Genomic DNA, 57671 nt, shown 5'->3' with positions numbered 1-57671 from the left:
AACGACACCAACGGGTGGTACTGAAGGGTTTAAAATAGCGATCGCTCTCCCTGGAATGATTACCGATAAAGCCTGGAATCAATCTGGTTATGAAGGAATCAATCTAGCAAAACAAAAGCTAGGTGCAGAAACTGCCTATGTCGAAAAAGTAGCACAAGCAGATCAAACAGAAGTATTAACAGATTTTGCTCGTAAAGGTTACAATCTCATCTTCGCGCATGGCGGACAATTTGATGCCGCAATTGAACAAGTCGCCTCACAGTTCCCCAACACATTTTTTGTGGGAGTAAATGGTAATCTCAAGGCTGAGAATATTGCTTCTTTACGAATAGATCACCTACAAGCTAGTTATTTATGTGGCTTAATCGGTGCTTCTGTTACTAAATCTAATAAATTAGCTTATATTACTGGAGAGAAGTTTCCCGCAACCGAAGGAGAACTGCGGGGATTTGAATTAGGAGCAAAGTCTGTTAAACCAAATATCCAAATTACTTCTACTTTTACAGGTGATTGGAATGATGTTGCCAAAGCCAAAGAAGCGACTCTAGCATTAATTTCTTCCGGGGCTGATGTCATCTATCAATGGTTAGATAATGCCTCAGCCGCAGTCTTACAAACAGCAGGTGAAAAAGGAGTATATGCTTTTGGTAACACTAAAGATCAATTAGATGTTGCACCAAAAGCTGTCTTAACCAGCGCTGTCAAACGCTTAGACTTAGCTATAGTTTATATAGCAGAATTAGCCAAACAAAAACAAATCAAAGGACAAATATATACAATTGGGCTAGAAAGAACAGATATCTTATTTTTAGGAAAATTCGGAGCAATCATACCGGAGGCAGTAAAGCAAAAGGTATTGAATGTAAAGCAAGAAATTGTTAATAAAAAAATCGTTTTTGAAGACTGCAAAGAGGCTGGTAAGGATACGCGCTGCGTGAAGAAAACGACAACATAATGCCCTCATCCCCTAACCCCTTCTCCCATGTTGGGAGAAGGGAAATTGGAGAATTATCCTCCCCTCTCTCAATTTGGGAGAGGGGCTGGGGGTGAGGGCAAAACTCATGCAGTCAGGAGATTTTAGCTGAAGTTAACACCTATGGGCACTGCCGTGCCCCTACGGATGTACCTCACGCAAACGAGAAGTGCTATATGAACTATTTACACTTAAAAAATATTACCAAACGCTTTGGGTCTTTTATTGCTAACGACAATATCAATCTCTCTGTTGCATCTGGAACTATTCATGCAATACTAGGTGAAAATGGTGCAGGTAAGAGTACTTTAATGAATATTATTAGTGGACTCTATCAACCTGATGCTGGTGAGATTTATCTCCAAGAACAACTAATAAAAATTACCTCACCAAATGAGGCAATTAAATTAGGTATTGGCATGATTCACCAACACTTCATGCTTGTACCCCAATTGACTGTTACAGAAAATATCATCTTAGGGACGGAGAAAACTTGGCGGCTAAATTTACAATATAAACAGCAAGAAATTGCCGCATTATCCCAAGCTTATGGATTAGAAATTGACCCTAATGCCAAAGTTGAAAATTTATCTGTTGGGGCACAACAACGCGTAGAAATTCTCAAAGTTCTCTACCGTCGAGCAAAATTGTTGATTCTTGATGAACCTACAGCAGTTTTGACACTGCCAGAAGTAGAATCATTAATTGCTATCTTGCGCCAATTAGCAGCCGCAGGCAATACAATCATTTTTATCAGTCATAAATTAGAAGAGGTAATGAATCTTTGTGATTCAGTAACAGTTTTACGCCAGGGAAAGGTAGTAGCAACAACATCAACTGAAGCGGCGACACCTCAGCAGTTAGCAACATTGATGGTAGGACAGGAAGTAGCTTTACAGTTAAATAAAAGTCCTACATTACCAGGAGAAATCATCCTATCAGTGCAAAATTTACAAGTTGCTGATGAAAGAAATATTCCTGTTGTAAATAATGTATCTTTTGAACTGCGGGCAGGAGAAATTTTAGGAATTGCTGGTGTAGATGGTAATGGACAACGAGAATTAGCTGATGCCATTGCTCTTTTGCAGACTATTAAGCAAGGTAAAATCGAGTTTACGCCCAAGCATTCCTTAGTGGGCTACATCCCAGAAGATAGGCAGACAATGGGATTGGTGTTGCAATTTAGCATTGCCCAAAATTTAATTTTAAAAGCTTTTAAATATCTGCCATTTTGTCGCTGTTTTTTGTTACAACAAGAAGCGATCGATAATCGTGCCCAAGCTGCAATGCAAGAGTTTGACATTCGGGCGACTGGGAAAGATATCAAGGTAAGTCAGCTTTCGGGAGGAAATCAACAGAAAGTGGTGTTAGCGCGAGAACTGGCGCTAACACCAGCTTTAATTATCGCCATGCAACCCACAAGGGGGTTAGATGTAGGGGCAACAGTAGCTGTCCAGTCTCAAATATTAACAGAACGCGATCGCGGTGCCGCAATTTTGTATATTTCTACAGAGTTAGAAGAAGTGATCGCAATGAGCGATCGCATTGCCGTAATCTACAGAGGTGAGTTTGTGGCTATTTTGGATGCAGCCACGGCGAAGGTGGAAGAAATTGGTTTATTGATGGGTGGGGGGATACGGTGACGGGGAGATAAAATAACACGGAGAGGAGAAATTTAATTATACAAAATTTGTATGCCGAGTCTTTAGATCATTGGTGGTGCAAATGGTTCAGGAAAAACTACTGTTTCAATGAGTTTGTTACCGAATTTTCTAGACTGTTTTGAGTACGTAAATGCAGATGCTATTGCTGCTGGACTATCTCCATTAAATCCCGATTCAATGGCTATGGAAGCAGGAAGGTTAATGATTATGCGACTGCGGACATTATCTAATTCAGGTAGTGATTTTGCTTTTGAAATGACGCTAGCAGCTAGAAGTTTTGCACCTTTTATTATTGATTGTAGAGCAAAAGACTACACAATTAACTTAATATACTTTTGGTTACAAAGCGTTGACTTGGCAGTAGAACGAGTAGCAGTAAGGGTTGCTAGTGGTGGACACTCGATTCCAGAAGATGTTATTCGTAGACGCTACCAACGAGGGCGAATAAATTTGATTTCTTTATACTTATCTTTGTGCGATCGCTGGATTATCTATGATAACTCTAACAATGATACTAGGTTAGTAGCTGAGTATCGTCGTGGTCAACAAATTGTTGTTTATGAAAATGCAATTTGGAATCAAATTAAAGGACAGAAAAATGGCTGAACAAGAATTAGAGCTTTTATCAAGCAAAATTGATGCTGGAGTCAAAGCCGCAATTGCAGCAGCAATTGAAAGACATCGCCAGCTTGGTCAATCCATTAGTATTATGCAAAATGGAAAGGTTGTGACTTTAACTGCTGATGAGATTCCAGCATTTCAAAATCAGCAGAACAGTCAGAACAAAATTAACCTGATAGATGTCTGATGAATTGTTCAATTTGATCCAGTTTTGAGGAGTGAATAAACTGTATAGGAAATCATACCTCCAAACCTAACGATCGCAAGTAATCGCATGAAATTTCTCTTACCAATCCTATCACCGCTGATTGCGATTGCCTCCGCTCTCATCGTCGGTGCTATCCTCATGCTAATTGCTGGGGCAAATCCCATCACTGCATACAGCATTTTATTTCAAGAATCTCTCTCTACCTACTTTGGATTTGGTAACACCCTCACCAAAATGACACCGCTATTGTTCACTAGCTTAGGCGTGTTAGTAGCATTGCGGGCTGGGCAATTTAATATCGGTGGAGAAGGACAAATTTATCTGGGTGCGTTGGGAAGTACTTTAATTGGGTTATACGTGCAAGGATTACCTGCAGTGATTCATATTCCCTTAGCACTTTTGGCAGGATTTTTCTTTGGTGCAGTTTGGGGTTTGATTCCTGGTTATCTCAAAGCAATGCGCAAAGTAAATGAGGTAATTACTACATTGTTGCTTAACTATATCGCCGTGAATTTAGTTAGCTACCTCGTCCAAAATCCATTAATGGCAGTAGGTGCGCCTAGTCCTTATTCGCCATTAATTGCTAAAACATCGCGTTTGCCGATTATATTACCCCAAAGCCTCGCCCATGCTGGGATTTTATTCGGTTTAATTGCCGCAGGTATTTTATGGGTATTATTAGTGCGATCGCCACTAGGTTATCAAATTACAGCAGTGGGATTTAACCCGATTGCCGCCCGTTATGCCCACATATCTGTTGAACGTACCATTATGCTGGTGATGGCTTCTTCAGGTGGTTTAGCTGGGTTAGCTGGAAGTTGTGAGGTGATGGGGTTGAAATATCGGCTATTTGAACAAGTTTCCCCAGGTTATGGATTTGATGCCATTGCGATCGCTTTTTTAAGTCGTGGTAGTGTTATCGGTGTAGTATTGACTTCTTTGTTTTTTGCAGCGCTTCGCAGTGGTGCGAATGTGATGCAGCGTAGTGCAGGTGTGCCGGTAACTGTAGTTTATGCGATTCAGGGGTTTATGGTGTTGTTTATTGCTATCAGTCTCGCAGTCGAAAGAGAGATAAGAATAAAAACGCAGAGGGGCGCGAAGGTTTAACACAGAGAAAACTCTGCGAAACTTTGCGCTTTCTTTTGCGAACCTCTGCGTTAAAAAATAACTCTATGAATAATCTCAACTTCTTCTCTGATTACTTAATAGCTACTTTGCGTCTAGCCGTCCCCTTAGCATTTGCAGCCCTTGGAGGATTGTACTCGGAACGATCAGGAGTGTTAAATATCGCCTTAGAAGGGATGTTGCTTACAGGTGCTTTTACTAGCACTGTGGCTACTTTCTACACTAATAATCCCTGGCTTGGTATCCTTGCATCCTTGATTGCAGGGGGATTAGTCGGACTACTCCATGCTATTTTGTGTGTAACTTTGCGTGTCGATCAATTGGTATCTGGGCTAGCAATTAATCTTATCGCAGCTGGGTTAACATCGTTTTTGTCCCGATTAGTGTTTAGTGGCAGTAGTACACAGGAGTTACCTGGAATCGGGGCAATTATTATTCCTGGTTTAGCCAATATTCCCCTGATAGGGGCGCTACTATTTCAGCAAGATTTTTTAGTATATTTATTATTTATCTTAGTTATTTTAACTAGATACATTTTATTTAAAACTAGCTTTGGACTGACATTGCGGGCAGTGGGTGAATCTCCGAAAGCTGCTGACACATCTGGAATTTCCGTAACATTTGTCCGTTATATTGCTGTGGTGATTAGTGGTTGTCTTGTGAGTTTAGGAGGTGCTTATTTAACTTTGGTACAAGTAAGATTTTTTGCCGAGGGGATGAGTGCTGGTAAAGGATTTATTGCGATCGCAGCATTAATTTTTGGCAGATGGCATCCTGTAGGTAGTGCTTTGGCTTGTTTGCTGTTTGGGGCTACAGAAGCTTTACAACTGCGAATTCAGGCATTAGGGGCAAATATCCCTTACCAATTTTTAGTTATGCTACCTTATGCGATCGCTTTATTAGCATTAGTGGGATTAATGGGGAAATCTACACCCCCGAAAGCTTTAGGTACTCCCTACTTTGGAGAAAATCGCCACTCAGACTAATTTAACGTGAGCGGTGTTCGCAATAGCAGACTAAAATGGTCTAAGCCAATGAGGAAAAGCAAATTGGGCGTTAGCGCCCTAGCAAAATCAGCACATAATACAATAGCTAGCGTCCCCCAAAAGCCACTCATGCCCCAAAATAACCAAACCGCCGTCGAATTCCGCGATGTCACTTTTAGCCGCAACCATCGCCCATTGGTGTCAAATCTCAATTTCACCATCCGCCAAGGAGAAGCATTAGTATTACTTGGACGCAGTGGTAGCGGCAAAACCACGACAATGAAGTTAATTAATCGCCTATTTACACCTACACAAGGCGAAGTTTTATTTGATGGCATTCCCACAACTCAATGGAATGAAATTAAACTGCGACGAAAAATTGGTTACGTCATTCAAGAAATTGGTTTATTTCCCCATTTCACTGTCGAACGCAATGTGGGTTTAGTCCCATCTTTAGAAGGTTGGCAACCCAAACAAATTAAAACGCGGGTTTATGAACTGTTGCAATTGGTAGGCTTAGAACCAGCACAATTTGCTGGGCGTTATCCACACGAACTTTCAGGAGGACAAAGGCAAAGAGTCGGGGTAGCGAGGGCTTTAGCAGCAGATCCGCCAGTGTTGTTGATGGATGAACCCTTTGGCGCACTCGATCCAATTACGCGGCTAGAACTGCAACAAGAGTTTCGGCATTTGCAGCAAGAGTTAGGCAAAACTGTTGTGTTTGTTACCCACGATATTCAAGAAGCCTTTGTGTTGGCATCGAGAATTGGTTTAATGTCTGGCGGAGAATTGGTAGTATTGGGGACGAGAGATGAATTTATGCGATCGCAACACCCAGAAAGCCTCGCCTTTCTGCAATGTCTGCGTTCTCTGCAAGATACTTTATGAAAAATTTCTTCCTGGTTAAGTATGCCCCAGAAATTCTTCAGCATACTCTTGAACATCTATTTTTAGTAGGCATTGCAATCGGAATTGCCATACTTGTAGGCATTCCATTAGGTATTTTAATTACACGTAAAACCTATCTCCGTCAACCAATTCTCGGCATAGCGAATATTCTCCAAACTATTCCCAGTTTGGCGCTGTTTGGCTTACTCATTCCTGTTCCTATAATTGGCGGAATTGGTGCAGTACCAGCAATTGTTGCCCTGACTGTATATTCCTTGCTGCCGATAATTCGTAACACTTACACAGGTATTACTAGTGTCGATCCAGCGATTAGAGAAGCTGGGAGAGGCATGGGAATGACAGACAGACAATTATTATTACAAGTTGAGATACCCTTGGCACTGGGAGTAATTTTAGCAGGTGTGCGACTCGCAACAGTAATTGCCATTGGTATTGCAACTATTGCCGCAGCAATTGGGGCTGGTGGTTTGGGAGTATTTATTTTTCGTGGTATATCAGTAGTGAACGATCAGTTAATTTTAGCTGGTGCAGTTCCGGCGGCGGCAATTGCATTATTGGCTGACTTCACAATTGGCTGGATGGAGAATAAATTAAAAATTAAAAATTAATGAAAAGATTTTTTACACTTTGCTTTTTAAGTTTTGCCTTGTTATTGGTAATCACTGGCTGCACGCCGAATTTAAATAGTAATAACGGTGCTAATATTATTGTTGCTTCCAAAGATTTTACCGAACAAGATATTTTAGGTGAACTTTTAGCAGAGCAAATTGAGGCGACAACTAATTTAAAAGTGGAACGTCGTTTCCGTTTGGGTGGTTCTTTCATCTGTCATAGTGCTATTACTTCTGGAAAAATTGATGCGTATATTGAGTACACAGGCACATCTTTTACTGGAATTTTGAAGCAAAAAGCAGTTAATGACCCTAAAGAAGTTTATCAGAAGTTAAAACAACTTTATGCCCAGCAATTTAATTTGGAAGTCATGCCAAGCTTAGGTTTTGAAAACACTTTTGCGATGATTATCCGGGGTGAAGATGCCAAGCGTAATAATATTCAAACTCTCTCCCAAGCTTCTCAATATACACCTCAGTGGCGCGGCGGTTTTGGCTATGAATTTTTGGAAAGGGAAGATGGTTTTCCGGGATTAGCTAAAACCTACGGGTTACTTTTTGCTAAACCTCCCCAAATTATGGACTTGGGTTTAGTATATCGTGCTCTGATTCAAAAACAAGTGGATATGGTGGCGGGTAGTTCCACAGATGGGCAGATTTCCCGCTTGGATGTAGTGGTGCTAAAGGATGATAAAAAATATTTTCCTCCTTATGAAGCTGCACCAATTGTTCGACAAGAAACTTTAAAAAAATATCCCGAATTAAGAACAGCGATCGCTTCCCTCGCTGGAAAGATTTCGGCAGATGAAATGCGACAGTTAAACTATTTAGTTGAGGGAGAATTACGTAATGTTAAAGATGTTGTCCAGGAGTTTCGGAAATCGAAAGGATTAAAATAATTTGTAATTAAAAGTTAGAGTAACACACTCTTCTAGTCTGTCAACTTTAAATTGATGAGTAAGTAATACCAATTTGAAAAAATAATGCGACAAATAGACTATTTGTAGAGACGCAATGAATTGCGTCTTTACCCAAGGATATGTTGCAATTATTAATTAAATTAGTAAAAGTTCGTAGTCAGGACTTTAGTCCTTATCCTCTAAACACTAAAGTACTTACTACAAACCCTCAAAACTCGCTTAAACATTGTACTACTGCTGTTCGCCCAAAAAGTTCTTTAACCACCTAATAACTTCACTTGTTGTTTGCTCATTGGTCATTTGAAGACATTGCTGCACAATTTCTCTAACGTTAGGAAAGTAACTGCTTTGTGTAAGCACATAACTTTCTTCCTGCAATCGATAAATTAATAATTGATTACTCTTTAATATCCAGACTTCTGGCACTCGATAAGGCAAGAAATCATTAATGTCGGTGTAGCTTGTTACATCTATTTCAATAGCTAAATCTGGTGGTGGATCTGACTCCCAATCAATTCTTTTTTTCCCTACTACTGCTCTGCAATTTTCAATGTAAAAGCAAAAGTCTGGTTCAATGCCACTAATTTCTGGCAAGCTCATGGTGATAGGCGTAAATGATTCGTACACGCGGTTTAAATGATCCAGCAAAACCTTAGCAATATCTGCCAGCAAACTCGCATCTCTTCCATGCTCTGGGAGCGGTGCCATCAGCAAAATTTCTCCTCTGCGATATTTAATGCGAGGTGAGGAGCGATCGCCTAGTTGCTGACTCAATACTTGATAATCTTTCCAGTCTCCCAAAAGCTTCAACACGGCGCCAGGTGGTAATTCGATTCTTTCTGGTGTAATTACGGTATCCATAATTAGCTCGCATTTTAGATATTGGCGTAGACGCGTTAGGCGGAGCCTCTCGTAGAGAAGCGGCTTGTCGCCAGACATCGCACTACATGGAAGATAATGATTAAACAACTACAAAATTGTTGTTCGTTAGTGACAACCCAGCAGATAATCCGGCAAATTGTACCTGAGTAAATGCGCCTGCACTACCATCAGAGTCAAAGAACAATGCACCTGTAGTGGAATTATAAATAAATCGCTGGCTGCTAGTGGTTGCAGATTCTCCAAGTGTAAACTGACTTGCCTGAAGTACACCTGCTGATAAACCGCCACCAAAACCAGCAGCCGACACCTGAATTAGTTCATTCGGTTCATTAATCGCACCGAAGTCACGTATCAAATCGAGACCTTCGTCGAAACTATTGAAAACAAAGGTATCAGTACCACCTTCCCCAAACAGCCGATCATTACCCTTACCACCGATGATGATCGCATTGCCCTCACCGCCTCTAAGGGTATCATCACCATTGCCACCTTCAAGGGTGCTGTTACCAGTGGCACTAGAGGCTATCAGGGAATCATTACCATCGCCCCCACCTAATAAATTATTGCCTGTTGAACTGTAACTGTAAACATTCAATGTATCGTTACCAACACCACCGTTGAGGGTGTTATTACCAGAGGTAGTGAAAGAAGGGATATAGAGAAAATCATTACCATCGCCCCCATCTAATAGATTATTGTCTCCTGAACTCTCAACATTCAATGTATCGTTACCAGCACCACCGTTGAGGGTGTTATTGCCAGAGATGCTACTTCCAACGTAATTTGAGAATTCGTCGTAAACGTCACTCAAAGCCTGTAAAGAATCATTGCCACTGCCTCCATTAAGGAGGTGATTTCCTTTTGAAAAACTAATATCCAAGAAATCTTCACCAGCGCCGCCATCTATTGTATCGTTACCATTGCCTGAACGGAGCGTATCATTACCATTGCTTCCAACAAGATAATCATCGTAGTTTGTACCTGTGATATTTAATTGTTCGATGTTCTTGTAGCTAAACACTGTTGTGTCCGCCGTTGAAGAAATTGCTCCAATGTTAGTAGTCGCATCAAAAGTCGAAGTAATTCTAGTGGTAGCACTGCTATAACTCAAAGACAAGGTGTCGTTACCTGTTCCCCCGTCTACTGCTTGAGTCACTAACGTAGATAAAGAGTAGAAATTTAAAGAATCATCGCCATTCCCGCCATTGACGGTGTTATTGCCATCGCCACCGTTGAGAGTATCATTGCCATCGCCACCGTTGAGAGTATCATTGCCATCGCCACCCCTCAAAATGTCATTGCCACTTAAGCCTTCAATAATGTCATCACCACCTTGAGCATTGATCACATCATTTGAATTGTCAAATCCACTAACATTGTTGTCTAGGTCGTTTAGGAAGGTGACTGTGTTTTTTTTAAATACAGTGCTTTGGGTGGAGTTGGCATCGAAGACATCAAAGCTGTCGGTGATGCTAGTTTGCCCATAAAATAGAATATTACCTAAATCTATAGTGGCTCCAGTAGATTTGGTGAGGTTTTCAAGGTTTTCTAGGGCAAAGTTTTCCAGGATGAATCTGATACCATACCCTTGAAAGGTGATTGACAAACTTGTGCCATTCTGGGTAAGAAGCAAATTGTCGGCAGTGAAGCCACTGTTGTCCTGGAATATCAGAGTATCCACTTCGGCTATGACTGCTGCTGTGGGGTTTGTTCCTTTACCTACTCCAGTAAAATCGGCGATTGTATAAGTGCCAGTATTAATCGCGTCGTTGCCTCTGTAATTAGCCGTGTCGTTGCTTAAGCCTTTGTAAACAAATTTATCCTTACCACCGCCGCCTGTGAGGCTATCCTTACCACCGTTGAGGGTGTTATTACCAGTGGTTAGAGTATCATTGCCATCGCCCCCAGAAAGGAGGTTATTGCCAGATGAGCGAGAGTCGAAGTAGTTGACAAAAACATTGTAAGCATAGCCAGAGATATCTAGAAAATCATTGCCATCGCCTCCAAAAAGCAGGTTATCGCCATTTGATCCACTAGCGCTCAAGGTATCATCACCAGCACCACCGTTGAGGGTGTTATTGCCATCTGAACGAGAGTTATCCGCTCTGGCCTCCCCAGTGCTTTTACTCCCAGAGATGGAGAGAGAATCATTGCCATTGCCTCCATCTAAGAGGTTATCCCCGAATGAACCGCTAGCATCCAAAGAGTCGTCACCAACACCACCGTTGAGGGTATTATTGCCTAAAGAGCGATTGTCGACTTCTTGGTCGGTATAGATGGAGTCCGTGTAGCTGCCAGAGGCTGTCAGAGAATCATTCCCATCGCTACCAAAAAGCCGATTATTACCTAAGGGGAAGTCAGCATCTAAAGAGTCGTCACCAACACCACCGTTGAGGGTATTATTGCCCGCACCACCTCTCAAAAGGTCATTGCCACTTAAGCCTTCAATAATGTCATCACCCCCTTGACCATTGATCACATCATTTGAATTGTCAAATCCACTAACATTGTTGTCTAGGTCGTTTAGGAAGGTGACTGTGTTTTTTTTAAATACAGTGCTTTCGGTGGAGTTAGCATCGAAGACATCAAAGCTGTCGGTGATGGTAGTTTGCCCATAAAACAGAATATTGCCCAAATCTACAGTGGCTCCAGTGGATTTGGTAAGGTTATCCAGGGTTTCTAGGGCAAAGTTTTCTAGGATAAATTTGTAAAAATCAAACCCTTGAAAGCTGATTGACAAACTTGTGCCATTCTGGGTGAGGAGCAAGTTTTGTGCAGTGAAGCTACTAGATTTCTGGAAACTTAGGGTATCCACTTCGGCAATGACTGCTGCTGTTGGGTTTGTTCCTTTACCTACTCCACCGAAATCGGCGATCGTATTAATTAAGTTTAAGTTGCCGTCAGGAAATATATCATTGCCACCGCCACCAGTTAGGGTGTTATACTGCTCGCCATCAGCTAGGGTGTCATCGTTGTAATTTGAAGCGCTCTGTAGGGTATCGTTACCGTTGGTTCCAATGATAATTGCCATAAGTTTTTCCTACCTGAATCGATTTTTGGAGTAACTTCAGTTGTCAATAATCGAGTTAGTGCTGTTCGAGCGCACAAATAATCTGCCAAAAGTTGAAGCTTTCAACATACCTTATTCAGTCTTTAGATTATTTTTGTCCTTTGCGGCTAAGTGATGAAACTCAAATAACGATTAAACAACTACAAAATTGTTGTTCGTTAGTGACAACCCAGCAGATAATCCGGCAAATTGTACCTGAGTAAATGCGCCTGCACTACCATCAGAGTCAAAGAACAATGCACCTGTAGTGGAATTATAAATAAATCGCTGGCTGCTAGTGGTTGCAGATTCTCCAAGTGTAAACTGACTTGCCTGAAGTACACCTGCTGATAAACCGCCACCAAAACCAGCAGCCGACACCTGAATTAGTTCATTCGGTTCATTAATCGCACCGAAGTCACGTATCAGATCGAGACCTTCATCGAAACTATTGAAAACAAAGGTATCAATACCACCTTCCCCAAACAGCCAATCATTACCCTTGCCACCGATGAGGATAGCATCGCCAAAGCCACCTCTAAGGGTATCATCACCATTGCCACCTTTGAGGGTGTTAATACCGTCACTAAAGACTATCAGGGAATCATTACCATCGCCCCCATCTAATATGTTGGCACTTGAACCGCCAACATCCAATGTATCGTTACCAACACCACCGTTGAGGGTGTTATTACCTGAGGTAGAATAGGCTATCAGAGAATCATTACCATCGCCCCCATCTAATAGATTATCGTCTGCTGAACCGAAAATATCCAATGTATCGTTACCAGCACCACCGTTGAGGGTGTTATCGCCAGAGGTTCTACGCTCAAGGTAATCTCCGAATTCGTCGTAAAAGGAACTCAAGGCCCGTAAAGAATCATTGCCATCGCCTCCATTGAGGAGGTGATCCCCTGTTGAAAAACTAATATCCAAGAAATCTTCACCAGCGCCGCCATCTATTGTATCGTTACCATTGCCTGAGGGGAGCGTATCATTACCATTGCTTCCCAGAAGATAATCATCGTAGTCTGTACCTATGATATTTAATTGTTCGATATTCTTGTAGCTAAACACTGTTGTGTCCGCGGTCGTCGAAATTGCTCCAATGTTAGTAGTCGGATTGAAAGTCGAAGTAATTCCCGTGGTAGCACTGCTATAACTGAAAGACAAGGTGTCGTTACCTGTTCCCCCGTCTACCGTTTGAGTCACTAACGTAGATAGGGAGCCGAAACTTAAGGAATCATCGCCATCGCCACCGTTGAGAGTATTATTGCCATCACCACCCCTCAAAATGTCATTGCCACTTAAGCCTTCAATAATGTCATCACCCCCTTGACCATTGATCACATCATTTGAATTGTCAAATCCACTAACATTGTTAGATAGGTCGTTTAGGAAGGTGACTGTGTTTTTTTTAAAGACAGTGCTTTGGGTGGAGTTGGCATCGAAGACATCAAAGCTGTCAGTGATGGTAGTTTGCCCATAAAACAGAATATTGCCTAAGTCTACAGTGGCCCCAGTGGATTTGCTGAGGTTATCAAGGTTGGACAGAGCAAAGTTTTCCAGGATGAATCTGGTATCACCATACCCTTGAAAACTGATTGACAAACTTGTGCCATTCTGGGTAAGAAGCAAATTGTCGGCAGTGAAGCCACTATTGTCCTGGAATATCAGAGTATCGACTTCGGCTATGACTGCTGCTGTGGGGTTTGTTCCTTTACCTACTCCAGTAAAATCGGCGATTGTATGAGTGCCAGTATTAATCGTGTCGGTGATTCTGCCACTATTAGTCGTGTCGTTGCTTAAGCCTTTGTAAACAAATTTATCCTTACCACCGCCGCCTGTGAGGCTATCTTTACCACCACCGCCTGTAAGGCTATCATCGCCATTACCACCGTTGAGGGTGTTATTACCAGTGGCACCAGAGGCTGTTAAAGTATCATTGCCATTGCCCCCAGAGAGGAGGTTTTTGCCAGATGAGCGAGAGTTGTAGCCAGAGTCAAAATATCGGTAAATAAAGCCAGAGATATCTAGAAAATCATTGCCATCTCCTCCAAAAAGCAGGTTATCGCCATTTGAACCACTAGCGCTCAAGGTATCATCACCAGCACTACCGTTGAGGATGTTATCGCCATCTGAGCGAGAGTTAAACGCTCCGTACTCCTCACCTCTTTGATTCCCAGAGATGGAGAGAGAATCATTGCCGTCGCCTCCATCTAAGAGGTTATCCCCGAATGAACCGCTAGCATTTAAAGTATCGTCACCAGCACCACCGTTGAGGGTATTGTTGCCTAAAGAGCGATCATCGTAGTCTGGTAAGTAGGAGTAGTATTTGTCGCTGCCAGAGATATCTAGAAAATCATTGCCATCACCACCAAAAAGCCGATTATTGCTTGAGGGGGAGTCAGCATACAAGGTATCGTCACCAACACCACCGTTGAGGGTATTATTGCCTGCACCACCCCTCAATATGTCATTGCCACTTAAGCCTTCAATAATGTCATCACCCCCTTGACCATTGATCACATCATTTGAATTGTCAAATCCACTAACATTGTTAGATAGGTCGTTTAGGAAGGTGACTGTGTTTTTTTTAAAGACAGTGCTTTGGGTGGAGTTGGCATCAAAGACATCAAAGCTGTCGGTGATCGTAGTTTGCCCATAAAACAGAATATTGCCTAAGTCTACAGTGGCCCCAGTGGATTTGCTGAGGTTATCAAGGTTGGACAGAGCAAAGTTTTCTAGGATAAATCCGCTATTACCAAACCCTTGAAAGCTGATTGACAAACTTGTGCCATTCTGGGTGAGGAGCAAGTTTTGGGCAGTAAAGCCACTATAGCTCTGGAAACTTAGGGTATCCACTTCGGCAATGACTGCTGCTGTTGGGTTTGTTCCTTTACCTACTCCACCGAAATCGGGGATCGTATTAATGTAGTTTGAGCCGCCGTAAAAAAATATATCGTTGCCACCGCCCCCAGTTAGGGTGTCGTAGTTATCGTAGTAATCGGAAGTGCCCTTTAGGGTGTCGTTACCGCTGGTTCCAATGATAATTGCCATAACTTTTTCCTGATTGAATCGATTTTTGGAGTAACTTTAGTTGTCAATAATCGAGTTAGTGCTGTTTGATGGCACAAATAATGTGCCAAAAGTTGAAGCTTTCGGCATACCTTATTCAGTCTTTAGATAGAGTCGCAAATTGTTCATTAAAGATTTCCCCTTTAATTCGCTGGTAAACATTACTATCCCAGTATTGAGGACTATCTAAGTCTTAAACACTGTACAAAATTTAGTTGGTTTGTCAACGTATAAGTCTTACTAGTATTCAAAATAGGGAACACTTGAGACAGCATAAAACAGGAAATCTTTCTGTATTCGTTGTCGGCGTAGCTTGCCGCTGTAAACATCGCGCTTGAATTTCTATCTGGAAAATAGGAAACATCAAAATAACTCAACAATCACTAAATACCGAATATTTACTTAGATGTCTATCTTTTCCAAAAATCTTTGCATACTCTTCATATTTATAATCGTTCAAGTGGGGGTAGGAGAGCGATGCTTACAGCGGCAAGCTACCCAAATAAGATTAAACAACCACAAAATTGTTATTTGTTAGTGACAACCCAGCAGATAATCCGGCAAATTGTACCTGAGTAAATGCGCCTGCACTACCATCAGAGTCAAAGAACAATGCACCTGTAGTGGAGTTATAAATAAATCGCTGGCTGCTAGTGGTTGCAGATTCTCCAAGTGTAAATTGACTTGCCTGAAGTACACCTGCTGATAAACCGCCACCAAAACCAGCAGCCGATACCTGAATTAGTTCATTCGGTTCATTAATCGCACCGAAGTCACGTATCAGATCGAGACCTTCATCGAAACTATTGAAAACAAAAGTATCATTGCCATCGCCACCCCTCAAAATATCATTGCCACTTAAGCCTTCAATAATGTCATCACCCCCTTGACCATTGATCACATCATTTGAATTGTCAAATCCACTAACATTGTTGTCTAGGTCGTTTAGGAAGGTGACTGTGTTTTTTTTAAATACAGTGCTTTGGGTGGAGTTGGCATCGAAGACATCAAAGCTGTCGATGATGGTAGTTTGCCCATAAAACAGAATATTGCCCAAATCTACGGTGGCTCCAGTAGATTTGGTGAGGTTATCCAGGTTTTCTAGGGCAAAGTTTTCCAGGACGAATCTGGTATCACCAAACCCTTGAAAGCTGATTGACAAACTTGTGCCATTCTGGGTGAGAAGCAAATTCTTAGCAGTAAAGCCACTATTGTCCTGGAATATCAGAGTATCCACTTCGCCTATGATTGCTGTTGTGGGGTTTGTTCCTTTACCTACTCCAGTAAAATCAGCGATCGTAGTAGTGCCATTATTAATCGTGTCGTCGCCTGTGAAAGTATTAGTCCTGTCGTTGCTTAAGCCTTTGTAAACAAATTTATCCTTACCACCGCTGCCTGTGAGGCTATCCTTACCACCACCGCCTGTAAGGCTATCATCGCCATTACCACCGTTGAGGGTGTTATTACCAGTGGCACCAGAGGCTGTTAGAGTATCATTGCCATCTCCCCCAGAGAGAAGGTTCTTGCCAGATGAACGAGAGTTGAAGGAAAAGTCAAAATTTCGGTAAATATAGCCATATATGTCTAGAAAATCATTGCCATCGTCTCCATCTAACAGGTTATCGCCATTTGAACCACTAGCACTCAAGATATCATCACCAGCACCACCTTTGAGGGTGTTATCGCCATCTGAGCGAGAGTTATCCACTGTGTACTCCGCACTGATTTGACTCCCAGAGATGGAGAGAGAATCATTGCCATCGCCTCCATCTAAGAGGTTATCCCCGAATGAACCGCTAGCATCCAAAGAGTCGTCACCAACACCACCGTTGAGGGTATTATTGCCTAAAGAGCGATTGTCGACTTCTTGGTCGGTATAGATGGAGTCCGTGTAGCTGCCAGAGGCTGTCAGAGAATCATTCCCATCGCTACCAAAAAGCCGATTATTACCTAAGGGGAAGTCAGCATCTAAAGAGTCGTCACCAACACCACCGTTGAGGGTATTATTGCCCGCACCACCTCTCAAAAGGTCATTGCCACTTAAGCCTTCAATAATGTCATCACCCCCTTGACCATTGATCACATCATTTGAATTGTCAAATCCACTAACATTGTTGTCTAGGTCGTTTAGGAAGGTGACTGTGTTTTTTTTAAAGACAGTGCTTTGGGTGGAGTTGGCATCGAAGACATCAAAGCTGTCGGTGATAGTAGTTTGCCCATAAAACAGAATATTGCCCGAATCTACAGTGGCTCCAGTGGATAAGCTTAGGTTATCCAGGGTTTCTAGGGCAAAGTTTTCTAAAATGATTTTGTCAAAGCTAGACCTTTGAGAGTTGATTGACAAACTTGTGCCATTCTGGGTAAGGATCAAGTTTTGGGCAGTGAAGCCACTATAGTTGTGGAAATTTAGGGTATCCACCTCAGCAATGACTGCTGCTGTGGGGTTTGTTCCTTTACCTACTCCATCGAAATCGGCGATTGTATTAATGAAGTTTGAGCCGTCACCAAAAAAAAATATATCTTTGCCACCGCCACCAATTAGGGTATCGTAGTAATCGTTGTAATCTAAAGCGCCCTGTAGGGTATCGTTACCGTTGGTTCCAATGATAATTGCCATAAGTTTTTCTTACCTGAATCGATTTTTAGAGTAACTTCAGTTGTCAATAATCGAGTTAGTACTGTTTGATGGCACAAACAATTTGCCAAAATTTAAAGCTTTCAGCATACTTTATTCACTCTTTAGATAGAGTCAAAAATCGTTCGTTAAAGATTTTCCTTTTAATTCACTGCAAATATTACTTATCCCAGTATTGAGGATTATTTAAGTCTTAAGCACTGTACAAAATTTAGTTGGTTTGTTAATGCATAAGTCTTACCCTGTTCAAAATAGAGAACACTTAAGACAGCATAAAACAGGAAATCTTTATGCATTCGTTGTCAGCGACCATCCTGGAATTTCTATCTGGAAAATAGGAAACATCAAAAGAACCCAACAATAACTAAATATCGAATATTTACTTAGATGTCTATCTTTTCAAAAAATCTTTGCATACTCTTCATATTTGTAACTGTTCAAGGGGGGTAAGAGAGCAATACCTATGGCGGCAAGCTACGCAAACAATGGTAATTAAAATCTGATAAATTAAGTACACTAAGATGCTAAATATGTATAAGATTTTTTGAGGAATGGTATAAAATGCTTACTGTTGCTAAACCAAAGCGAGTTGCGATCGCAATCTTTTCTTTCAGCGTCTTACTTTACAGTCAAGTTGCATCAGCCGCCTTAACTTTACCCCTACGCAGCAAAAAGGGGATGGTGGTTTCAGCCCATCCCCTAGCAAGTGAAGCGGGAATTTTGATGTTACGCAAAGGGGGTAATGCAGTGGATGCAGCTGTGGCCACAACCTTTGCACTTTCTGTAGTTGAGCCTTTTTCGGCGGGAATCGGCGGCGGCGGATTTTTGCTGATGCACTCTGAGAAAACTGGCGACATGAAAGCGTTAGATTTCCGCGAACGCGCACCCCTGAAAGCTACAAGAAATATGTATCTAGATGCAAAAGGAAAGGTGCGTCCGAATGCAAGTATTAATGGTTATTTGGCAGTAGCGACACCAGGAACGGTAGCAGGACTTTATGAAGTGCATCGTCGCTATGGTAAGCTTTCTTGGCAAGAGGTAATGAAACCTGCGATCGCACTCGCTAAAGATGGCTTTATTCTTAGCAATGTGCTAACTCAGAGGCTCAACCAGCGCCAGCAAGCAATTATCAATAATCCAGCAGCACGGGAAATTTTCACTCACAACGGCGAGTTTTATCAACCAAGGGAGAAACTTGTGCAGCGTGATTTGGAACGCACTTTAACAGCAATTGCCGAAAATCCCCAAAGTTTTTACACCGGAAGTATTGCTCGTGCGATCGCTTCTGATATGGTAAAAAATGGTGGTTTAATTACTCTCGAAGACCTGAAAGCTTATAAACCAATCTGGCGCACTCCCGTTTGTGGCAACTTCCGCAAAGCTAAAATTTGCTCAATGCCACCACCATCATCAGGAGGCGTTCACCTATTGCAGATTTTAAATATTATCGGTGACACTAATTTAAAATCTTTAGGATGGCATCATCCAGACGCGATACATTTAATGGTAGAAGCAATGAAGATTGCTTACAGTGATCGCTCAAAATATTTAGGCGATCCTGATTTTGTCAAAGTCCCTGTACAAGAACTACTCAGTCCAGCTTACGCTAAAAAACGCCGTCAAGAAATTAATATGCAAATGGCTCGACCCTCCACGGAAATCAAGCCAGTAGATTTAAATTCAAAATGTCTACGTCTTCCCTCATCTCCCCCTGCAACGCCAGCCTCATCCCCTTGTCTTCCGCATGAATCTCTCCAAACCACTCATCTGAATGTTGTGGATGAAGAACGCAACGCCGTAAGTTTGACTTTCACGATTAACCTTATTTTTGGTGCTGGTGTGGTGACACCGGGAACTGGAATTGTTCTCAACAATGAGATGGATGATTTTGCCGCTGCGCCAGGAGTGCCTAATGCTTTTGGTTTAGTTGGTAACGATGCCAACAGTATTGCACCTCGCAAAACTCCCCTATCCAGTATGACTCCCACAATTGTCACAGAAAATGGTCATTTTCGGATGGCAGCAGGCGCGCCTGGTGGTAGCACCATCATCACCCAGGTTTTGCAAGTAATCCTGAATGTGCTGGAATACAACATGAATGTTGGTGCGGCTGTTTCTGTTCCACGCATACATCATCAATGGCTACCAGATGAGTTGCGCGTTGAATCCTGGGGCTTGGATGCTCTGACTTTGCAAGACTTACGCCGTCGGGGGCACAAAATTAAGGAAACTACTCCTTGGGGTAATGGTAACGCGATCGCTGTTACATCTGATGGAACTTTAGAAGGAGCCGCCGATCCTCGCGGTGAAGGTTCCCCCAGAGGTTTGTGAGGGAGAGGCGAGAAAGCCAAGAATAACCAATGATGAATGACTATTGATTTTGGATTGTTGACTCTGCGTAGCTGCTGCTGCCAAACTCGTTTGCCCGTGCGCTAGATACTAGTGTCCAACCTGCTTTCAAAAGTTTTTGATAAGTTGCCCAACCTTTAGAACCACCTGGTATTTGATAATCTGGGACTGCAAAATGTCCAAAAGCTGTGTAGGGACGCCAGGGTTGATTGGGTTCTGTCTGCAAATACAAAATTTTCTCTCCGTCACTACCAGACTTAGATAACCAGCACATTTGTCGATGCATTGCAAACTCCTTTGCTTTTAGCTAATGATGCATAATAGCTGATATTTGTCAAGCTATTTATCACCTTTGGGGATAATTTTTGCCTAAAGTATTAGACAAAATGTAATTAAGTTCTATCCACTGCGGGATAATTGCTTAACAATTCATAGCCTGGAAGACAGCTGCTAACGGGACATAAAGATAAACAGCTTTGCCTCACCTTGTTTATCGGGTGAGATTTTTCTCATGTTATCCGCGTTTTTTGCGATTGTGTGTAACAATAACTACTGTTTTTATTGAAGTTTGCAATCAGAGTATTTGTTTTTCTGCTTACATATATAAGCGCATATTTTGAAAATTACTTGTAAAGTTCTTTTGATTAAACACTAAGCTAAAACACATCTAAATTGCACAATTACTTTATCTGGTTGTTCCTAAAGTTTTGATGCATGTTTTAAAAAGTGATCCTCCTACAGATGCTCGCTCCTCTCTACGAGATGCTGTACGTAGCTGTAGCTTGCTTACCCGTAAGGGTACGCTACCGCTGCGCTAACAAATCGTCGCGCCGCTCCGACTTTTCGCTACGGCGGGCTGCGCCAACGTCGAAAGCCTCCGCTCAGATTTCTCTGTTTGTCATTAGTTAAAAGTACTTATAAAAGACAAATGACTAATAACAGTCTTAACCAAAGAATGTAAAACTTGGATATAACTAGTGTCAAATTTCATGAATTTACCGTATATTTACGGTAAAAATGTTGTTTTTACTGAGAGGTATATGGGAAAATACGAACATCATAAATAATTTTGTCAGTCGAGTAGGATTTAATAAAATGAAAGCAGTCGGTATTTACACCCTTGCAAATGATGCTGTATTTGACCAGTTAGTTGCCTTGCTAAATAGTATTGAAGTCAATGTTAGCCAAGATATTCCTGTATGTGTTATTCCTTATAATGATCAATTAGAGAAGGTTACTCAGGAAATTAAATCTAGAAAAAATGTCACTCTGTTTGAAAATAGGGAATCTATTCTACGGTGGGATAATTTTGCAAATGAAGTTTGGGCTGTACATCCATCAACAAAAGAAGGGCATTTATATCGCAATTCTTGGTATCTCAGCCCCTTGTTAAGAAAGTTATGCGCTTTTGATGGAGAATTTGAAAAGTTTGTATTTTATGATGCTGATAGTTTAGCAATGAAACCCCTAAAAAATCTATTAGATAAGCTTGATAGATACGATTTTATATTTGATGATTGGGAACATAAAAAGTCCAGGTTAAATGCAGCTTTAGATTTACCCATTATAGAAAAATCTGGTTTTTATAAAGAGGAAGATATACGTTCTAAGCTGCACTGCTCTAGCTTTTTTGCATCTAAAAAATTTATTTTTTCTTCACCAGAGCTAGAATTTTTAAAAACGTTGCTAATTGAAAAAAATGAAATTCAATGGGTACGCAAACATTGGGATGATGCCTTTTTATTCAACTATATGACATTAAGGTGCAATCGCCCAATTTTCAACTTCACACTTAGCCCTAATGGTGCAGATATAACTGGTAACTGTGCTAATGCAGATCCCTTTGTGAATATTAATAATGTTCTTTACAACCAAGACGGATTAAAACCCATTTATCGCCTTCACTACATGAGCTATTCTTCTAGAGATTTCGCAAGCTTATGTCAAGGAGAAGATATTAATATTTGCTATCGAGACGAATTTTTACACTATCGTTTTCTCAAACAACCAGAAAAAAAGCCAACACGACTAAAACCACCTAGTTTGATGACAAAAACTAATAGATTATTTAACAAAACTGTGAAAAAAATTCAAATCAGCATTTCATAAGTCTGCCCATAATAATCGGCATTTATAATGTTGTGAAAATATTTTCAGAAAAACTGAGTGATACTTTATACTAAGAAAACTATTGTGAAAATTTTAGTTTCGCTACCACGCAACCATCAAAATTTTAATAGCATTGACAATGTTTTGGATGGTACTGCTTCTTCTTCTGGTACTGATGGGGCAATTATCCGCATGGCGGGTATGCTTAGTGATGCAGGTATTGATGTTACTCTTAGCAGTGCAGTTGAAATTGAGAGTACAAAATTAACCTGTGTGAAGCATAATTTTGTAGATACTGCTAAATTTGACAAATTAGCAGTACACCAATCTCACTGGAATGGCAATGAACTTACTTTTGGAAATCAGTTTTTAAGTAAAACATTTCTTTGGCTGCATAATAGAACATCTTGGTCTTTTGTGAGTAGTTTTTTAAATAAAGGCGGTAATCGGATTATTTGCCCTTCAATTTCTCATGCAAATGTTTACAGGGCAATACCACAGTGGTCACGAAAAGTAAATGTAGTTTATAATTCCTACTGCCCTACGTTTAAACCAACTTTAGAACAGCAAGAACCAATATTACTATTTGTGGGAGCTGTTACACCCAGCAAGGGTTTTGTAGAATTGATGCAAGTGTGGTCTCATCTAGTCCAACAAGAAGTAAACTTGCAATTAGCGGTTGCTGGTAGTCTGAGCCTGCACCAAGGGTCTAAATTTAAACAAGGTAGTTTAGGAGTCGCCTCATCCGAGTTTGAAAATAACTATATTCAACCTTGGTTAAAAACTTTACCAGAGAAATACCAACCTGATTTCCTTGGTGCTTTATCACCTGAGTCATTGCGGAAAGCAATAGGCAAATCTTGGGCTGTGATTGTTAATCCTTCCTGGAACAAAAGTATAATTGAAACATTTTGTGTAGCAGCAATAGATGCCCAGGCGTGCAATCGCACAGTATTTTCATTAGCAGAGGGTGGACTTAAAGAAACTGTCTACCGTGGTAAGTTCAAATCATTAGCTAATGAGCAATCTACTCAAGCTCTCAGTAAACTAATTATTAATGGGTTAACTAATAACGAATTAGTGGTAGAAAATGGTAAATTAGCTGGAGAATTCGTCAGAAATAAATTCGCAACACAAGCTATTTGTAAATCTTGGATAGCATTATTGTCAGGACAGCAAACTGAACCAGTTTTACCTAAAAACTGGGAAAGTAAGCGAGACTTCTGGTGTGATATTCTGCGTAGTAGTGGTACATCAAGGCTGATTAGTCAATATCGCTAGATATTTCAGTAATTGGTAGTGGTAAATATGTAGCGATCGCTCTCTTAAGTATAGAGATTTAGACACCCGATTTCTTCAAAAAGTCAGGTATCTGGACAGTAATTTCGGTTATTAGAAGGATGGAACATACAACTTATCACCAACAATCTGGCGAATTGTCTCTACTAATTGGCTGTATGCAAAATTAGATAAAACTGGTTGTGCTGTTTCCAAGTGAATCGATCGATCTAAATCAATCCATGACTTGCAGCCAGCGTATTTAGCATAATAGGGAATTTCTTGCTCTTGCAGTAGTTTATATGTCCGCAAAAGCAGAATATAAAGGGGTTGACGTGCTTTCCATTTGAGGCGATCGCTAATAAAATGCTCGTTCCAAATATGGAAGGGAAGTAAGCTGTTGACAATAGACTCGTCACTCACTGGCAAAATATCTGTAATTTCAGCCCAGCTGCCAATGCGAACTGTTTCAGGATGCCAGCCTGATGTTACTGGATAGACATTATTGGCATATTCAGCTTTCAGCATAAAAGCTTGTTGATGTTCATAAGTAGGGTAAAGCAAAATTTGCTTGTGGGCAACTTGGAAATGTCCATTTCGTTCGTGGATACCGCCTTTGCGGAGTAACATAATTGTTTTGCCATTTTCCAAGGCATTTATGGCAACTGCCCATTCTTTGAGAGCATGAAAAGTTGTAGTCAATTCCATCGGCATCTACTGTAACTCTGATTTAATTTGAAGCTAAGACTAATAAAGTATGAACCTGTCCAAGGTAATAAATTAGGAAACAGTTATGAAAAAGCGAGGTAAAATTCGAGCGATCGGTGTTTCCAATTTTTCTGGCGTCCAGTTAGCAAAAGCAGCAAGTTATGGACGTATTGATAGTTTACAACCACCCTATTCTTTATTCTGGAGACAGCTAGAACAAGATGCATTGCCCTATTGTATCGAAAACAATATTTCTATCCTTGCTTATTCGCCTTTAGCTCAGGGGTTGTTAACACGAAGATTTGCTCTCGGTCATAAATTTGACCCAACAGATAACCGTGCTAAAAATAAACTGTTTCAAAGCGAAAACTTTGAACGTGCTCAACAAGCGCTAGAAAAACTGCTTCCTATAGCGCTTTTTCATAATTGTACCCTTGCTCAGTTAGCTTTACCCTGGTTAATTGCTCAACCTCAAACAAATGCGTAGACGCGTCGTAGCGGCTTGTCGCCAGACATCGCTAGCGGGCGTTATCCCGAACAAGTACAAGACAACGCATTAGCCGCTCAAATTAAGCTTTCCACCGCCCAAATAGCAGAAATTGATGCCATTGGACGCATTGTCACTGACCATCTAAATGACAATTAGATTATGTGGGATTGATGACAATGCAGTTTGGTTACTATGCTTAATCTATCCAAGATACCTTTAACTTTCTTCAAAAGAGGGCTGGGGATCAAATTTCTGGCTCTAGATTGCAAAATCTAACAAAACGTCAATTTTCGTAAACCAAGGGTTGCAATTCATAAATTAAGTGATAATTTAAATATTAGGACACCAAACAGAATAAAACCAAACAAAAAGGGTCAATGACTTAGTGTCCCCTTGTCATCAGCCCAAGCAAAATTTCAGCATATCAAATGTGATAGAAGTGGCAAAAAGCCTAATGTAGAAGGTAAAGCCAAATCCTAAAGCGGAAAAACGCAAGAATGCTGAGTTTGTTAGTTTTTCAGTCCACCCTAGTTATTAACCTTTAGTTAGTTAATTAGTTTAAAATTTGAAAGCTGTAAACTCGATAAAACCTGGTCAACCTTGACCAGGTTTTTGGTATTTTATTGTAATATGATTTTCTCAGTACGGTAGTGAGTGCCGGAATTCACGCTTGAAAAAGTAGGTAGGCATGATTAAATACAAAATAAAATCCTAGTTCGTAGTGAGCGATTCATCGCTTAAAACAATGATTATCAGGACTAAAGTCCTTACTATAGACTTTAATTTATTTACTATTTACGCCTATACTGTAAGGCGGAAGTTAAAAGTCAAAAGTCAAAAGTCAAAAGTTTGTATATTGAGGCTTTTGCTTGTTTAAAATAGTGGCTTGATTTCCGCCACGCTGTACTAATTACTTAGTTGTCAGACTAAGATAACATTAACAAAAGACAGTTAATGTGCCCAAGAAATCTAAAACTTTTTGGGTAGCGTTGTTTTATTACGCTGAAAAAATAAAATGTTTGTATGTTGGGTTAAACTTTAGTGTTACCCAACAAAATCAGGGATTATTGGTATTGATTTACCCTGCAGGGATCTTGCTACGTTCCTTAACCCAACCTACTCCTAGATTTATAAAAACTAATTACAACAAAGGTTTCTAATTTTTATCTCGTGAGAGTCATAAAACAATGTTAGGGTACTTTACTTACAGCAGAATTCAAAATTCAGGAGCGGAGCCGGAGACTCCGAAGCTCCGGTCATAATCCAGAAGTAAAATAGGCTTTATACATGGCTTTGAAACAAATAGTTGTGTACTTCACTTTCCTTGACATCCGCTGTATTTTGTCTATAAAAACAAGGTCGCTTATGTGAACTTGTTTTTATAGAATATAAACTCAAATTAAAACTCTAGCTAATTTTCCAGCAGGTAATAAAATAGGACAGCAACCTATCCTGCTAAGAGAACTTTATGAGAAATTATCGCTTTTTAAATAAAATTACTACAGCTATTATTGTAGCTGCCCTTTCTTTTTCCTGTAAGTCTTCTGTTAGTAGAAATGCAGAACAGGCAAAAGCAACTGAGAAACCGAAGCCACAAGCAAATCTTATCTATGGCGATTTAATTATTAAAGAACAATCAGATTATCTGATGATTCCTGTTAGTCTTGCAGAGCAAAATGAAGATAAAGGAATTGATTTAAGCCTTTCACGTTCTTATGAAAATGAAAGAAGTAACCAATTGTATAACATTATCTTTTATCGAAAGCAAGATGGTGAAGCTCATCTTTTATTAAATAAAAAGGCCATGATCGCCTCCTTCGATTTATTGGAGATAAAAGCAGCAAAGAATCCCACTACAAGACTTTGGTTGTATAAAATCATTGACCAAGATACAAATATAGATAAAAAACTTAACAGCGAAGATGCTACTATTGCCTATCTTTCTGATTTATCAGGTAAGAACCTCCAGCAAATTACCCCAAATAATACTCGAATAATCAGTTGGGTTGCTGTTCCAAGTCAAAATGCAATTTTTATAAAAATTATCAAAGACTCGAATAATGATAAAAAGTTTACAAAAGAAGACAAAACAAATTTTGTGAGGATTAACCTCGATAAAATCGGTATGGGAACTGAAATTATTAGTGACCAAATAGAGCAAGAAATTAAATCTTACGTTTTTAAATAAGTTTTTTCGTAGTAAGGACTTTAGTGCTTAGAAACTTAAGGACTAAAGTCTTTACTACGAACTTGCTTACCCATCAATTTAAACTTGATATACCAATACGCTTGGGTTAAGAGTTATTGGTGTAGATAATTGGTCTTTCAAGACGCGATAAATCGCGTCTCTACATCTGGGTTTTGGGCTGATCTGAACTGTATTGCTTGATAGACTACTAGCTAAGAGGGATCTAGAAGTACTTAAAATCACAGGCAAGCACTTTTCAAACAACCTCTGAAGCTACTTACTAGGAACCTTTAATCATTAACGTCCACTTACTTAGACAAAACCCAATCGCCTAAAAGTTGGTTGACTTTATCGGGTACTTCATCATGGGGACAATGACCTGCTGTTAAGAAATGCTCTGTGAGTTGAGGACAGTATTGACGAAACTTTTGAGAACGCTCTCTAGCATTCATCCAGGGATCAGCTTCTCCCCATAACATCAATAAAGAACAAGTTAATTGCTTTAGTAGTACATCAACTTTTTCCCCTTGAGGACTGCTAAAAACTGAAACAAATACATCCAACGCACCCGGATCAAAAGCAGGACGAGAAATTTCTTCTATCAATTGGTCTGTAACTGCACTTTTATCAAGGTATACCTTTTCTAAAGTTTGGCGAATTACCCAACGTTGTCGTACATATTGAAATAATACAAACTGAGCTAAAGGTTGTTGAAAAATCCATTTAACTGAGTCACCCAGAAGTTTCTCTAAAGAAGAGGGTTTTTTGGGTGGCTGAATTTCGCTTTGCAAAGCTTCCGGTTCAGATGTTGGCTGGTTTTCGCTAAAAGGCCCAGCACTATTGAGCAAGACTAAACCAGCCGCACTGCCAGGACGTTGGGCTGCAACACACAAGCAAGCATAACCACCAAGAGAATTACCGGCTAATACTGCTTTTTGACCAATCACTTCGCTGATAAAATCATGAAGTTGGTCGCGCCACAAGTCGCCACTATACTGCAATTTTGGTTTTGCCGATCGCCCGAATCCCAAAAGGTCGATTGCAAATACTTCAAAATCTTGACACAATCCTGTGATATTCTTGCGCCAGTGGTCTGTAGAAGCACCAAATCCATGTACCAAAAGCAAGGGCGGGCGTTGCGTTTGTTTCTCTCCCGCACGCACGTAGTAAACGTTGTGCCCGCGCCACTGCCAATATTTACCAGGAATTGGAATTGTAGAGGGGGCTGTAGTTGCCTGCATGATTCAAAGAAATGTTAAGTAGCTTTTAATAATTGTAGACTAGCTGAGGAGTGGGGAGTAAGGAACAGGGAGCAGTGGGGATAAATGACTAATGACTAATGACTAATGACTAAAAAAATTACAGGTAAAACTAAACTACTAGGAGTTATTGGACATCCGGTGGAGCATTCGCTATCGCCAGTGATGCATAATGCAGCGATCGCACAATTAGGATTAGATTATATTTATCTACCTTTTCCGATTGAACCACATAATTTAGAGGTGGCGATCGCAGGTTTTGCGGCTGTTGGGGTTGTCGGCTTTAATGTGACAATACCTCACAAACAGGCAATCATTCCTCTACTTTCAGAAATTACGCCCCTGGCTCAAACTATCAAAGCCGTGAATACTGTTAGCCGCCAAAATAACCAATGGGTAGGCACAAATACAGATATAGAAGGATTTATCGCCCCTTTACAGACAACATATAAACAAGATTGGAGTCAGAAAGTAGCGGTAATTTTAGGCAATGGTGGTGCAGCCAGAGCAGTTGTCGCAGGTTGTACTCAGTTAGGTTTTGCCCAAATTCATGTTATTGGGCGCAATATGCAGAGATTAGAAGAATTCCGCAATAGTTGGAGCAATTCACCCCTAGCTGAAAAATTCCAGGTTCATCAATCGGAGGAATTACCAAAGCTCATTCCTCAAGCAAATCTGCTGGTAAATACAACCCCGATTGGGATGTATCCCAAAGTTGATGAATCGCCTTTAAGTGTAGAAGAAATAGCGAATTTACCAACGGGTGCGATCGCTTACGATTTAATATATATTCCTCAACCAACACAATTTCTCCAGCAGGCACAAAAACAAGGTGTAATTGCGATCGATGGATTAGAAATGCTAGTCCAACAAGGGGTAGCAGCATTAAAAATCTGGTTACAGCAGGAAACTTTGCCTGTAGAAGTGATGCGCCAAGCGTTACAAAATCACCTGGGTTTAGGGGAGTGATGAAACTTATTACCCTCTTTAATCCCCCCGATACATTGGGGGAAAATCGGATATCCAGTTTCCTCCCCAATACATACGGGAAGGGTTAGGGTGGGGTAAAATTTAGCATAAACTCAACCATTGACTAGATTTTCTATAGTATCGGCATCATTTGGCAATGCAGCTGTTAAAACTTCACTGCCTTCTGTAGTAACTAAAACATCATCTTCAATGCGGATTCCCCGCACATCGGCAAATTCCGATAAACGCTGCCAATTCACCACATTCTGATATTTTGAACGGACATTAGCATCATTTAAAATTGCTGGGACTTGATAAAAACCAGGCTCAATTGTGACTAACATTCCTGGACGCAGGGGACGATTTAAACGGAGATAGCTTAAGCCAAAGCGATCGCTCCTTTCACGTCCCTCTTCATACCCTGCTAAATCGCCCAAATCTTCCATATCATGCACATCTAAACCCAGTAGATGACCAATACCATGAGGAAAAAATAGCGCGTGAGCATCGATTTCTACTAAATCTTGGGGATTTCCTTGTAAAATACCTAACTCTACTAAACCTTCAGCTATGACCGTAGCCGCTAGCAAATGAATATCCCCATACTCTACACCAGGCTGGATTTTGGCAATGCAAGCATCATGGGCTGCCAACACAACATTATAAATATCTCTTTGCGTAGATGAAAACTTACCGGAAACTGGCCACGTGCGAGTCACATCACCTGCCCAACCCATCTCGGTTTCAGCACCAACATCGGCAAGTAGTAAATCACCTGGTTGCAAACTATGGTGATACTGCTCATTATGCAAAACTTCACCGTGAACAGTGACAATACTGTTGTACGAGGTGGTCATATTATGGGCAATAATTACCCCTTCCATCGCTGCGCGAACTTCTGCTTCTAGTTTGGCTTGGGGTGTTGCTGCCATTCCAGCTTTGTGAGCTTTTACAGTGAGTGCCGCAGCTTTTCGCAACTCGGTTAATGCACCATCATCGTGGGTCAGGCGAAGTGAAACGATCGCCTTAGCTAACTCCAAGTCAATTCCTTGGGGAGGACTTTGTGGTAAAACCCATCTATTTAATAGCTGCGATTGCTGCGTCCAAGTAGCAGCATCTTGGACAGCAAGTGTAGCGGCATCTTCTAGCCAAGACTCTAATTCTGCCATTGGCCCTGCCACATCCGCCCCAATCTTCTCGGCTATTTCTTCGCGCGTTGGCATTTCTCCATGCCAAAGGGCGCTACTGGGTGATGGATCGTCGATGAATAGTTCTAGCTTGCCCGCTTCTAGACGAATTGCTGCCTTTGGTAATGGCAGTCCGGCAAAATAGAGGAAATGACTGTTAGCACGAAACGGAAAAGTATTGGCAGGAAAGTTGCGCGGATTATTACTACCCGACCACAGAATTACTGGAAAATCAATCAGGTTAGCTAGTTGTTGCCGTCGATGGCGTAAAGTATCGCCGAGGGAAGTAGAAGTTTGTTGAATAAGCATAAATGTAAACTCAAAGAACAGGATAAAGGTGATAGTTTTGCTTTTATTTAGTCGTTATCGTCTTTATCGTCATCTTTTTTATCATTCTTGCGCTCGTCATGTTTGTCGTCGTCACCTTTGTCATTCTGGTTAGGCTGTTGCTTAGGTTCTAGGACTGGTTTTTGTTCCTCAATTGGAGCAAGTCGCTGCGGTACCTCAACAACACAGCTAACTAATCCTCCAGAAATTAGCGCTAAGTTGACAGCAGCAAAGATGCTTTTGAAGATTTTTATCCTCACGTTTTCGGTTTGCTTTAACATTGACCCTAGTTTTTGGAGATTGTATTCCTAATTTCTAAGGTACTGTATAGAACCCATTTGATATCTTTTAGACGAGCAAGTAGAATCAACAGAAATTAGGTGCATTGAAGCAGTTTAGGGTTGAAAATGGGGTATTCAAGCGATTTGACTGACGCATAGTGGGAAATAATTGAGCCATTATTGCCGACTAAAAAGAAAACTAGACCGCCTCTGTGGACAAAGCGGCAGATTCTTGACGGTGTATTTTATCAACTTAAGAATGGTTGCAATTGGGCTGACTTACAAGCGAGATTTCCCACCCTATTCGACTGTATTCTGGCACTACAAGCATTGGTGTCAGGAGGGTATCCTTGATAATATTATGACCAATTTGCACGGCAGGGTGCGTGAATAAGTAAAAAAAAACCACGGTGGACGACCCTAATCATGATTGACTTCCCTTGCAGTAAAAAACACTTGTAATGCCAGCGTTGAGTCCAAAGGGTTTTGTTTTTACAAGGCAACAAATGGGATCAAAAGACATCTAGTAGTTGATATACTGGGCAACCCCATCTTTACGCATTGCACCAAAGCCAGCATCTGTGATGACTTTGGGTTAATTGAGATGCTCTCAATTAACATTGATTATTTCAAATCCAAACCAATTGAGCATCCTTTGATTACAATCCTCATAGATCACGGCTATCAGGAAAGAGAAACTTAACCCTTGCGTTAGAACAGATTTATCCTCAAATCATGAGCAAAATCCAATTTGAACTTTCAGCCAAGCCTTCAATTGCAGAAATTGAAGCTAATGGGAAATCTGGATTTGTGGCTGTTGCCGCTAGATGGGTAATTGAGAGGTCAAACGCTTGGGTGGAGCGATGTAAAAGTTTAGTCAAAAATTTTGACCGAACACTCGCTCGTGCCAATGCCAAGCTCAAGCTTTGTTTTATCAGATTGATGCTCAAAAGACCAGCTGCTAGCTAGCTAAAAAAGATATCAAATGGGTTCTATATATCCTTGGACTCCATAAACCTGTCAGTTCACAGATAAGGGCACTCTACTGCTGAGGCAAGGTCGGATCAAGTTATCCGGAAACTTCTCAACGTCTCCCCTCTATCAGGTTTCTGCGATGCGATCTGCTTTGCAGCAACGCTTCGTGATCGCTTTCAGCCCCTACTCATCCCTACTCAATCTTCCAATTAGGCGTATAACCAGAAGTAACTTGGCTATACATTTGCAAGACCAATGCAGAAATACGTCCTGAGAGTTTTGCGATCGCCCATAGCGTTAGGTAAAATCATTTTCAATTGTTGAGATATTCGCTCAGGAAAAAGTTTATGGCAGATAAGTCCGGTCAAGACCCCTCGGAAATCACAGTGGCAACGGTTGATGAAGAACGAAAAGGCACAACTTTCAGCGGTACGGTCATCCTTGGTATAGATCCTGAGGGTGGGGCAGTCGTTTTCTTTAGAGACTTTTTAATTGAAGATTATAAAGGCGAACTTACCGCTTATCTGGCAACAGATGGCGATATAACGAAAAGCATTGATTTAGGCGAACTCGATCATAAAAGCCCCAGTTTTAAGCTGCCAATTCCGCTGGGAACGGATACATTACCATACAATACAGTCGTGTTGAGCGACAAAAAAAGCAAGAAAAAAATCCTGACGATCAATCTATAAAATTTGTAACTTAGCTCGTAGTTCAGCCAAATTCGATTGCCCTCCTGTATAGATCTCAAATGGGTTCTATATAGTGGTTCTCATTAAACAAGTACACCTGTAGGGAAGATGCCCATTAGTGTCAACTTACAGCAATTTTCATGTATTTGAACCACATCTGTTGTAGGGGCGCAAGGCCTTGCGCCCCTACCGCGTGGTCTATTTACCTGAAAATAGTTGTAAGCTGAAAGCTATATCAGGTAGGTGTTTTACACATCACCTCAACTTTCAAGGCGACTCTAATGGGACAAATCATTACTCAGGTTGATGCTTTTACCAATACACCTTTCGCAGGTAATCCGGCTGCTGTTTGTGTTTTGCCTACTCCCCAAGACGATCTTTGGATGCAGAACATAGCCCAGGAGATGAATTTATCTGAAACAGCTTTTTTAGTCAGACAGGATGATGGCTTTAATCTGCGTTGGTTTACGCCTACGGTAGAAGTGCCGCTTTGTGGTCACGCAACTTTAGCTAGTGCCCATGTACTTTGGTCAGAGGGACATTTATCACCTGATGAAGTTGCACGTTTTTATACCAAAAGTGGAGTACTAATTGCTAAGTTGCAAGGTGAGTGGATTGAGTTAGATTTTCCTGTGAATCACTCACAATCAACAGTCGCTCCTCCAGAACTCAAGCAAGCTTTGGGTATACCCTACAAATCACTCTTGCAGAATTCACTAGGTTATCTAGTGGAATTGGCATCTGAAGAATTAGTACGGCAAATACAGCCCAATTTTCAACTACTCAAAACCTTACCTATTTCAGATGTGATTGTCACCAGCCTCACTGACTCTGATTCTCAATATGATTTCGTCTCTCGCTTCTTTGCACCAGGATTAGGTATTAATGAAGACCCAGTTACAGGAGCGGCTCATTGCTGTCTTGCTCCATTCTGGCGCGATCGCTTGCACAAAAATGAATTTTTGGCTTATCAAGCATCCAGTCGCGGTGGAGTCGTGAAGGTGTATTATGACGGGAGCGATCGCGTCTTTCTCGCCGGACAAGCGGTAACTGTGTTGCGAGGTGAGTTATTTACCGCATCAAATATTACAAATCAATAATATCCGGCAAAAACTCACCATCAAGAGCTTGGGCAATGGAATAAGGACATTCCACTGGAAACGTATTTATTGGTAGTTCAGTTTCATTACTAGCAGCTTTCAATCCCCAATGATAGCATTGGGCTAAAACTTCTTCTGGATAAGACTTGAGGCTGGGACTCTCTTGTAGTAAATCTGCAATTTTGTGGCGCTGCTGATTAATCGTATTTCGCCAAGAGCCACTCTGCAAACTAGACTGATGTTGCCAGTTGAGCAAATGCTGTAATAATACTTCCAAGCGGCTTTTCAACTCTCGTCGTTCTGACCATCCCAAGCTTTCAATCTCCTCAATCACAGCATCCCAGTCTACTTGTCCAAATTGTCCAGCACGAATGAGTTGTACAGTTTTTTCTGTCCATGCTGCAAAGTCTGTTTCATACAACTGGGCTGCGCTTTTCGGAATTTGGGTCATGAGCTTCTGCAATCTACCATATACTAGCTAAATTGGAGATACTTTACGCCCATTTTAACGTCAAGAAAGCGATCGCATCTTTTTAGCCATACAAGCCGTAACGTGCTTATTTTTAACTGTTGATGTTGAGGTAGCAAGCAGAGAATTTAACTTTTCAGACATCCTTTAATAAAAAACTTGCAAGTGAGGTGAAAAAATGGCAACCGTGTTTGATAACATAGCTCTCCAGTTTCAAAAACTTAATAAATTGCCTTATCGCTTGTATGGCGAGGCATATACATACTTAAATTTAATCGGAGATATTGCCGGGAAATCAATCCTCGATTTAGCTTGTGGAGAAGGATTTTTCACACGATTGCTCAAACAGAATGGTGCTGCACGTTTGGTTGGTGTGGATATTTCCTCAGAAATGATCAAATTGGCAAGACTTGAAGAAGCTTCTGTTCCACTTAATATTGAATATATCATCGGTGATGTCATGGAAATTGGTTCTATTGGCAGCTTCGATCTTGTGGTAGTCTCCTACTTGCTGAATTGCGCTTCAACTAAAGAGCAACTACTCGAAATGTGTCAGGCCATAGCAATTCATCTGAAACCTGGTGGTCAATTCATCAGTTTGAACAATAATTTAGAACTGCTTCCAGAGTTTTATCATAAACATGAGAAATATGGCATTGCTAGGAGATGTGCCCAGTCGCTGCAAGAAGGTACTCCCATCACCTTAACATTGAGCATTCCTGATGACGGTGAGTCTATCAGTATTGATAACTACTACCTTAGCCAAGCGACTTATGAATGGGCCTTGATGAGTGCTGGTTTTAAAGAGATCCGCTGGCACCATCCCATAGTCTCTCCCAAAGGCATACAGAAATTTGGCTCCGAGTTTTGGCAAGATTACATTGACTATCCCGATATGATCGGCATTACCTGCCTAAAATAGCTATCAATGCAGTTGGTTATCTCATGTCTGCCAAATCACCCATAATAAAAGAACCCCACCCCCAACCCCTCCCTGCAAGCGGGGAGGGGAGCGAAAGCGCAGCTTTTGCAGGGTGGGGTTCCGGTTATTATGGTTAATTACCCGGACATCATATTAGGGGCTGTTAGGGAGTTTTGCAAGATATCTAATGTTTGTCAGGCGAAACAATCGCATTGTTAGGCGACACAATCGCATTGTTAAACGAAACAATCGCATTGTCAGGCGAAACAATCGCATTGTTAAACGAAACAATCGCATTGTTAAACGAAACAATCGCATTGTCAAGCAAAACAATCGCATTGTCAAGCAAAACAATCGCATTGTCAGGCGAAACAATCGCATTGCAGAAGATTGAGTTAAAATTGCACGTCAATACAAACACTAAACCGCAAAAGCGGACTTTTGCGAAGAAACAACTGTCACAATATTTAAACAAGCCTATATTTTTATTTCAAAAATGTCTGCTAAACACAAAGATAGTAGAACTGCTATCCAATCTCGTGATTGGCCAATTGAGCAATTACCTGGATTGAGCCATGAGGAACAATCTCAACTCCAAAATTGTGGGATTACAAGCACAGTAGCCTTAGTCAAACAAGGGAAAACTCTAGAGTCAAGACTAGCGTTAGCAAATAAACTACAGATTCATCTTCAGTATGTAAATAAATGGATGGCTTTAGCTGACTTGGCACGCATTCCCAGTGTCGGCACAGAATATTGTGGTTTATTGCTTCATGCAGGTATTGGTTCTGTAGTGCAGTTAGCTCAAACTCCGACTCACAGATTGCACCAACAAATTATGCGCTTGCAAGTAGCAACAATGCAGCGCCGAGATTTGTGTCCAGCAATTGAGCTAGTACAACAGTGGAGTCAGCAAGCTAAAGCAATCATTAGTTAGGAGTTAGGAGTTAGGAGTGAGGAGTTAAAACTCATAATTCATAACTCATAACTTATAACTCTTTAGCTAAAACACCATTAAGGAAGATATCAGCAAGTCCTTCGGCCATTTCCTGCATTTGTTGGGGAGAGGCGTCAGGTTCGATGAGGGTATTGTTAGAAAAACCTGCGATCGCAAACATTCCTAAGAAAACTTTTGCAACTAGCTTCGCGTCTGTTTGACGATAAATACCTTTATCCATCGCTGTTTGAAAGAACGCTTCACCGACATCAGTCATTTTAGTAATCACTTCTAATTGAATGCGATCGCGCAAATCGGGGTGAAACTGCACCTCCATAAAACAAACACGCATTAAATCGGCATTTTTTTGAAAATTCCACATCCGACGGCGCATCACCTGAGCAACGGCTTTATAGCTGCCCATTTCACTTAATTCTGTGAGCAAATCTGTAAGAATCTCTACCCAGCCACTCGTGGCTACTTCCACCAAAATTGCTTTTTTATTCGGAAAATGACGAAATAGAGTACCTTCAGCTACACCTGCCGCTTGTGCTAAGTCGCGGGTAGTAGTACCGTCAAATCCCTGAGAGGCAAACAACCGTTGCGCTGCCTGTAAAATCCGGGTGCGCGTCTGAGCCTCTGAGGGCGGGGAAGAATTAAAAACTCGCATAACAGTTATGGTTAGATATCCGTAACAAGACTTGTAGCATTATTGTCTAATGTCAAGTGCAAAGAGCCACTGAAAGCTTAATACAAGATTAACGTTCTTTTGCTGAGTATCCTGTTATTTAGGTAATGTAACTTTATCTTAATTCTCGCTTATGAACCAAAGTAGTCAGTCAATTTTGGATTTTATACTTCGTCGTGAGCACGGCTCGACTGAGCGATCGCAGAATATCTTAGTCGAACGATTGGGGACTTTCCTGCGGAACGCTACGCGAACGACTTCTCTACGAGACGCTACACGTAGCTTGCTTCCCCGCAGGGGTACGCTCAGTCCTTCTCTACGAGAGGCTGCGCCAACGACTTCGCTCAGGAACCATCGAACGATTTTGAATTGCTCAAATCGAGTATCTGTCATATTACGGCGGTTATTTGTCACTTTGTTGAGTTTAATTATCTTCTCGTGGGGATTGCTGCCAGAAGTCGCTCTAGCTCAAACTCAGACAGCACCTCCTCAAGAAGCTAAAACTCAAACCCCGCCAGTTCAAAGTTCAATCCAACCTTATCTCGATCGAGTTATTAAGCAATTAACAGAGTTTCGCCTCGACAATGGTTTGAAATTCATTGTCTTGGAACGACATCAAGCGCCCGTGGTTTCTTTTCTTACTTATGCAAATGTTGGTGGTGTGGATGAGCCAAATGGCAAAACTGGTGTTGCTCACTTTCTGGAACATTTGGCGTTTAAAGGTACAACGCGTATTGGTACACAAGACTACAAAAAAGAAAAACCGCTACTAGATACCTTAGAGCAGTTGAATACTCAAATTAAAACAGCGAAAGCCGATGGCAAAAAAGCTGAGGTTGTTCGGTTACAAACTCAGTTTGAGCAAGTGGAATCGCAAGCAGGTAAGCTAGTCAAGCAAAATGAATTGGGGCAAATTGTCGAACAAGCGGGAGGCGTGGGTTTAAATGCCAACACTTCAACCGAAGCCACTCGTTATTTTTACAGCTTTCCTGCCAATAAGCTAGAACTTTGGATGTCGTTGGAGTCGGAGCGATTTCTCGATCCGGTAATTCGTCGTGAGTTTTATAAAGAGAAAGATGTAATTTTAGAAGAACGACGGATGCGGGTGGAGAATTCACCCATTGGACAGATGGTGGAAAAGTTTATCGATGTTGCTTACAAAGCCCATCCCTACAGGCGTCCAGTGATTGGTTATGACGAAGATATTCGCAATCTGACACCAGAAGATGTCCAAAAGTTTTTTGATACTCACTACGTACCAAGTAATTTAGCGATCGCTATTGTCGGAGATGTCAATCCGACTCAGGTGAAAAAACTGGCGCAAACTTATTTTGGCCGCTTTCAAGCCAAAACCAAAGCTGTTGAAGAAATTCCGGTGGAACCGCCACAACAACAAACACAGGAAGTTAGTTTACAGCTACCTTCTCAACCCTGGTATTTAGAAGGTTATCATCGTCCGGCGATTACCCATCCAGATAATGCCGTCTATGAAATCATTGGCAGTTTATTAAGTGATGGACGCACATCACGGCTATATAAATCTTTGGTAGAAAAGCAGCGTTTGGCGCTAAATGCTCAAGGTTACAGTGGATTTCCTGGAGATAAGTACCCAAACTTGATCTTTTTCTATGCTCTCACATCTCCTGGTCATACAGTTGATGAGTTGGCGGTGGCCTTACGTCAAGAAATTGAGAAATTAAAAACTGAGCCTGTGGCGGCGGCTGATTTGCAACGGGTGAAAACCCAAGCACGAGCGAGTTTGTTACGTACTCTCGATTCCAATATGGGGATGGCTCAACAATTATTGGAATATGAGGTGAAAACTGGCTCTTGGCGGAATTTGTTTAAGCAGTTGGATGACATTTCAGCGGTGACAACGGCTGATATTGTGCGCGTGGCAAAGGAGACTTTTACGCCGAAAAATCGCACGATTGGGAAGCTGTTGTCGAAAGAAGCATGAAAAACGAACCGCAAAGGAAGAGAGATATGCAGAAGTACAAGGTGAAAGGTAAAAGGCAGATAGCGTTGAAAATTCAAAATAGGAAGGGGTTGATTTATGCTTTGGTTGCTGTTTGTGCGTGCTTACTTTTAACTTGTAATTTTTCTCTGGCGGCGACGGCTGAGGCGAAACATTACACAGAATTGCAGCTACCACCGCTACCTGAGATTAAGTTACCCAAGTATGAGCGGTTTGTGCTGCAAAACGGCTTGGTTGTATATTTAATGGAAGATCATGAGTTACCCTTGGTGAATGGTACGGCGTTTGTACGGACAGGGAATCGCTTGGAACCAATGGAGAAAGTTGGGTTGGCTGGTTTTACAGGCGGGGTAATGCGAACTGGAGGAACTAAGAACCATTCGCCTGATGAACTCAACGAGATATTGGAACAACGGGCAGCATCTGTGGAAGTTGGTATTGGTGAAGCTTCTGGTAGTGCTAGCTTTGACGCACTCAGTGAAGATTTAGAAACAGTGTTTGGGCTGTTTGCTGAGGTACTGCGATCGCCTGTATTTGCTCAAGAAAAGCTAGACTTGGCGAAAACTCAAGCCAAAGGTGGCATTGCCCGTCGTAATGACAATCCAGATGGGATTGCTAATCGAGAATTTAAGAAATTACTCTATGGGAAAAATAGCCCTTATGCTCGCACGATAGAGTATGCAACGGTGGATAAGGTTGAGCGTGAGGATTTGCTCAAGTTTTATCAGCAATATTTCCACCCCAATAATATAATTTTGGGGATTGTGGGGGATTTTGAGAGTAAGAAAATGCGATCGCTCATTCAAGCTAAGTTTGGCGATTGGCAGCGTAATCCAGGTATTGCTAAACCCACATTACCAAAGGTTTCGCCAGCTAATACAGGTGGAGTCTTTTTTGTCAATCAGCCACAACTGACGCAAAGTAGTGTGCTTATCGGGCATTTGGGCGGACGTTTCGACAATCCCGATTATGCAGCACTGGATGTGTTGAATGGAGTGTTAAATGGATTTGGTGGACGCTTATTTAATGAATTGCGATCGCGTCAAGGTTTAGTTTACTCTGTCTACGGCCAGTGGAGTCCCCGCTACGATTATCCTGGCATATTTATCGCTGGTGGAGAAACGCGATCGGATGCTACCGTCCAGTTTGTCAAAGCTTTACAAGCCGAAATCAAACGCACCCAAACTCAAAGAGTGACAGCAAAAGAACTGGCTTTTGCCAAAGAGTCTACACTTAACTCTTTTGTGTTCAACTTTCAAGACCCCAGCCAAACCTTATCACGGTTGATGCGATACGAATATTACGGCTATCCTGCTGATTTTCTCTTTCGCTATCAAAAAGCCGTCGCCGCCACCACAGCAGCCGATGTGCAACGGGTAGCACGAGAATATCTCAAGCCAGAAAAGATTGTGACTCTAGTAGTGGGGAATCAAACCGCCATTCAACCGCCATTGACACAGTTAGCTAAACAGGTGACACCAATAGATGTAACGATTCCTGGTTCGCAGCCACAGGCGAAGAATTAATAGCATAGATAGGTAGACACTCAATATACCTCTTGACAAAATGCAAAATTTGCCCCCCCTGCGGGATATTGCTACATCCCCCAACCCCTTCTCCCAAAATTGGGAGAAGGGGAGCCAATTTCGAATCTTAATAAGTCGGGGATCTTGTTGTTCAAATAATTTTCTTCATTATCGGGAAATGATTGAGGACAAATTGGAGTAACAAGTAGAAACTAAATCAGGAACCAAAGCCTCTGGGAACTCCAGAGGTTTTTTCTTTACCTTATTGATCTTTTTCGGAGCGATCGCTCCAGCATACACTTCTATAAAAGGCTTCTTCAAGCAAGCGATGTTTAACGACAAGCTGCGGCCTATCTGAGAATCTAGCGATGAAGCAGCAAAAATTGTCGCAGCGAATTATTGAATTAAAGTAAGCTAAATTTAGGTTTTAGCTACTGGGAGCGAAGATGATGTTGTTGGAATTAAAGCGCATCTATGTTCCACCAGGACAAAGAGTGCTACTACGAGATGTAACCTGGCAAGAATTGGAAGCAATTCTAGAGGATTTAGGGGAACACCGGGCAGCACGAATTGCTTATGATAAGGGAATACTGGAGATTATGGCACCACTGCCAGAACATGAAGACGATAAAGAAATTATTAGCGATTTAGTCAAAGCTCTTTTGGAAGAATTAGACATTGAGTTTAGATGCCTTGGTTCTACCACTTTCAAAAACCAAGCAATGACTCAAGGTATAGAACCCGATCAGTGTTTTTATATAAAAAATGAATCTAAGATTCGTGGCAAAAAGCGGCTAGATTTAGCAGTAGACCCTCCTCCAGATTTAGCTATAGAAATTGATATTACTTCTCGTACTCATCCTAATATTTATGAAGCGTTAAAAGTCCCTGAACTTTGGCGTTTTGATCGAGGAAAACTCCAAATTAATATTTTGCAAGATGGGCATTATGTCGAATCTCAACAAAGCCTAAATTTTCCTCTATTCTCATTAATTGAAGCGATTCCCCAATATCTGGAGCAAAGTACAACAGTAGGTAGAAATGCAACGCTCAAAGCTTTTCGGATTTGGGTACAAAAACAAATACAACAGCAATAACTTATGCCGTCACTAGAATTCACAACATACAGCGGATTTAAATTTAGTGATGTACACAAGCTAAGTCTCCAATCTAGGTATAAGGCAATACATTTAATATAAACCAAAAACCCAGATGTAGAGACGCGATTTATCGCGTCTTGAAAGACCAATCATCTAGACTTCTGACTCCTGAATTCTTAATTCTACTGTATAACTATTGCCAACCTTAGCATTAGCGGATAAATTGTACTTCTTTGAAGTCATTACTACCGCATTTTATTCTATGTTTGCTAAACCCAAAATACTTTTATCATCGCTTGCATTATTACTCAGTTTTGCAAGTCTATTTCTTAGTGCTTGGATTATTCTTCCTGCTCCAAATATGTTTTTACTCACGCTAGCAGTAGGAGCGCCAGAAGTCAGTCCTTGGTTATTATTATTAAATTTGCTCTTTTTATTGCTGTCTTTATTCTATATCCGTCGCCGTCAGCTACAACGTTTAGTTTGCATTTTTAGTTTAATCGGATTGCTAATTTGTGGATGGGTGCTAGTGAATATCGCACCAACTCAAATGCAGATGGCTAAAGCGATGAAACAAGGGTTGGGAGAAAATTATCTAGAGCAAATTCCAGTCCAAGTAAGGGCTAAGATGCAAATCTATCCCTTTGACTTAATTAATTTCTTTCGGGGTATTGCATTAGGTAAAACACGTCATCAAAAAGATATTCTCTTTGCTTCTCCTGAAGGAGTGCCTTTAAAAATGGAAGTTTACCAACCCCCAGAGGTAGGGAAATATCCAGCAGTGGTAGTAATTTATGGTGGAGCTTGGCAATATGGTAATACTCATGCCAATAGCGAGTTTAATCAATATATTGCTAATCATGGATATACGGTATTTGCGATCGACTATCGACACGCACCTCAATATCAGTTTCCATCTCAGTTAGATGATGTGCGTACAGCCCTAAATTTTATTCGCAAATATGCAGCTGAATATGAAGCCGATTCCGAACGTATGGTACTTTTAGGACGTTCTGCTGGGGCACATTTAGCAATGCTAGCGGCTTATCAATCCGATGCACCACCTATTCGTGCTGTGGTGAACTATTACGGGCCTGTTAACTTAACTGAAGGATACAAAACACCACCAAATCCCGATCCTATAAATTCTCGCGCTGTTTTAAAAGCATTTCTTGGTGGTTCTTTAGAAGAATTGCCTAATCAGTATAAAATTGCTTCACCGATAAATTACCTAACGCACCCTTTACCGCCAACTTTATTAATTTACGGCAGTCGTGACCATTTAGTGGAAGCGCGATTTGGCAGACAGATGTATAAAGAGTTACATAACTCTGGCAACACTGCGGTTTTTCTAGAAATTCCTTGGGCAGAACACGCTTTTGATGCTGTTTTCAACGGTGTGAGCAATCAATTAGCGTTGTATTACACTGAGAGGTTTTTGGCTTGGGCGTTGTTTAGGCAATGATTTTATTCGCAGACTCATTCACAAGTATTAAAAACTCAGCACTCCTTACTCCTTTTGAGGCCAGCGCCAATTGTAGCGATTCCATTCATACATTCCTTGAATTTCATACTCAGCGCCGTTAAAGAAGCGGACGACGCAATTAGTAGAGGAATCATCGCGTAGGCGTAGGCCGTCGTAGACATCGCTAATTTCCTTTACCTTAATCACCATACAGGGAAACCATTCCCGCTTACAAGGCCCATCCTCCTGCACCCATTCCCATAGTGCATTGGAAACTTCAATGCGATCGCCTACTCTTAACTTTAGTGCATCCTCAAAATAAGAATACTTATCAAAATGATATGACTCAACCCGATTCAGCCACTGTAAACCATAACGTTGGCGAATAAATTGTACTGTTCCAGAGTCATTTTCTAGTAACCAGTCATTGAGTAATTGCACTTTCCAAGTGCGGTTGCGTTGTTCTTCATCCTTAACAAATTGTAAAAATGCTTCTAACTCCTCTGGGGTAAGTTCATCTAAGGGATTGGCAATATTTGACTTCTCAGAGGCAGAATTTCCCTGAATTTGCTCGACCATTTGCAGTAATATCTGTTTCTGCGTGTCAGTGAGAGGACAGCTTGCGGCATCACAACTATTAAAGGCTGCAAGCATAGCTGTTTCAATCTCATCTGGAGTCATAAGTTAATAGCAATTAAAGGCTTATTCCCCTAATTATTACAAATGTTAAACTCAAGTCTCCAATCACCCTGTAGTTAAATATAGACATTCTGATTACCAGCGATATGCCCCCGCCTGTGCTAGTGGTTAAAGCCGTCACAGAGCGATACCTTCTTTTCTCCTGTCGGAGACGCTGTGCGAACGAGACGCTACGCGAACGCTAACGCAAAACTTTTCGGTCTACTGACGGAAGTACAGAAGAGAGAGTAGGGGTATGTTGTAAGCTGAGGTTATCAGTTAATAATTATTGAATTAACTCACGGGGTCTTTTATGCGGTTGCGTTCACTCACGGTCGTTTTTATTTCATGTCTCATTACCTTTCTATCGTGGGTGATTATTCCCCCAGCTGTAGCCCTGACACAGATTAAACTATTTGATGTCTCTTATAAAGATTGTCCATCAGAACTAGCACAAGGCGCTGTTATCAGTAGTGGTAGTGCTGCTGCCAATTGTTTTCTTGTCGTTGGCAAAGCAGAAAATGGCACTAATAAAACAGTCTACGACGCAGATATTTTTGGACGCATCTATGATGCCAATAATGACTCGGTAATGCAAAACCGCACTCGCTTAGGCTCTATTACTGAGGTACCACCAGGTATTAGCGATTTTGAATTGAGAATTTCTGTACCTGCGAATCAGCCTACTCCATTAAAACTAAAGCAGTTCAAGGCTGCCGGGTTTAGCGGTCAAGTCCGTATGTAATTCGTAATTTGTAGTACTCGCCAAAGGTGAGAAACAGGCTAGGTAATTAACGTAAGTTGCTAGTTAGTGTCCCATAACGGTATCTTGCATGATACAAAACCATAAGTTTTAGTATTACTAAATACTAAAACTTATGGTTTTGTACTTAAAAATAAGCGTTTTTTGATAACTAGCAACTTGGGTTAATTAGTAATTTGTCAAAAATTGTAGAGACGTTAAATACACAAGCGTCTCTACACAATTCTTTACCAAGGTAGTAATCAAAATCTTTCTATAAGGGCAGGTTAGATGGAATGGCACTCAGAAGCCCAGTAACTACATTGAGTGCTAAGAAAGCTAAAATCGGCGAAAAATCCATACCACCCAATGGGGGAATAATTGAGCGGAATAGATTCAGATAAGGATCGGTTATCTGGGCTAAAGCAGCAAATGGCTGGTTATACCAATTGATTGTCGGGAACCAGGTTAGCAAAACTCGGATAATTAGCAAATAGCTATAAAAGGTGACAAAGGTAATTAGTGTCGTAATCAGTAAACTCATGGATAGCTTTGTTTCCTACTAGGTGTCAAACGCGGTCTTATCTTCCTAATTTTAATTTAGTCCATGTCATGGTGTTTGCGGATTTCACGTTTACCACACTTGACACTTTCACCACGCCTGAACAAACTTCAGGAGTCTTTAGTGAGAGAGCGGTCATTGGTTGCTTGGGGTGAACTACTATTCACTTTTCCCAGTTGATTTCGCACTTCATCAATTGTGGCATTTAGCTGGGCAATTTTATCTTCTAGCGATCGCCTGGCCGTTTCTATACTGTTGCTCTCGCTTTCTGAAGCTTTCATCTGACGCCGCTTTGCTGCTATTTTCTTAGCTTCGGCTTGGCTATCTGTCAGTTCTGTCTCCTCTTCTATTAGCAATTCTGGATCGCGCCGAGAAGCAATCAGTGCCCCGATAACACCACCAAATACGCCACCAACAAACGCCCCTGCTACAAAACCACTGCCAAAACCATCTCGCTGACTCATATCTTTACCGCCTTCACAAACCTTGCAACTTTTACAGTAGTTATGCTATTTTCCTGCCCTAGCTGCATACTAGCTTAAGTCCCAAAAATGCGATCGCCTGCATCTCCCAATCCCGGTACAATATATCCCTTGCTGTCCAGTTTTTCGTCAATAGTAGCGGTGTAAATTATTAAACCTGGATAAGCTTCACTCAATTTTTGCAAAGCTGGTGGAGCCGCCACTACACAAACAATCCGTGTTAGGGCTGGATCGGCACCCCGTTGTGTCAATTCTGCCATTGCTGCCATAATTGACCCTCCTGTTGCCAACATTGGATCGGTAATTAACACTCGTGTTTGGGGGTCAAATTTTTCTGGTAACTTGTTCAGATAACAATGAGGTTGCAGTGTCTCTTCATCTCGCGCCAAGCCAAGGTGGTAAATCGATGCTAAAGGCAGTAAAGTCTGCGCTCCCTCTAGTAATCCTAGCCCAGCCCGCAGAATCGGCACTACTGCCATAGGCACTTGCGGATCAATCACTGTTGCTGGACAGGTATCTAAGGGACTTTGTACTGCTGTTTCTTGAGTCGGCAACCAGTCTCGTGCAGCTTCATAAGTCAGCCATCTTCCCAACTCAGTCATGGCACTGCGGAACAATACTGAAGGCGTGCCTGCATCACGGGCAACTGCTAGCCAGTGCTTGATCAGGGGATGGGGTGGAACATAAACGCGCAATTGTAGCGTCATAGCCAGAAATAGGCGCCTTTTTATTGTATAACAACTGAAACACCATAATACTCTTTCCTGCATCCGGCTGACAGCTTAAAATTAACAATCTCAAATTTATTGATAAAATATTTCATTAGTAGTTGACATTAATTCTCAATCAAGGCTATATTCTTATACAGTGTTCTCCTCTCTTTTAAGGATCGGCAGACGGGATTAGTCAGCAGTAGCAGGCTCGTCCCTCTTTTTTTTGATTAGGGCATTGGGCATTGGGGATGGGGGAGAATAACTAATGACTAATGACTAATGACCAAAATGCAAGATATTGATGCGATCGTGATTGGGTCTGGGATTGGCGGATTAGTAACAGCGACCCAGTTAGCGGCGAAGGGAGCGAAAGTGCTGGTACTGGAACGTTATTTGATTCCAGGTGGTAGCGCTGGTTATTTTGAACGCCAAGGCTATCGATTCGATGTTGGCGCATCAATGATTTTTGGACTGGGACAGAACGGTACTACCAACTTACTCACCCGTGCATTATCAGCGGTAAATGTTAGCCAAGAAGCGATCGCAGATCCGGTACAGATTCACTATCATCTACCCCAAGGTTTAGACCTGAAGGTTGACCGGGTTTATGAAAAATTTTTGCAAAATCTTACTGCTCATTTTCGCCATGAAGAACAAGGGATTCGTCGCTTTTATGACGAATGCCAAAAAGTATTCAAGTGTCTCAACAGCATGGATTTGCTGTCACTGGAAGAACCTCGGTATTTACTGCGCGTATTTTTCCAGCATCCTTTGGTGTGTCTCGGTTTAGCCAAGTATCTGCCCCAAAATGCCGGGGATGTGGCGCGGCGTTACATCAAAGACCCGCAATTATTGAAATTTATCGATATGGAATGTTATTGCTGGTCGGTGGTTCCATCAGACATGACACCAATGATTAATGCTGGAATGGTCTTTTCTGACAGGCATTATGGCGGAGTTAACTATCCTAAAGGCGGAGTCGGACAAATTGCCCAAAAACTGGTCGAAGGTCTAGAAAAGGCTGGAGGTCAGATTCAGTACCAAGCTAGAGTCACCAAAATTCTCACAGAACAGGGAAAAGCTGTAGCTGTGCAACTGGCTAATGGTAAAGTATATCGGGGTAAACGCATAGTTTCTAATGCTACACGCTGGGATACATTTACACAATTACTACCAGCAGAAGAAATGCCACATAATGAGAAAAAGTGGCAACAAAACTATCAAAAATCTCCTAGCTTCTTAAGTTTGCACATCGGGATAAAGGAGTCAGTTTTACCTGCGGGGACAGAGTGTCACCATATTTTGCTGGAAGACTGGGAAAAGATGACAGCAGCAGAAGGCACAGTGTTTGTTTCGATTCCCACATTGCTTGACCCAGATTTAGCACCAAATGGATATCACATCATTCATGCCTTCACGCCTCACTGGATTGATGATTGGCAAGAACTTTCTCCAAGTGAGTACGAAGCGAAGAAAGAAAAAGCGGCTTGGCGAATTATTGACCGCCTAGAGAAGATTTTTCCCGGTTTAGATGCCGGATTGGATTATTTAGAAGTGGGGACACCACGCACCCATCGCCGCTTTTTGGGTCGTGAGGATGGCACTTATGGGCCAATTCCCCGACGTAAGTTGTGGGGGTTATTAAATATGCCCTTTAATCGCACAGCTATTTCAGGACTTTATTGTGTAGGGGATAGTACCTTTCCGGGTCAAGGGTTGAATGCAGTCGCTTTTTCTGGGTTTGCTTGCGCCCACCGCATTGCCGTAGATTTAGGATTTTAATTACAGGAACAGCTTACGCAGAAAACCTAGTAAACGGATAGCCAAATCTATGTTTACCTGAGTTTTATGCGCAGTCTCAATTTCCTCTAATATTTTCTGCATTTGTGCCAGATTTTTTGGATTGATGCCGATGATGCTAACATTTATAATTGCTGCTCTTACTCGATCGAGAGTAAGTTTGCATTCGCTAACTGCTCTCTCCAACTTATTTACTTTTTCCCAGTTTTTTTGACGTTGTGCGTTGACAAGTTCAAAATTAAGCTGAAAGAGAATATCTTGTAATTTGTCTTCTGTATTATTGAGTTTTTCTAAATCGATTTCATTGCTAGTAATTTCTTTAAGCTGAAAAATTATTTCTGCAAAAGTATCTAAAATATTATTGGTGGACATTATCTATATATTCAGTTAATTTTTGAACGTTACTCATGACTCATGACTAGTTGTACCTTAAAAATTATTGGCATAATTGAGAGTTTGGTGGTTGCACCTGTCTGTTTCTGAGAGATATTTCTTTCATAAATTCTTTTAAAACTTCATCTTTATTAACTTCTCTTTCCAGAGTGTGAATATTCCTAAGTGTTGAATTGTAATTGTTACCAGTTAAATTGGTAGCTACGCCAACAATCTGAGTAACTCTAGCAGCAATAACTTCAAAATTAAGATTAGGATAGTCGTCAATAAGTTCTGAAAGTTTTCGCCCGGTGTCAGCTGCTGCCAAAAGTTTCGAGATAGATTCATTCAAACTTTGTTGTTCAGCAGCATTAACTTTTCGCCAATCATCTATCTTTTCAAGAACTTGACGCTTAATTTCTTCTGCTTCCAGTTGTGAAGATATACTTAACTTTCTATATCGTTCACCGAGATACTTTAGCTTGGAACTAATGATTACCCGTTCCCAATCCATTGGTCTTGGTGGTCTTTCCTGAATTCTTTTGGCTAAAATTAGCATTTTTACTGTTAGACATCTTGCTGGCTGGGCAGTTTGAGCAACTATCTTTTTACTTTCATAATCAATTGTTTCCAGCTTGTTAAATACATCAACGGCTGTATCATATTCTGCTTTCAAAGCGTCGAGTGTTTGATCGACATCTGATGACTGGAGATTTTGCTGACTTTCTCCGGTGATAATGCTATTTACTTCTGTAGGAATTCCGAATTCAATACTGGTATCAGTTAATAATTGATCGACAACTAAATTATCATCTATAGGTAAATTATTCAGTTGGTAAATTTTCTTCACTGATGTAATAGCATCAGCTGTTCGATAGCGAAAAGTCTCAGCAGTTACTCGCAGCATCGCTCGTTTTTCAGGCGTACAACCGCTGATGGTGAAACTGATAGTACAGGCTACTATACAAAATTTCCATAAGCTGAATTTCTGGATATAGGAAACTCTCATAGACATACTTAGCTGTGTCCAGATAAAATTATTACTTATTTATATATGAGATAATTCCGTATAAAAATGCTCAAAAAGCTAATTGCGTCCGAATTAAATCTTTTTTCCCAATCAGCTGGAATTTTTAGTAACCGTAAAGTATTACAGAATACTTGTATACTGATTAAATTAAATACTTGTTGTAACAGATGTTTTTGCGTGTAAACGCATAATTTACAAAACTTTTTATAATTGTGCTTTAATGGTGGGCGGCTTTTGTTCGTTCCAGAGTCTTCCTCACACACAAAGCGATCGCTGATGCTACTCACACACAAAGAAAATATTGTAAAATTTAGCTGGCTTCTACCCAGCTTCTTAAGCTTGATCCTGTTTGGCTCTACTGTAAAGGCTAATGCTGCGATGCCTGCGGCGGGCGTAGCCATCGCAAATTGGCATTTTGATAGCAATCGTAATCATCTGGACTTCACCACAGATGAGAATGTTCAACCGAAGGTACAACTACTTACCAACCCGACTCGTCTGGTAATTGATTTGTCTGGAGTTACATTAAGATATCCACAGACTAGTCAAAGAATGGGGTTAGTAATTAAAGACATTCGCATCGAGCAGTTTAATGCAGAGACTACCCGCATGGTAGTTACTTTAGCACCCGGTTACACCTTTGATTTAGCACAGGTGCAACTGCAAGAGGAATCCCCTAATCATTGGTCTGTGCAGTTACCCAAACCAATACGATTGACTGCAACCCAGCCGCAATATCTAGAGATAACTCCGAGTATTTCTCCAAGAGTGAATGATAATAGCACTCTCTTTGCTGGCGTGGTTCCAATGCATTCACCGATGAAAGCGCTGGAACCTCAAATTAAAGCCTTGATGAGTCGCTACAGTTTTCTGAAAACAGGAATGTTTTTTCTGGATTTGGATACTGGAGATTATTTGGATATTGGAGGCGATCGCGTTTTCCCCGCTGCTAGTACAATCAAACTACCAATACTCATCGCCTTTTTCCAGGATTTAGATGCTGGTAAAGTCACCCTTCAAGAAAACCTGACTATGCGGCGTGACTTAGTTACCAATGGTTCTGGAAGTATGCAATATGAGCGCGTTGGGAAGAAGTACACAGCTTTGGAAACCATCACTAAGATGATTACGATTAGCGATAATACTGCCACCAACATGATTATTGATCGCTTAGGTGGAGCAGCGCGACTAAATCAGCGCTTCCGTAGTTGGGGACTGAAAGACACAGTAATTCGCCATCTTTTAGCTGACTTGAGGGGAACCAACACCACAACTTCTCAAGATATGGCGCGGGTGCTGGCTTTACTTGTGAATAACAAGTTAGTTTCTCCACAAAGTCGAGAACAAGCCTTAGATATTCTGCATCACACCACAATTCACACACTGCTTCCCGCTGGTTTGGGGAAAGGTGCTGTTATCGCTAACAAAACTGGAGATATCGGCTTTCTCATCGGTGATGCAGGATTTGTCACTATGCCCAATGGTAAGCGTTACCTGGCGGCTATCTTTGTCACCCGTCCTTATAAAGACACAAGAGGGAGAGACTTTATCCGTCAAGTTTCCCAGCTTGTTTACGATTACCTGAATCAGGCTAATCCAGTTGCTGCGGTTGATTCGCCTAACAGCGCTACGAGGTAGGAAACGCTATGGCCAGACTTGGTTATTTATACAAATACCAAGTCTGCCATCCTAGATAAACACAAATGCTTTTTTATCAGTATTTATCTGGGATTTATTTGCTAGTAGAGAAATATTAGGTACTTTACGCCTCAGAAAATCATCATAAAGTAAGTTTTAACAATCATTAATAAAAGTTCTTAAATATATTTGTTGTCAAAAAAAATCGTAGTGTAGAATACTAAAAGTCAACAAAGGTATATCTATTTGAATAAGAGGTTTTGCCAGAAACCTCTCATTCAAATAGATCAGGCTATGTTTCTTTTGTTGGCTTTGTAGCAAAAATCAGAGCCAGATATTAAGTATAACATATGTGGCTTGAGATTGTACTGAATCAAAGGAGTATAAACAAATGAGTAGCAGTTATCAATTAACTTGCAAAAACATCTCTATTGATGGAGATAAACTCTCAGCCAGTTGTCAAAGGCGCGATGGTTCTTCTTGGAATGAAACCTCAATAGCCTTGAAGGGGATTGAAAACATTGATGGCAACTTAGAAGTTACTAACCCTGACCAAGCTAGTAGTTATCAATTGAGTTCTAATGACATTTCTATTGATGGAGATAGACTCTCAGCCAATTGCCGTAGACGCAATGGTTCTTGGAACAAAAGCTCAATAGTCTTAAATGGAATTGAAAACATTGATGGGAACCTAGACTACACAGGTAGCCCTTAATTAGTTTTATTTCCATTAGCTTGCGACCATCCAAGATTTTGTCAAAGGATGCAAAAAACTATAACCTCAGTTTGTAGATAACAGTATCCTTGCAAAAATTAAGATATACCCTCTCAAGAGCAAATCAAAAGTAGTGACTTGCAGAATCTATTACTGAGAATTTTTACTCAATTATAGATAGCAAGTCACTACTTCATAGTACAATAAATTAGACTAATTTAATTTTATTGGCTGCTTTCGTAGCCTTTTCCCTAGCCTCTTGGACATTCACACCCTTGGCCAAAGCTACGCCCATTCGCCGATATGGATGAGCATTAGGTTTACCAAATAATTTAATATCTACATCTTTTTCTGATAAAGCATCGGCTACACCACTAAAAGCAATAAAATCAGATTTTTCTGAAGCTAAAATTACTGCACTAGCTGAGGCTCCTAGCTGTTCTATGTGAGGAATTGGTAAGTCTAAAATAGCTCGTAGATGTAGTTCAAATTCATTGAGATTTTGTGAGATTAATGTCACCATTCCCGTATCGTGGGGTCTAGGAGAAAGCTCTGAAAAAATCACTTCATCTTTAGTAATGAAAAATTCAACGCCAAAAATTCCGGCTCCTCCTAAAGCATCAGTAACTTTTATGGCTATTTCTTGGGATTTTAATATTTTATCTTCAGAAATTTCTACGGGTTGCCACGATTCTTGATAATCGCCTCTTTCTTGGCGATGACCAATAGGAGAGCAGAAAATTGTCGGTGCATTCCACTGTTTAATTGTCAGTAAAGTTATCTCAATTTCAAAGTTAATAAATTCTTCTACAATCACCTTTTGACTGTCTCCTCTAGAATTAGCGATCGCATAATTCCAAGCTTTCTCAACCTCACTCTTATCCTGCACTACCGATTGACCTTTCCCTGATGATGACATCACAGGTTTAACAACATTAGAAAAGCCAATTTTATCCGAAACTGCAATCAATTCTTCTATAGTTGTTGCATAACCATATTTAGCTGTTCTGATGCCCAATTGTTGATGTGCCAGTTCCCGAATTCTATCGCGGTTCATTGTATAGTTAGTAGCAGCCGCAGTTGGAATAACTGTAATCCCTCGCTGTTCAAATTCGATCAATTTTTCCGTTCGGATTGCTTCAATTTCTGGTATAATAATATCTGGCTGATGTTTTGTCACTACAGCTTCTAAATCATCAGTACTGAGCATAGAAATAACTTCATAAGCATCAGCAACCTGCATTGCCGGAGCATTGGCGTAGCGGTCAACAGCAATCACATAATTACCAAGACGTTGAGCAGCGATCGCAAATTCTTTACCTAGTTCTCCTGAACCCAGCAGCATCAATTTTTGGGGCAACTTAATACTCATTAACTTATCCAAGTCAATCTCAATCCAATAATTTTATAATTTTTTGTGTTTTAATTACCGTCTTCTCAATAATTAAATATAGCTTTTCGTAGTTGTAAATCTTGACGTTGTAGCTGAGTTAAACCAGTACCTACACCAAGCTGACACTTATCTACTAGAGTCTCTAACCAAATAGTCTCGTTCAGAGTTGCACCTCGTAAATCTGCATTTATCAAATTGGCTTTCGTAAAATTTACAAATAAAAGGTCTGCATTTACTAAACTACTACCTTCTAGATTTGCTTCTGACAAATTTCCTCGAATAAAGTTTACTCCATCTAAAATTAAACCAGATAAATCTGCTCCTATAAGATTAGGAAACTTCAGCTGACTAGGATATTTAAAAAACCGCATTATACAAATGATATTTGCTTCATTCAGTTGTATTTTTGTTAAAAAATCATAACGGGCTATACCCAGTTGCTTGAGAATTTGCAGACGCTGTGAGGGACTTTGTTCTAAAAACTGGATAGCTGTGTAGCGCAGGTCTTGAGTAGGGATATTTAACATTATTTTCAGATTGTTGTGATACTTGTGCTGATTAAAAATTTAACAGCCGATGTAGGCAAATAATAGATAACATAGCAGTCCTAAATCATTTGTGAAAAACAAGATCCCCGACTTTTTTAAAAAGTTGGGGATCTAACGTATATCGATAACTACTTACTTAACGTCCTGCCAACAATGCTTTTGTAGCAGATTCGCCTGCTAATCTCACCTGCCTTGTCAACTGGAAGTTCAACAATGCTAAAACACTCAAATCAGCTAAGAGTGCCATAAAAACTGTTGTTACCCCAGCGTATTTTATAGCTGTCCAAGGAAAAGTTGTAAACATCCATACGGTAGAATATTTCCATGACGAGATACCAATAAATTCTAGAATCATCGGTGGTAAAAACATTACAGTACCTAAAGTCCCAATTGCCCAAAAAGAACGCTTAGGAGTTTTCCGCAAAAGTATCAATTGGAAGATGGTAGCGTAAATCATCATTAAGCTGATAGACAAAGCTATAGTTAAAAGTACTTTAAACCTGTCAATCTCGTTAACAATCTCAGTTCGGCCATTGTTTGCGTCAACAACAGATGTAAGTAAAAGCCAAACTAACCAAGGAATAGCAGCAATTGTCAAATTAATAGCGATCGCCACAAGTGCAGGGCTTTTTTCAGACCAAATTAGATCCTGCCAAACACTCTTATGGTTAGAAACTCCCTGATGTCGATATCTTGCCCAATCTTGTACATCTTGACGATGAGGGGAAAGAACTGCAATTAAACTTAAAATCAACACCAAGTTGTAGACTGCCAGCAAAACAAAATTTCCCGCAACCTGTTCATCCCATGTATCATTATTATTCCCATTTTGTAGAGCAAATCCCCATGTCATCAATTGGCAAAAAGCTACTAGTAAATAACTTTGCTTCTTGCTGATTATTGAGGCTTGAGGATTACGGAAGCAACGTTTAAGAGCTTGCAAAATACCGTAACTACACAATCCGAAGTTTAATAAATGGAAACCAACAACACTAATAACACTTGTTCCTAATGGTAAATAGAAAAACTGCAAGTTTTTCAGGGGAGAACCATTGGATATATGGAACAAGTTAGGAAATAGATAATTTGTTACATCCCAAGGAGCAAACAGCCTCAACCAAGCTGTTGAATTATATCAAGCGCCTGAATGATCTGATGATGTTATCTGAAAGGTTGTCAACAAGAAAAGGAAAACTGCACCACTACCTAACCAAGGTTGAAAACCACTAAACCAACGACTAACTAAGCCAAACAGTAGCGCAGCGCTGTAGAAGAAAATACAGCTAGCAATAAGAATTGCGTAATAGCTCAAAATGTAGCTAAAGGCAATTTTGGCAGAAAGTCCAGCCCACAAATGTAAAGGAACTGCTACTAAAACAGTCAGATAAATTAAACTTGGAACTCCTAGCAACTTACCAGTCAATATACTTGTTTCTGACTAGGGATTAAGACGGATAAAATTCAGCGTACCGCGAGTTTCTTCTTTGGCTAAATCGTTGATTAGTAAATAAGTTCCTGCAATTAATAGTGTAAATCCAAAAATTACAGTAAAAGACAGGAATATATATTCCCAATGGTCTCGCCACCACAACTGCCAATTAATTTCATTTTGTGGACAAAAATTTTTTGATAGGAAATTATTGAATTCATTAATTATATATTGATCTGATTGCTGGTAAAGCCGATTTTGTTGCTGTTCATATACTTGACGCAGATTACAGTATGTGGCAGTTAACGAGTATCTATCACCAGGAGATTCGCGCAACTGATATAAAAAAACTACTAATTGCAGTATTAGGGAAGTTGCAAATGCGATCGCAACATTAAAAAATTTCAGGCGTCCTTTGAGTTCCCACAATAGTTGCGGATTCCAATCGCCGATTCTGTCTATTATGGGCATCATAGTAAAAACTTCTCCAAAAATGGAGAGTGATATTTATTGACGTATCAAGATGCTTGTTTGTGACCTAATTTTAAGAAAATACTTTCTAAGTCTTCTTGCATACAGTGAAAATCAGTCAGAGGAATGCCTGCTTTGATGAGTGATCGCAATAACTCAGCACTATCTTCATCTTTTCCCGAAAAATTCACCCGCACACTGTTTTTTCCTGGTATCACCTCCCACTCTTCTACTAAATGATGTTTTAATTCGCTTAAAAGTGCCTCTATATTCCCTAGAGTTGATATCACAATTTGCTGATGGGCAAGACGTTGATAAAGTTGCTGTAGGGAAGTACTTTCTACCAAGAAGCCAAGTTCCATAATTCCCACGGATATACAGAGTTCCGCTAAATCACTAAGAACGTGGGAAGAAATGATCACAGTCATACCAGCTTCTTGCAAAGCCTTGATGATTTCTCGGAAGTGCATCCTGGCGATGGGGTCAAGCCCAGAAACAGGCTCATCTAGTAATAGTAAAATCGGTTCGTGGATAATGGTTCGCGCTAAACTTAGGCGCTGTTTCATCCCCCGCGACAGAGTAGAAATCTGACTATTGCGTTTATTACCAAGTTGGATCAGTTCTAAAACTTCATGTAAACGTTGAGTGCGCCGTGGTTCTCGCAAGCGATAGAGACGCGCAAAATAATCTAAGTAATCCCAGACTGTTAGATCCTCATATAGCGGGTAGTCATCGGGTAAGTAGCCAAGACGACGCTTAAGTTTGGGATTACTTTTATCACGGAGTAGGCGATCGCCATTAATATAAATCTCACCCGTAGTTGGTTCCTCAGCAGTCGCCAACATACGGATGAGAGTTGTTTTACCCGCACCATTTGGCCCAATCAATCCATATACTTCCCCCGCCTGGATCTCTAAATCAACGTCATTGACAGCAACGTGTCGGTCAAATTGCTTAGTCAGTCCACGGGTGCAAATTGCTAATTCTTTTACCATCGCTGCTGGGGTGCGGCTTGTGATTAACACTTAACCTAACCTCTTTCTACAACTTCTGTCAGGCTTGTTTCAGAAATTGAAACTGCTTTACGTAAAGTTGCTTTGAGCAATACTTTGAACGATTTTTAATTGAGGGAATCGGCAAGCAAGCTATCGAACCGTTAAGGTGCTGATTAGAACAAACAAGCACCTTAATGGTTCGATAGCTGTATGGAAACTGATAAACTCCGCAGAAACCCTCAATTTATCACTTGTGCTTTGCTAATTCCTCGTCATAGCCGATCTCAAAGTAGTATTGCCACCGTTGTTTATCTGTCAAGCTTTATTTAACTAAGTGTTCTAAGTGATTTATAGCAAAATTACATATATTTTTTTTTAGATAATTTATAAACAGTGTTAATACTGGTGACAAAAATATTAATACTGTTAACTCTTCATGAAATTGAAGGAAACTAGCCGTCATTTCACCAATTGAAATTCAATTAATAAAACTAGTAAATTCGCTACTTACAAATGCTATTCAGACTACTTAGGATGAGAAGCGAAACAAACATTAAGATTTTACCTGGAGTTATCAATGAATAAGCAACTTTCTACTAACACTTTATTTATTGTCATTAGCTTGCTTGGAGTATCTTCTGCTATCACACCTGCTTCAGCTAGCTTGACAAGTACAATAACAGCAGTCACAAAAACTGAAGTTCCTAAAACAGTACAAAGTGTAACCACAACCACTAATACTGCTGAAGTCGGAAAAGGCGTTAAAGCTACTGTCCAAGAGACAACTAATACCACCGTTGGACAATTGGCTGGAGTTGCAACTGATTCTAAAACAACTGCACAAGTAAAAGACCCAAGTCAAGTTAAATTACCATCCTTGGATAACCTAACACAGCTCGTCCAAACCACTGGTCAAGCTGCGGTTGTAATTAAAGCCGATCAACAAAGTACTCAAGCTGATGCAAAAGCCGACCTGGGAGTACAAATCGCTGATTTAGCTACAGTCGGTATCTGTTTAGACGCTAATGCAACATTAGGAATTGCTAATAAAAATAGCTCGGCTAATTGTTCCAAAGCTGTTGAAACTCCACCTGTTGGCGTTGTAACTTTAGCTGCTGCTTTTCAAACTTTACAAAGTGTAACCACAATTACTAATACTGCTACTGCTGAAGTTGGAAAAGGCATTAAAGCTACTGTCCAAGAGACAACTAATACCACCCTTGGGCAATTGGCTGGAGTTGCAACTGATTCTAAAACAACTGTACAAGTAAAAGACCCAAGTCAAGTTAAACTACCATCTTTGGATAACCCAACACAGCTCGTCCAAACCACTGGTCAAGCTGCGGTTGGAATTAAAGCCGATCAACAAAGTACTCAAGCTGATGCAAAAGCCGACCTGGGAGTACAAATCGCTGATTTAGCTACAGTCGGTATCTGTTTAGACG

General features: G+C 40.8%; 50 protein-coding genes and 2 pseudogenes (1 of these 52 running past the window's edge). 31 read left to right on the top strand and 21 right to left on the bottom strand.

Annotated elements, in window-relative coordinates; genetic code table 11:
- From V7K60_RS12765 to V7K60_RS12725, 9 genes are all read left to right on the top strand, one after another.
- On the top strand, positions 1 to 955 hold the 3' portion of the coding sequence (locus V7K60_RS12765; RefSeq protein ID WP_334925989.1) for a BMP family protein. 92 nt of this gene lie to the left of the window's left edge; 955 of the gene's 1047 nt are visible here — the last part of the coding sequence; the start codon falls outside the window, past its left edge; its stop codon occupies positions 953 to 955.
- A 194-nt stretch (positions 956 to 1149) separates the two neighbouring features.
- Positions 1150 to 2616, top strand: coding sequence for an ABC transporter ATP-binding protein (locus V7K60_RS12760; protein ID WP_334925987.1), 1467 nt, complete (start codon positions 1150 to 1152; stop codon positions 2614 to 2616).
- 66 nt (positions 2617 to 2682) lie between these two features.
- Positions 2683 to 3243: a zeta toxin family protein gene (locus V7K60_RS12755; protein WP_334926009.1), complete on the top strand. Its 561-nt coding sequence runs from the start codon at positions 2683 to 2685 to the stop codon at positions 3241 to 3243.
- A complete protein-coding gene (locus V7K60_RS12750; RefSeq protein ID WP_099102553.1) occupies positions 3236 to 3445 on the top strand; it encodes a hypothetical protein in 210 nt (69 codons plus the stop codon). The genes V7K60_RS12755 and V7K60_RS12750 overlap by 8 nt, the downstream gene beginning before the upstream one ends.
- An 87-nt stretch (positions 3446 to 3532) precedes the next feature.
- Positions 3533 to 4573, top strand: coding sequence for an ABC transporter permease (locus tag V7K60_RS12745; protein WP_334925985.1), 1041 nt, complete (start codon positions 3533 to 3535; stop codon positions 4571 to 4573).
- A 65-nt stretch (positions 4574 to 4638) separates the two neighbouring features.
- Positions 4639 to 5577 (top strand): ABC transporter permease, encoded by a 939-nt coding sequence (locus tag V7K60_RS12740; RefSeq protein ID WP_334925983.1) that lies wholly within the window; start codon positions 4639 to 4641, stop codon positions 5575 to 5577.
- Positions 5578 to 5706: 129 nt separating this feature from the next.
- Positions 5707 to 6465 (top strand): ATP-binding cassette domain-containing protein, encoded by a 759-nt coding sequence (locus V7K60_RS12735; RefSeq protein ID WP_334926007.1) that lies wholly within the window; start codon positions 5707 to 5709, stop codon positions 6463 to 6465.
- The gene (locus V7K60_RS12730) at positions 6462 to 7094 is read left to right on the top strand and encodes an ABC transporter permease (protein WP_334925981.1); all 633 of its coding nucleotides are present in this window, start codon (positions 6462 to 6464) and stop codon (positions 7092 to 7094) included. Before V7K60_RS12735 ends, V7K60_RS12730 begins: the two co-directional genes overlap by 4 nt.
- On the top strand, positions 7094 to 7996 hold the full coding sequence (locus V7K60_RS12725) for a glycine betaine ABC transporter substrate-binding protein (protein ID WP_334925979.1): 903 nt from the start codon (positions 7094 to 7096) through the stop codon (positions 7994 to 7996). Before V7K60_RS12730 ends, V7K60_RS12725 begins: the two co-directional genes overlap by 1 nt.
- Positions 7997 to 8248: 252 nt before the next feature.
- Here V7K60_RS12725 and V7K60_RS12720 read toward each other — a convergent pair whose 3' ends face one another.
- The 4 genes from V7K60_RS12720 to V7K60_RS12705 all read right to left on the bottom strand — a co-directional run bounded on the left by V7K60_RS12720 (position 8249) and on the right by V7K60_RS12705 (position 17643).
- The gene (locus tag V7K60_RS12720) at positions 8249 to 8878 is read right to left on the bottom strand and encodes a Uma2 family endonuclease (RefSeq protein WP_334925977.1); all 630 of its coding nucleotides are present in this window, start codon (positions 8876 to 8878) and stop codon (positions 8249 to 8251) included.
- A gap of 100 nt (positions 8879 to 8978) precedes the next feature.
- A complete protein-coding gene (locus V7K60_RS12715; protein WP_334925975.1) occupies positions 8979 to 11930 on the bottom strand; it encodes a beta strand repeat-containing protein in 2952 nt (983 codons plus the stop codon).
- Between the two features lie 171 nt (positions 11931 to 12101).
- Positions 12102 to 15008 (bottom strand): beta strand repeat-containing protein, encoded by a 2907-nt coding sequence (locus V7K60_RS12710; protein ID WP_334925973.1) that lies wholly within the window; start codon positions 15006 to 15008, stop codon positions 12102 to 12104.
- Between the two features lie 526 nt (positions 15009 to 15534).
- Positions 15535 to 17643 (bottom strand): beta strand repeat-containing protein, encoded by a 2109-nt coding sequence (locus V7K60_RS12705; protein WP_334925971.1) that lies wholly within the window; start codon positions 17641 to 17643, stop codon positions 15535 to 15537.
- 579 nt (positions 17644 to 18222) lie between these two features.
- Here V7K60_RS12705 and ggt point away from each other — a divergent pair.
- A complete protein-coding gene (ggt, locus tag V7K60_RS12700; RefSeq protein ID WP_334925969.1) occupies positions 18223 to 19992 on the top strand; it encodes a gamma-glutamyltransferase in 1770 nt (589 codons plus the stop codon).
- 40 nt (positions 19993 to 20032) lie between these two features.
- On the opposite strand, the gene V7K60_RS12695 is transcribed toward ggt, so the two are convergent.
- The gene (locus V7K60_RS12695) at positions 20033 to 20296 is read right to left on the bottom strand and encodes a hypothetical protein (RefSeq protein WP_334925968.1); all 264 of its coding nucleotides are present in this window, start codon (positions 20294 to 20296) and stop codon (positions 20033 to 20035) included.
- An 809-nt stretch (positions 20297 to 21105) separates the two neighbouring features.
- Here V7K60_RS12695 and V7K60_RS12690 point away from each other — a divergent pair.
- Both V7K60_RS12690 and V7K60_RS12685 read left to right on the top strand, forming a co-directional pair.
- On the top strand, positions 21106 to 22119 hold the full coding sequence (locus V7K60_RS12690) for an Npun_R2821/Npun_R2822 family protein (protein WP_334925966.1): 1014 nt from the start codon (positions 21106 to 21108) through the stop codon (positions 22117 to 22119).
- 84 nt (positions 22120 to 22203) lie between these two features.
- Positions 22204 to 23400: a glycosyltransferase gene (locus V7K60_RS12685; RefSeq protein ID WP_334925964.1), complete on the top strand. Its 1197-nt coding sequence runs from the start codon at positions 22204 to 22206 to the stop codon at positions 23398 to 23400.
- 111 nt (positions 23401 to 23511) lie between these two features.
- Here the strand turns inward: V7K60_RS12685 and V7K60_RS12680 are convergent, their stop codons facing one another.
- Positions 23512 to 24111 carry a DUF1802 family protein gene (locus V7K60_RS12680; protein ID WP_334925962.1) on the bottom strand — a complete coding sequence of 200 codons (600 nt, stop codon included), beginning with the start codon at positions 24109 to 24111 and terminating at the stop codon, positions 23512 to 23514.
- Between the two features lie 79 nt (positions 24112 to 24190).
- Here V7K60_RS12680 and V7K60_RS12675 point away from each other — a divergent pair.
- Together V7K60_RS12675 and V7K60_RS12670 are read left to right on the top strand one after the other, a co-directional pair.
- A pseudogene (locus V7K60_RS12675) lies at positions 24191 to 24751 on the top strand (aldo/keto reductase); the annotation flags it as partial.
- Between the two features lie 1312 nt (positions 24752 to 26063).
- Positions 26064 to 26783, top strand: coding sequence for a hypothetical protein (locus tag V7K60_RS12670; protein WP_334925960.1), 720 nt, complete (start codon positions 26064 to 26066; stop codon positions 26781 to 26783).
- A gap of 308 nt (positions 26784 to 27091) precedes the next feature.
- Here the strand turns inward: V7K60_RS12670 and V7K60_RS12665 are convergent, their stop codons facing one another.
- Positions 27092 to 28024, bottom strand: coding sequence for an alpha/beta fold hydrolase (locus V7K60_RS12665; RefSeq protein ID WP_334925958.1), 933 nt, complete (start codon positions 28022 to 28024; stop codon positions 27092 to 27094).
- 105 nt (positions 28025 to 28129) lie between these two features.
- On the opposite strand from V7K60_RS12665, the gene V7K60_RS12660 reads away from it, so the two are divergent.
- Positions 28130 to 29011 (top strand): shikimate dehydrogenase, encoded by an 882-nt coding sequence (locus V7K60_RS12660; protein ID WP_334925957.1) that lies wholly within the window; start codon positions 28130 to 28132, stop codon positions 29009 to 29011.
- Between the two features lie 113 nt (positions 29012 to 29124).
- On the opposite strand, the gene V7K60_RS12655 is transcribed toward V7K60_RS12660, so the two are convergent.
- Complete coding sequence (locus V7K60_RS12655; RefSeq protein WP_334925955.1) at positions 29125 to 30507, bottom strand: aminopeptidase P family protein; 1383 nt, start codon at positions 30505 to 30507, stop codon at positions 29125 to 29127.
- Positions 30508 to 30554: 47 nt separating this feature from the next.
- A complete protein-coding gene (locus V7K60_RS12650; RefSeq protein ID WP_334925953.1) occupies positions 30555 to 30806 on the bottom strand; it encodes a hypothetical protein in 252 nt (83 codons plus the stop codon).
- A 180-nt stretch (positions 30807 to 30986) separates the two neighbouring features.
- On the opposite strand from V7K60_RS12650, the gene V7K60_RS12645 reads away from it, so the two are divergent.
- The 4 genes from V7K60_RS12645 (at position 30987) to V7K60_RS12630 (ending at position 33573) form a co-directional block, all read left to right on the top strand.
- Positions 30987 to 31160: a transposase gene (locus tag V7K60_RS12645; protein WP_334925951.1), complete on the top strand. Its 174-nt coding sequence runs from the start codon at positions 30987 to 30989 to the stop codon at positions 31158 to 31160.
- A gap of 381 nt (positions 31161 to 31541) precedes the next feature.
- On the top strand, positions 31542 to 31775 hold the full coding sequence (locus tag V7K60_RS12640; RefSeq protein ID WP_334925950.1) for an IS5/IS1182 family transposase: 234 nt from the start codon (positions 31542 to 31544) through the stop codon (positions 31773 to 31775).
- Positions 31776 to 32128: 353 nt separating this feature from the next.
- Positions 32129 to 32473: a hypothetical protein gene (locus V7K60_RS12635; RefSeq protein ID WP_190729359.1), complete on the top strand. Its 345-nt coding sequence runs from the start codon at positions 32129 to 32131 to the stop codon at positions 32471 to 32473.
- 281 nt (positions 32474 to 32754) lie between these two features.
- On the top strand, positions 32755 to 33573 hold the full coding sequence (locus V7K60_RS12630; RefSeq protein ID WP_334925947.1) for a PhzF family phenazine biosynthesis protein: 819 nt from the start codon (positions 32755 to 32757) through the stop codon (positions 33571 to 33573).
- Here V7K60_RS12630 and V7K60_RS12625 read toward each other — a convergent pair.
- A complete protein-coding gene (locus V7K60_RS12625) occupies positions 33560 to 34024 on the bottom strand; it encodes a DUF29 domain-containing protein (RefSeq protein ID WP_334925945.1) in 465 nt (154 codons plus the stop codon). The genes V7K60_RS12630 and V7K60_RS12625 overlap by 14 nt on opposite strands.
- 196 nt (positions 34025 to 34220) lie before the next feature.
- Here V7K60_RS12625 and V7K60_RS12620 point away from each other — a divergent pair, with 196 nt between their 5' ends.
- The 3 genes from V7K60_RS12620 (at position 34221) to V7K60_RS12610 (ending at position 35901) form a co-directional block, all read left to right on the top strand.
- A complete protein-coding gene (locus tag V7K60_RS12620; RefSeq protein ID WP_334925943.1) occupies positions 34221 to 34964 on the top strand; it encodes a class I SAM-dependent methyltransferase in 744 nt (247 codons plus the stop codon).
- Between the two features lie 187 nt (positions 34965 to 35151).
- Entirely contained in the window at positions 35152 to 35358 is a 207-nt protein-coding gene (locus V7K60_RS12615; RefSeq protein WP_334925941.1) for a hypothetical protein, read from the top strand.
- 102 nt (positions 35359 to 35460) lie between these two features.
- On the top strand, positions 35461 to 35901 hold the full coding sequence (locus V7K60_RS12610) for a DUF4332 domain-containing protein (RefSeq protein WP_334925940.1): 441 nt from the start codon (positions 35461 to 35463) through the stop codon (positions 35899 to 35901).
- Positions 35902 to 35953: 52 nt separating this feature from the next.
- Here V7K60_RS12610 and V7K60_RS12605 read toward each other — a convergent pair whose 3' ends face one another.
- Entirely contained in the window at positions 35954 to 36571 is a 618-nt protein-coding gene (locus V7K60_RS12605; protein WP_334925938.1) for a TetR/AcrR family transcriptional regulator, read from the bottom strand.
- A 151-nt stretch (positions 36572 to 36722) separates the two neighbouring features.
- On the opposite strand from V7K60_RS12605, the gene V7K60_RS12600 reads away from it, so the two are divergent.
- From V7K60_RS12600 to V7K60_RS12585, 4 genes are all read left to right on the top strand, one after another.
- The gene (locus V7K60_RS12600) at positions 36723 to 38549 is read left to right on the top strand and encodes a M16 family metallopeptidase (protein WP_334925936.1); all 1827 of its coding nucleotides are present in this window, start codon (positions 36723 to 36725) and stop codon (positions 38547 to 38549) included.
- A 26-nt stretch (positions 38550 to 38575) separates the two neighbouring features.
- Complete coding sequence (locus V7K60_RS12595) at positions 38576 to 40093, top strand: M16 family metallopeptidase (RefSeq protein ID WP_334925935.1); 1518 nt, start codon at positions 38576 to 38578, stop codon at positions 40091 to 40093.
- Between the two features lie 449 nt (positions 40094 to 40542).
- Positions 40543 to 41190: a Uma2 family endonuclease gene (locus V7K60_RS12590; RefSeq protein WP_334926005.1), complete on the top strand. Its 648-nt coding sequence runs from the start codon at positions 40543 to 40545 to the stop codon at positions 41188 to 41190.
- Positions 41191 to 41455: 265 nt separating this feature from the next.
- Positions 41456 to 42658 (top strand): alpha/beta hydrolase, encoded by a 1203-nt coding sequence (locus V7K60_RS12585; protein ID WP_334925933.1) that lies wholly within the window; start codon positions 41456 to 41458, stop codon positions 42656 to 42658.
- Between the two features lie 45 nt (positions 42659 to 42703).
- Here the strand turns inward: V7K60_RS12585 and V7K60_RS12580 are convergent, their stop codons facing one another.
- Positions 42704 to 43339, bottom strand: a complete 636-nt coding sequence (locus V7K60_RS12580; RefSeq protein WP_334925932.1) for a hypothetical protein — start codon at positions 43337 to 43339, stop codon at positions 42704 to 42706.
- A gap of 310 nt (positions 43340 to 43649) precedes the next feature.
- Here V7K60_RS12580 and V7K60_RS12575 point away from each other — a divergent pair, with 310 nt between their 5' ends.
- A complete protein-coding gene (locus tag V7K60_RS12575; RefSeq protein WP_334925930.1) occupies positions 43650 to 44081 on the top strand; it encodes a biotin carboxylase in 432 nt (143 codons plus the stop codon).
- A 271-nt stretch (positions 44082 to 44352) separates the two neighbouring features.
- Here the strand turns inward: V7K60_RS12575 and V7K60_RS12570 are convergent, their stop codons facing one another.
- From V7K60_RS12570 to upp, 3 genes are all read right to left on the bottom strand, one after another.
- On the bottom strand, positions 44353 to 44622 hold the full coding sequence (locus tag V7K60_RS12570) for a YggT family protein (protein ID WP_292785188.1): 270 nt from the start codon (positions 44620 to 44622) through the stop codon (positions 44353 to 44355).
- A gap of 128 nt (positions 44623 to 44750) precedes the next feature.
- Positions 44751 to 45104, bottom strand: a complete 354-nt coding sequence (locus tag V7K60_RS12565) for a hypothetical protein (protein ID WP_334925928.1) — start codon at positions 45102 to 45104, stop codon at positions 44751 to 44753.
- A gap of 74 nt (positions 45105 to 45178) precedes the next feature.
- Entirely contained in the window at positions 45179 to 45829 is a 651-nt protein-coding gene (gene upp, locus V7K60_RS12560) for a uracil phosphoribosyltransferase (RefSeq protein ID WP_334925926.1), read from the bottom strand.
- Positions 45830 to 46114: 285 nt separating this feature from the next.
- Here upp and crtH point away from each other — a divergent pair, with 285 nt between their 5' ends.
- Positions 46115 to 47617, top strand: a complete 1503-nt coding sequence (gene crtH / locus V7K60_RS12555) for a carotenoid isomerase (protein ID WP_334925924.1) — start codon at positions 46115 to 46117, stop codon at positions 47615 to 47617.
- On the opposite strand, the gene V7K60_RS12550 is transcribed toward crtH, so the two are convergent.
- Positions 47618 to 48007: a hypothetical protein gene (locus V7K60_RS12550; RefSeq protein ID WP_334925922.1), complete on the bottom strand. Its 390-nt coding sequence runs from the start codon at positions 48005 to 48007 to the stop codon at positions 47618 to 47620.
- A 64-nt stretch (positions 48008 to 48071) separates the two neighbouring features.
- Complete coding sequence (locus V7K60_RS12545; RefSeq protein ID WP_334925920.1) at positions 48072 to 49022, bottom strand: hypothetical protein; 951 nt, start codon at positions 49020 to 49022, stop codon at positions 48072 to 48074.
- Between the two features lie 291 nt (positions 49023 to 49313).
- On the opposite strand from V7K60_RS12545, the gene V7K60_RS12540 reads away from it, so the two are divergent.
- Positions 49314 to 50675, top strand: a complete 1362-nt coding sequence (locus tag V7K60_RS12540; RefSeq protein WP_334925918.1) for a serine hydrolase — start codon at positions 49314 to 49316, stop codon at positions 50673 to 50675.
- 391 nt (positions 50676 to 51066) lie between these two features.
- Positions 51067 to 51390: a CVNH domain-containing protein gene (locus V7K60_RS12535; protein ID WP_334925916.1), complete on the top strand. Its 324-nt coding sequence runs from the start codon at positions 51067 to 51069 to the stop codon at positions 51388 to 51390.
- Positions 51391 to 51598: 208 nt separating this feature from the next.
- On the opposite strand, the gene purT is transcribed toward V7K60_RS12535, so the two are convergent.
- From purT to V7K60_RS12515, 4 genes and pseudogenes are all read right to left on the bottom strand, one after another.
- Positions 51599 to 52762 carry a formate-dependent phosphoribosylglycinamide formyltransferase gene (gene purT, locus V7K60_RS12530; RefSeq protein WP_334925914.1) on the bottom strand — a complete coding sequence of 388 codons (1164 nt, stop codon included), beginning with the start codon at positions 52760 to 52762 and terminating at the stop codon, positions 51599 to 51601.
- 65 nt (positions 52763 to 52827) lie between these two features.
- Entirely contained in the window at positions 52828 to 53310 is a 483-nt protein-coding gene (locus V7K60_RS12525; RefSeq protein WP_334925912.1) for a pentapeptide repeat-containing protein, read from the bottom strand.
- Between the two features lie 157 nt (positions 53311 to 53467).
- A pseudogene (locus V7K60_RS12520) lies at positions 53468 to 55234 on the bottom strand (ABC transporter permease subunit).
- A gap of 44 nt (positions 55235 to 55278) precedes the next feature.
- Positions 55279 to 56226 (bottom strand): ABC transporter ATP-binding protein, encoded by a 948-nt coding sequence (locus tag V7K60_RS12515; protein WP_334926003.1) that lies wholly within the window; start codon positions 56224 to 56226, stop codon positions 55279 to 55281.
- A 577-nt stretch (positions 56227 to 56803) separates the two neighbouring features.
- Between V7K60_RS12515 and V7K60_RS12510 the strand changes: the two genes are divergently transcribed.
- A partial coding sequence (locus V7K60_RS12510; RefSeq protein WP_334925910.1) for a hypothetical protein occupies positions 56804 to 57671 on the top strand: 868 nt, incomplete at its 3' end.

Origin of the sequence: Nostoc sp., from assembly GCF_036917555.1 — a bacterium.
Taxonomy (GTDB): Bacteria; Cyanobacteriota; Cyanobacteriia; order Cyanobacteriales; family Nostocaceae; genus Nostoc.
The sequence above is the reverse complement of the archived record's forward strand: the minus strand, read 5'-3'. Positions and strand labels throughout refer to the sequence as shown.

Bases quoted from the DNA above. Each gene is read 5' to 3' on its own strand.
- V7K60_RS12760 (WP_334925987.1), top strand. From the start codon at position 1,150: ATGAACTATTTACACTTAAAAAATATTACCAAACGCTTTGGGTCTTTT.
- V7K60_RS12750 (WP_099102553.1), top strand. From the start codon at position 3,236: ATGGCTGAACAAGAATTAGAGCTTTTATCAAGCAAAATTGATGCTGGA.
- V7K60_RS12745 (WP_334925985.1), top strand. From the start codon at position 3,533: ATGAAATTTCTCTTACCAATCCTATCACCGCTGATTGCGATTGCCTCC.
- V7K60_RS12740 (WP_334925983.1), top strand. From the start codon at position 4,639: ATGAATAATCTCAACTTCTTCTCTGATTACTTAATAGCTACTTTGCGT.
- V7K60_RS12735 (WP_334926007.1), top strand. From the start codon at position 5,707: ATGCCCCAAAATAACCAAACCGCCGTCGAATTCCGCGATGTCACTTTT.
- V7K60_RS12730 (WP_334925981.1), top strand. From the start codon at position 6,462: ATGAAAAATTTCTTCCTGGTTAAGTATGCCCCAGAAATTCTTCAGCAT.
- V7K60_RS12725 (WP_334925979.1), top strand. From the start codon at position 7,094: ATGAAAAGATTTTTTACACTTTGCTTTTTAAGTTTTGCCTTGTTATTG.
- V7K60_RS12720 (WP_334925977.1), bottom strand. From the start codon at position 8,878: ATGGATACCGTAATTACACCAGAAAGAATCGAATTACCACCTGGCGCC.
- V7K60_RS12715 (WP_334925975.1), bottom strand. From the start codon at position 11,930: ATGGCAATTATCATTGGAACCAACGGTAACGATACCCTACAGAGCGCT.
- V7K60_RS12710 (WP_334925973.1), bottom strand. From the start codon at position 15,008: ATGGCAATTATCATTGGAACCAGCGGTAACGACACCCTAAAGGGCACT.
- V7K60_RS12705 (WP_334925971.1), bottom strand. From the start codon at position 17,643: ATGGCAATTATCATTGGAACCAACGGTAACGATACCCTACAGGGCGCT.
- ggt (WP_334925969.1), top strand. From the start codon at position 18,223: ATGCTTACTGTTGCTAAACCAAAGCGAGTTGCGATCGCAATCTTTTCT.
- V7K60_RS12695 (WP_334925968.1), bottom strand. From the start codon at position 20,296: ATGCATCGACAAATGTGCTGGTTATCTAAGTCTGGTAGTGACGGAGAG.
- V7K60_RS12690 (WP_334925966.1), top strand. From the start codon at position 21,106: ATGAAAGCAGTCGGTATTTACACCCTTGCAAATGATGCTGTATTTGAC.
- V7K60_RS12680 (WP_334925962.1), bottom strand. From the start codon at position 24,111: ATGCCGATGGAATTGACTACAACTTTTCATGCTCTCAAAGAATGGGCA.
- V7K60_RS12670 (WP_334925960.1), top strand. From the start codon at position 26,064: ATGAGAAATTATCGCTTTTTAAATAAAATTACTACAGCTATTATTGTA.
- V7K60_RS12665 (WP_334925958.1), bottom strand. From the start codon at position 28,024: ATGCAGGCAACTACAGCCCCCTCTACAATTCCAATTCCTGGTAAATAT.
- V7K60_RS12660 (WP_334925957.1), top strand. From the start codon at position 28,130: ATGACTAAAAAAATTACAGGTAAAACTAAACTACTAGGAGTTATTGGA.
- V7K60_RS12655 (WP_334925955.1), bottom strand. From the start codon at position 30,507: ATGCTTATTCAACAAACTTCTACTTCCCTCGGCGATACTTTACGCCAT.
- V7K60_RS12650 (WP_334925953.1), bottom strand. From the start codon at position 30,806: ATGTTAAAGCAAACCGAAAACGTGAGGATAAAAATCTTCAAAAGCATC.
- V7K60_RS12640 (WP_334925950.1), top strand. From the start codon at position 31,542: ATGAGCAAAATCCAATTTGAACTTTCAGCCAAGCCTTCAATTGCAGAA.
- V7K60_RS12635 (WP_190729359.1), top strand. From the start codon at position 32,129: ATGGCAGATAAGTCCGGTCAAGACCCCTCGGAAATCACAGTGGCAACG.
- V7K60_RS12630 (WP_334925947.1), top strand. From the start codon at position 32,755: ATGGGACAAATCATTACTCAGGTTGATGCTTTTACCAATACACCTTTC.
- V7K60_RS12625 (WP_334925945.1), bottom strand. From the start codon at position 34,024: ATGACCCAAATTCCGAAAAGCGCAGCCCAGTTGTATGAAACAGACTTT.
- V7K60_RS12620 (WP_334925943.1), top strand. From the start codon at position 34,221: ATGGCAACCGTGTTTGATAACATAGCTCTCCAGTTTCAAAAACTTAAT.
- V7K60_RS12615 (WP_334925941.1), top strand. From the start codon at position 35,152: ATGTTTGTCAGGCGAAACAATCGCATTGTTAGGCGACACAATCGCATT.
- V7K60_RS12610 (WP_334925940.1), top strand. From the start codon at position 35,461: ATGTCTGCTAAACACAAAGATAGTAGAACTGCTATCCAATCTCGTGAT.
- V7K60_RS12605 (WP_334925938.1), bottom strand. From the start codon at position 36,571: ATGCGAGTTTTTAATTCTTCCCCGCCCTCAGAGGCTCAGACGCGCACC.
- V7K60_RS12600 (WP_334925936.1), top strand. From the start codon at position 36,723: ATGAACCAAAGTAGTCAGTCAATTTTGGATTTTATACTTCGTCGTGAG.
- V7K60_RS12595 (WP_334925935.1), top strand. From the start codon at position 38,576: ATGCAGAAGTACAAGGTGAAAGGTAAAAGGCAGATAGCGTTGAAAATT.
- V7K60_RS12590 (WP_334926005.1), top strand. From the start codon at position 40,543: ATGTTGTTGGAATTAAAGCGCATCTATGTTCCACCAGGACAAAGAGTG.
- V7K60_RS12585 (WP_334925933.1), top strand. From the start codon at position 41,456: ATGTTTGCTAAACCCAAAATACTTTTATCATCGCTTGCATTATTACTC.
- V7K60_RS12580 (WP_334925932.1), bottom strand. From the start codon at position 43,339: ATGACTCCAGATGAGATTGAAACAGCTATGCTTGCAGCCTTTAATAGT.
- V7K60_RS12575 (WP_334925930.1), top strand. From the start codon at position 43,650: ATGCGGTTGCGTTCACTCACGGTCGTTTTTATTTCATGTCTCATTACC.
- V7K60_RS12570 (WP_292785188.1), bottom strand. From the start codon at position 44,622: ATGAGTTTACTGATTACGACACTAATTACCTTTGTCACCTTTTATAGC.
- V7K60_RS12565 (WP_334925928.1), bottom strand. From the start codon at position 45,104: ATGAGTCAGCGAGATGGTTTTGGCAGTGGTTTTGTAGCAGGGGCGTTT.
- upp (WP_334925926.1), bottom strand. From the start codon at position 45,829: ATGACGCTACAATTGCGCGTTTATGTTCCACCCCATCCCCTGATCAAG.
- crtH (WP_334925924.1), top strand. From the start codon at position 46,115: ATGACCAAAATGCAAGATATTGATGCGATCGTGATTGGGTCTGGGATT.
- V7K60_RS12550 (WP_334925922.1), bottom strand. From the start codon at position 48,007: ATGTCCACCAATAATATTTTAGATACTTTTGCAGAAATAATTTTTCAG.
- V7K60_RS12545 (WP_334925920.1), bottom strand. From the start codon at position 49,022: ATGTCTATGAGAGTTTCCTATATCCAGAAATTCAGCTTATGGAAATTT.
- V7K60_RS12540 (WP_334925918.1), top strand. From the start codon at position 49,314: ATGCTACTCACACACAAAGAAAATATTGTAAAATTTAGCTGGCTTCTA.
- V7K60_RS12535 (WP_334925916.1), top strand. From the start codon at position 51,067: ATGAGTAGCAGTTATCAATTAACTTGCAAAAACATCTCTATTGATGGA.
- purT (WP_334925914.1), bottom strand. From the start codon at position 52,762: ATGAGTATTAAGTTGCCCCAAAAATTGATGCTGCTGGGTTCAGGAGAA.
- V7K60_RS12525 (WP_334925912.1), bottom strand. From the start codon at position 53,310: ATGTTAAATATCCCTACTCAAGACCTGCGCTACACAGCTATCCAGTTT.
- V7K60_RS12515 (WP_334926003.1), bottom strand. From the start codon at position 56,226: ATGGTAAAAGAATTAGCAATTTGCACCCGTGGACTGACTAAGCAATTT.